This is a genomic window from Nitrospira sp. MA-1 (assembly GCA_032139905.1).
Classification (GTDB): Bacteria; Nitrospirota; Nitrospiria; order Nitrospirales; family UBA8639; genus Nitrospira_E.
The window spans coordinates 1-57,671 of the sequence record JAQJDB010000004.1; the positions used below are offsets into that span (position 1 = coordinate 1).

Genomic DNA, 57,671 nt, shown 5'->3' on the forward strand with positions numbered 1-57,671 from the left:
TTGGGTCCTTTTGCCGAAACAAAAGGACCTCGGCTGCCGGGCCGACACCCGGCATTCAATTCACAATTACCCAATTCGTACAATTCTTGTTAGGCTGTGCGACAGAAGTCGTTTTGCTCTTGTGCCCTCTTTAAGTATGATCTGAAAAATGGGCTGAGTTGTGAGAAATTAAAGTGAATGGAGCATAATCGTGGCTGATCAATTCCCGGAACTGAGTAATGAGTTGCGCCAATTTATCGGCGCCCAAAAAGTGTTTTTTGTCGCGACGGCTGCCCCCGACGGGAGAATCAATCTCTCACCGAAGGGCCAGGATTCCCTACGTGTGCTCAATCCTCACGAGATTCTCTGGATGAATTTAACCGGGAGCGGGAACGAAACGGCAGCCCATCTTTTGGAATCCGATCGAATGACGATGATGTGGTGCGCTTTTGAAGGGCCGCCACGAATTCTTCGGGTCTATGGCACCGCACAAGTCTTTCATCCGAGGGATGCTCGTTGGGCGGAGTGTTCGACTCAATTGCCTTCTACCACAGCGACGCGGCAGTACTTCCTGGTGTCTATCGATCGTGTGCAAACTTCCTGCGGTCATGCCGTGCCTTTCATGAACTACGTGGAAGACCGCCATGTCCTTTCGACGTGGGCGGAGAAAAAGGGCGATAAGGGTATCTCAGAATACTGGCAAAAAAAGAACCGGCTCAGTATCGACGGGAAGCCGACAGGGATTCTTGGTTCTGAGAGTGATTGAGAGGATGATGAATTCCGCAAGCAAGGATGAAGGATGAGTGAGGGTTTGCTCTATTATTTTGCCTATGGTTCGAACCTCCACCCTGTGCGGTTGCGGGAACGCGTGCCTTCTGCCGAGTTGCTGGATGTGGTTGAGTTGAGACGCTATCGACTGGCTTTTCAGAAAAGGGGTCAGGATGGATCGAGTAAGTGCAACCTGGTCCGCACGGGAGAAGCATCTGATGAAGTATATGGGGGCATCTATCACATAGATTCAGCCCATAAACCCATACTTGACCGTTTCGAAGGCAAGGGAAAAGGTTATCACGATAGTCAACTCCCGGTAGACCTTCATGGGAAAGAGTACGCCTGTCTTACATATCTGGCTCAACCATCCTACATTGAGCATAACCTAAAGCCCTATCATTGGTATAAAACCCTCGTGGTGTTGGGTGCCAAACACTTACGGTTTCCGGATGCCTATGTTCGTTCCATCGAATCGATTGAGTCGGTTGAAGATCCGGACGAAGAAAGTCGGATCCAACATCAAAGATTGATCGAGCGAATTCGTCAATACTCCACCTCATAACTCAGAACATTCGGTGAGTGAGTACGTTGAATTTTTTGAAAGAAGTCTTCAGTGAATTTCAAAGGATTCAACCGCGTGGAATCTTTGGTGGTCATGACCTCGGCCTATTTCATTTTCCCTCCGTTCCCCTCATCGACGCCTGCCGCCCGTGCCCCTGATCGGACGCTCTTATTCTTGACGGGCTTGTTTGAGCCCCGCGAGTTAGCCCGTCTCCCCTTTCTTCGCGTCCGGTCAATCTAATGAGGCCGGGCGGGGCGTCAATGGTTTTGGGTCCTTTTGCCGAAACAAAAGGACCTCGGCTGCCGGGACGAAACCCGGCATCTAATTCATACATTTTAAAATTATCCAATCCGTGCAATTCTTGTTAGGCTGTACCACAGAAATCGTTTAGCCCTGGTGACCTCTTTAGGTATGATCTGAAAACTGGGCGGCGTTATGAGAAACTAAAGCCAATGGAGCGTAATCATGGCTGATCCATTCCCGGAGCTGAGTGATAAGTTAAGCCTGTTTATTGGTGAAAGCCTCAATGAATAACAGGAATAGAAGGGGTTCAACTCACTCTTCAGCAAAGTTTCGGTTCGTCAACTCGTCGCTTTTCCGCTATAATGCCACGAATCTTGTAGGAGGCTGATATGAAAAATTTGTCCAGAATTACTACAGATCCTCAAGTCATGGGTGGCAAACCTTGCATCCGAGGACTGCGAATTACAGTCGGAACAATTGTGGGACTTATCGCTAAGGGACATTCCAGGGATGAGATTCTCAAGCTCTATCCGTACTTAGAAGAAGCCGACATCCCGGAGGCATTAACCTACGCTGCCTGGCGTGCGGAAGAGGTTGAGGTTCCTCTGGGGCACCTGTGAAGGTTTTGGTTGATATGAACCTTTCCCCCTCTTGGATTGCTATCCTTGAGCGTAATGGGATTTCGGCTGTTCACTGGTCCGCTGTAGGGAAAGGTAGCGAATCCGATTCAGTCGTCCTAGGGTTGGCCCGCGAACATGACTATTTGGTCTTTACCCATGACCTGGATTTCGGTGCTATCCTGGCATCGACAAAAGCCTCTGGACCTAGCGTTATTCAAGTGCGCACTTAGGATGTCTCACCTAACCCTCTTGGCGAAATTCTCGTGAAGGCCTTACGCGAGTATCATGAGATTTTAGTGCAGGGCGCTCTCATTACCATTGACGAGTCTCGTCTGCGGGCTCGCATCCTTCCTCTCGTTCAATAGAACATTGATGCCGAAAAAGGGTTCGAGAGTCAATAAGCGTTATCTTCCCATTCTGATGACTATGGACCTTAAGTGTGTGGAACTGGCGTCAGGCATGGGTATAGGTTTACATCAATAACGAAATTAATTTTTCGTATCCCAATCGTTTTCCTTCATCATAAGCAGTACAAGTTGTGTTGTCCCAAGATGTGTGTTCTCCTCGCTTTTCGGTCTCGCCCATGTATCGTTGATCGTTCCCCCTCTTATGCTGACTCCCAAGAATTTGATTTCGGACATTCGATTCATTCGCCCTTGCCAAATCCATCCTGAACTTCTCGCGAATGGCTTCCTTGTGATATTGAAATAACTGGTGAAGAAGTTTAAGAAAAGGAAATGAAGATCTGAGATCCGCAGTGAGGGGGCCGTCCATGTGCTAGATTCTTTGCCTGCGGCTCAGAATGACAACAATGCTTAGGGTCACCCATTGAAATAGCTGAGTGAAGCCGAAAACGCATTGCTGGATGGCAATGTCTGACTCCAGAAATGACGAATGATCCGAGGATACAGGATCTTCTACAGATGGCTTCCATTCATTCCAATTAATTTTCACTTTCATACTTTCCCTGCCCGACGCCTGCCATTCGGTCCCATTATCGGACGCTCTTCTTCTTGGCGGGCTTGTCTGAGCCTGGCGAGTTGGTCTTCTATTAAATCCCCCATTGTTTCTGCAGGCTTTCCTGGCCTTGTAGTGTGGCCGAGCAGTGCAGCCGACCCCGGGTAAAAGGCGCGCATTGTTTGAGCCAAGCGAGTTTGCGCGCCGCCGGGGTCGGCGAACCGCACAGGGAACCCGAAGGGCCACAGTATGGCCAACATGGTTTTGGGTCCTTTTGCCGAAACAAAAGGACCTCGGCTGCCGGGCCGACACCCGGCATCTCCAGTAAGCTTAAATATGCGCCCGAACAGAGCGGAAATTATTTGAACACAATACAAGGTTTTTGCTGACAGCAACTCATACGCTGTATTCTAAAGCCAGCGAGACGTTGTCCATTGCGAAATCTTATATATAGATGAAAGATGACTCCATGACCGACCAACAGAAACCAAACCCACGCGGACCCCAAACAATCATTGGCAAACTGTCCGGAAAATCGATCACCATCCCCGATGTCAATGCCCCGCCCATGCCCGCACTGGCACCTCCCGGCGTCATTCACAATGGCATGAAAGCCGAAGGTTTCGAAGCGATCAACTCGTCCATCGGATATCCCGATGTGCGGAGCTTCAGAAGAAAGTTCGGGCTGATAATTCCTGCCACGAATACCAGTATGGAGCACGAACTATGGAGCATCATTTGTAAGAACCAGGGACCGGACGGGTTGCGAGGGGTGGGCCTTCACACGGCGACCGTCATGACCTCGAAGCCGAGATTGGAAACCGAAGAAGATCTGAGGGCGTATAAGAAACAGTTTCTGGGCGGACTAAGAGCCGCGGTGGATGTGGCGTTGTTGGCAGAGCCACATTACCTGATCATGGGCATGAGCCTGGAGCATATTCTTGGAGGCCTTGAAGCCATTCGAGCCCCGATGGAGGAGATTGAAGAGTACTCCGGTCTGTCCTGGGCCACCTGGCATGATGCCATTCACGCGGCGCTGAGGAAATATGGCGCGAAGCGGATCGGCCTCCTGACGCCGTTCGATAAGAAAGGCAACGAGTTTGCGACGCAGATGTTTGAAGAACTGGGATACGAGGTGGTGTCGAGCGTGGGGTTCTCCTGCGCGAACGCGCTGCATATCGCGCATGTTCCGGACTCGGCCAAGGAAAAGGCCATTTTGGAATTGTTGGCGACTGAGGAACATGCATTGGATGCCGTCGTCCAGTGTGGCACGAACATGAGCTTGATTAATGTGACAGAAAAGTTGGAGCCGGGTCTTGGAATTCCGATCCTGGGGATCAATGCCGTGACCTTCTGGTATGCGCTACGGGAAAACGGATTTGAAGGACCGTTGGCGGGTGGGGGAAGGTTGTTGCAAGAATTCTAGGCCGGACGGGAGCCCTATGACAATCCTAGCGCCGACGAGCGGTCTGATTTTTCGCGCCAGTCTCCGGATTCATGAGAAAGGAGATTAGGCTGTGAAAACCAATGGTGAAATTTTGTTCTAGGGAAAGGAGGTCAGCCGAACCCTGACGATCTTCGGCCAACCAGAACTCTCATGCTTCGGATCTGGAATTCAAACATCACCTGATACAACGATGGCCGGACGATGGGACGCATGGTGGCCAATGTTTTGTCCACAGAACATCCACACTGATGGAAAGGTCGGGATCAATCTGCCTGGCAACGGGATAGAGATGTCCTGAGTCTAGCCTGCTTTTTTCACCTTGCAACGATGACGAGGACAGTATGAGTCAAGAGTCACTGTATGAACGTCTTGGCGGGTACGAGGGCATTCTCGCGTTTACAAATGATTTGCTTCCCCGGTTGCAATCCGACCCTCAATTGGGGCGATTCTGGCAGAATCGAGGTGATGACGGGATAGCCAGGGAGCGCCAACTCCTTATTGATTATTTGTGTGCCAATGCCGGAGGTCCGATGTACTACACCGGCCGCGATATGAAGCTCTCCCATAAAGGCATGAAAATCAGCGAACGTGATTGGGCGATTTTCCTTGAACATGCCGGGGCGACGATGAAGGCGTTGGACGTTCCGCGGCAGGAATGTGACGAGGTGGCGGTGTTTGTCTCCAGCTTGAAGCCGGATATCGTCGAAGTCTAAGGCGAGGGATGACAAGATCTATCCAGTCCACCACTATAAGGTGCCGGGCTTTGGTCCGCGCCAAGCAATAGCTCAGCTGCCGGGGCGAACCCTGGCAACACAGAACATCACGCCGACACCAACTCAGCGCGTATAAGGAAGTGTTGAGGTACGAGGTAGTTCTCCTGGTCCGACGCCTGCCGCCCGTCCCATGATCGGACGCTCTTTCTCTTGGCGGGCTTGTCCGAGCCCCGCGAGTTAGCCCGCCTCCTCCTACTTCACTCAATGGCGGTGACAAGCTGCTCAGCGATCTGTTTGGGGGGGAAGATGCGTAGGCGGTTATTTTTGGTATAGAATACCGCCTCCGTGGGAACAGATGATGGCGACTCCTTCGAAATTTTCCGATTCTTTTCTGCCTTCCGGCACATCCACCTGCTTTCGAATTCTTTCCGTATTCTCCCGCTATGGTCTGATCACCAATACCGGACTTCGTGTGGCGATTCGATAGGTTTGTGGCCCTGTCGGGTGCCGGAAGAATGGCTCTCGGGGCTGCCGTTCGACTGTTTGGGCGGGCGTCGAGGCCGGCAGGAATTGGCCCAACAGGCCTCACGGTCTTTTCTGAAGGTGTTTCCATAAAAAACTAGGCAAAAACGTGAGACCTATGCAAAGGAGGCAGGTATGAAACCGTTAGAACACGCCATGATCGACAAATTCAAGACACACTTCGGGGGGGAGGCACTTCTTCCTGGCGACGCCGGCTATGACGAGGTGCGGCAGATCTGGAACGCCATGATCGACCGCCGTCCCGCGTTGATTGCCCGCTGTGTGTCAACTGAAGATGTCGTCCAGGCGGTCGGGTTCGCGCGCAAGCACAACCTGCTTGTCTCGATCCGAAGCGGCGGGCACAACATCGCGGGGAACGCCGTCTGCGACGACGGCCTCATGATTGACCTCTCGCTGATGAAGAATGTTCAAGTGGATCCGAAGGCTCGCCGGGCGACCGTCGAGCCCGGCTGCACCCTTGCCGATTTCGACGCGGCCGCGCAGGCCCACGGCCTCGCCACCCCGCTGGGCATCAACTCGACCACGGGCGTGGCCGGCCTGACGCTCGGAGGCGGGTTCGGCTGGCTGAGCCGGAAGTACGGTATGACCATCGACAACCTGCTTTCCGCGCATGTCGTCACGGCGGAGGGGCGTCAAGTGCATGCCAGCGCAACGGAACACGAAGACCTCTTCTGGGGGCTGCGTGGTGGTGGTGGGAACTTGGGTATTGTCACCAGCTTTGAGTTTCAACTCCATCCCGTCGGGCCGGACGTCTTAAGCGGGCTCATTGTCTTCCCCTTCGACCAGGCGAAGTCGGTGCTGACGCAGTTCGCCCGTTTCACCGAGACGATGCCGGACGAGCTTGCCGTCTGGATGGTCACCCGGAAGGCGCCCCCTCTGCCCTTTCTACCGACGGAGGTCCACGGGAAAGAGATCGTCGCCCTTGCATTGTGCTACGCGGGTGACCCCACTCTGGGCAAGAAGCTGATCGAGCCGCTGCGCAGGTTCGGCACGGCTCACGGTGAGCACATCGGCGTGCAGCCCTACATGGCCTGGCAACAGGCCTTCGATCCGCTCCTGACGCGGGGTGCGCGCAACTACTGGAAGTCCCATAACTTTTCGGAACTGAGTCACGGCGCGATCGACGCCGTTATTCAATATGTCGGCACCTTTCCGTCGCCGCAATGCGAGATTTTCGTCGCTGCGATCGGTGGCCAGACGGCCCGCGTCGCGCCCGAGGCGATGGCCTACTCAAGCCGGGACGCCAACTACGTGATGAACGTGCATGCCCGTTGGGAGGGAGCTGCCGATGACGAGGCCTGCATCGCCTGGGCGCGCGAATTCTTTGCCGCGTCACAGCCGTTTGCCAGCGGTGGTGCGTACATCAACTTCCTCACCCAAGACGAGACCGACCGCATTGCGTTCGCCTACGGTGCGACGTACAACCGGTTGGTGGAGCTTAAGAAGAAGTACGACCCGACGAACCTCTTCCGGATGAACCAGAACGTCAGGCCGGTCTGAGAGGAGGTGAGGGGCCTCATACTCGCATGCAGCAGAGGGCGCGTCGGATCCCTGCTGATGCGGGTCGTGATGCCTAGACAACAGGTCAGGAGCAATCCTAGGTCCGAATACATTGAATATCTCCAAGAGGTATGTGCGCCATTGGGCCGATTTGGACACGCCGGCTGTTCGGTGACGATGGTCACTTACGCAAGGGTGTGAGGTTGGGTCTGGTTGCGGATGATTGATAAAACCAGAGGTCACCAAAACAACAAAAAAGGACCCATCAGTTCCTCATTCTTACGATGAAACACATCATTCCTCCTGCTCCCTGTGGAGCTTCGCAGAGGGTAGAATATTAGGATGGACGTGAAGGCTCTGCAGAGTCGGATTGCGGGCAAGGTGACGGTTGCGACCGACGCCGGGTACGAAGATCTCAGGCGCTCGCTCATTTGGAATCAGTTGACGCCGGGGCGTTATCCGCAGGTGGTTGTGCAGGTGGCGAATGAGCAGGATGTCATCGAGGCTGTCCGGTTTGCTCGCGCTCAGAATTTGAAAGTTGCCGTGCGAGGCGGGGGGCATAGTTGGGTCGGGTTTTCGTTGTGCGACGGGAGCCTGTTGATAGATCTCGGGCGTCTGAACCAGGTTTCGATTGACCCTATGAGTCGCACGGCAGTGGTTCAACCGGCGGTGACGGGGCGGGAGTTAAACCGGCAGTTGTCCGCGCATGGGTTGGCCTTTCCCGTGGGACATTGCCCTTCGGTCCCCATGAGCGGATTTTTACTGAATGGCGGTTTGGGCTGGAACTCTAATATATGGGGACCGGCCTGCTTTAGCGTCGAGGCGGCCCATGTTGTGACGGCCGATGGCACCTTAGTCGTGGTTAATCAGGAGCAACATGCCGACTTACTCTGGGCAATTCGCGGGGCGGGGCCTGGCTTTTTCGGGGTGTTGACTCAATTCGTTCTCAAGCTGTATCCGGTGCCGCGGGCTATTACGACCAGCACTTACTTTTACCCGTTGTCACACATGGAAGAGGTTGGCGCATGGGCAGAGGGAATTGCCGGACAGTTGCCGCGAGAGGTGGAATTGGCGATGTTCTGCGCTCCGGCGCCACCGGCCTATATCGAACAGTGCCGGTCCGGCAACGGCTTTGTCTGTCTCCTGACTGCGACGGCCTTTCTCGATTCCCAACGTGATGCCGCTGCCAGGCTCAACCTCCTGGAGGCTTGTCCCGTTTTATCCGAATGTCTGGGAAAGGAAGTGGTCCAGCCGACTTCGCTGGACGCCTTGCTCGATAAGGGGGGGATGTTATGGCCGGACTACCATCGCGCCCTGGCGGAAACGTTTTGGTCGAACTCTTCACCTGTACGGCCGTTGGCGACGATGCGCGAGTCCTTTTTGCACGCGCCGTCATCAAAGTCACTGGGGGCATGCATATTTGCCACCGGTTCGGAGAGTAGTGCTGCAATGCTCCCCGCCGCCGCATTTTCGATGACAGCCAGGACGTTACTTCTCTGCTATGCGATATGGGAACGGCCGGAGGATGATGATGCGAACAGGGCATGGCATTGTGAGACAATTGCGGCATTGAACCGGTTTGCGGTGGGTCATTACGTGGGCGAGTCCGACATTATCGAGGAACTGGTACGCGCCGAACGGTCGTTCGCGCCTGCGAACTGGCAACGCCTCCAGTCGCTGCGCCATACCTACGACCCTGATAGACTTTTTCATACCCACTTCGGGACAGGGTGACTATCAGGGATCTGTCGTACTATCCTTCCCTGCCACTCAGTGGAGGCACAGTTCAGTCCCAATTCTATGAGTGAGGGCGTTAAAATTTTCAAAGAGGAATTCGAACAATCCAGACCCATCCATCCCTGTCGGATGCAAATAATGCTTGAGTGATCATATTTTGCTATAGATACAGCCATGTCTCATCTGTCGTGCCAGGGGACCGCCTTCGGTGGCCGTTGAACTCCAACGTGAGGCCCCACTGAGAAGTGAGGATGATTTCACTGTGCGATAGCATATCGGGACAACCCCCACATTATTGAGAGGGACTTGTTATGAACTGGGCGATTCTTATTATTGCCGGATTATTCGAAGTCGCATGGGCAATTGGGCTCAAATACACGGAGGGCTTTACGCGTCTGTGGCCGACTGTCGGGACTGTGCTGGCCATGGTAATCAGCCTTGGCTTGCTTGGTATTGCAATGAAAACACTTCCCGTCGGGACGGCTTATGCGGTTTGGGTCGGTGTCGGTGCTGTCGGTACTGCCATATTGGGAATCTTCTTGTTTGAGGAGCAGGCGAATCCCGCGCGACTGGTTAGTCTGGCATTGATCCTTGCAGGCATCGTTGGCCTCAAGCTCGCAACCCATGCCTAACTCTTTCTTCCAGTAGACGGGTTTCTGGGGCCGCTGAATTCCAACCTTTGTCGTAAAAAAGCACCCCGGACAATAAATTTATGAGCGAATACGTGGAATTTCTCAAAGAGGTGTTCGAGGAATTCGGACCCATTCATCCACGCCGCATGTTTGGCGGGTATGGGCTCTTCCATGATGGATTGATGTTCGGGCTGGTGGCGGATGATGTGTTGTATTTGAAAGCTGACGAGGCATTGGCCCCATTTTTTGAGGAACGGGAATTAGAGCCCTTCCAGTATAAAAAACACGGCAAGACATTCACCATGTCCTACTATATGGCCCCCGAGGAGATCTTTGAGGATACGGCGGAGGCGAAGGGCTGGGCGCTTCGGTCGTATGAGGCGGCCGTTCGTGCAAAAAAGCCGGTGAAGAAGGTCAAGCAAAAAAAAAGCCGGTCACGGTTTAATCTTTAGTTCCAGGAAATTTTTTCCTAAAAGTGCATTCGCTGATAGCCCGCGCAGGAGGAAAAATTCAGGATGACGCGGACATCAAACGATATTCCAGGAGACACATTGAGGGGCGAGATGATCGGGACGGTCTATATTGCCACCAGCGTTGATGGTTTTATCGCCCGCGAGAATGGCGGTATCGACTGGCTTCCCGGGGTGGGAGATGCCGGGACGGAGGATTACGGGTATCATGAATTCATTGATTCTGTTGATGCCATTGTTATGGGACGGGCCTCATATGAGATGGCATTATCCTTCGGGGCATGGCTCTATGGGGAAAAGCCCGTGGTGGTGCTCAGCAGTCGTCCGGTGGCTATTCGCAAGGACATCGCAAGAACAGTCGAGTCCATGAATGCACCACCGCATGAGGTGGTGCAACGCCTGGCGGGACGTGGATGGAGGCATCTCTATATTGACGGGGGCAAGACCATTCAAGGATTCCTTCGCGAAGACTTGATTCACCGACTGATCATTACGAAGGTTCCAATTCTTCTCGGCACGGGCGTTCCCTTGTTCGGGTCGCTTTCCCACGAGATCCACTTGGAGCATCTTGACACACGATCGTTTGAAAACGGTTTGGTGCAAAGCCACTATGAGGTGCGACGGAATATCGCCGGGTAGAAAACCTCTTCCTGGCGTGATTGCACCCGGCCACTCAACCCATGGGCGGTGAATTTTTTTTTAGTGTGGCAAGGCGTGTCACGTGACATCCAATCCTCTGACTCAAGTATACTAAGGCCGTCTTATGCCATACGTGAATATTCAAATGACGACGGGTGCCTCCAGAGAGCAGAAGGCGGAATTGGTGAAAGACGTCACTGATTCCCTGGTTCGCGTGTTGGGAAAAAATCCGGATCACATCCATGTCGTGATTCAAGAGATTAACGAGGAAGACTGGGGATTTTCCGGACTTCTGACTGATGAATGGAAAAAGCAACAGGACCGATCGTCCTCAAGCAAATGACGATTAACCATTTGGGGGCAGTGGGACCTATGAACCTCAGACTGCGCCATGGTGGCCCTTCCGATGCTGAACCGTGTGGCACGATCTGTTACGAAGCGTTTAAGTCCATAGCCGAACAACATAATTTTCCTCCTGATTTTCCTGCCCCGGATATTGCCGTTCAGTTATTTTCTCACCTGTTCTCGCGTCCTGACCTTCATTCAGTCGTAGCTGAAGTGGACGGGCGAGTCGTCGGGAGTAATTTCCTCTGGGAGAATGCCGTTATTGCCGGGGTCGGTCCGATCACCGTGGACCCGGCGGTCCAAAATGGGGCCGTGGGTAGACGCCTGATGGAACATGTGTTGGAGCGGGCGCAGGAGATCCGTTTCGCGAGCGTCCGGTTAGTGCAAGCGGCCTATCACAATCGTTCACTGTCTCTCTATACCAAATTAGGTTTCCAAGCCCGTGAACCGCTTTCGACGATTCAGGGTCCGGCCCTTGGTCTCTCGATATCCGGCCACGCTGTTCGTCAGGCGGTTGAAAAGGATTTGGCGGGTTGCAATCGGTTGTGTCTTCAGGTCCATGGGCACGAACGGGAATCCGAACTGCTGGACGCCATCAAACAACAGACGGCCACCGTGGTCGAACGCGATGGTCGCATTTCGGGGTATGCCACTCTGGTTGGTTTTTTTGGCCATGCGGTTGCCGAGAACAATGAAGACCTGAAGGCGATCATCGGTGCGGCTACCGGTTTTCCCGGTCCGGGATTTTTGCTCCCCACGCGCAATAGTGATCTGCTTCGCTGGTGTCTGGAAAAAGGGCTGCGGGTCGTTCAGCCCATGACGCTGATGAGTATGGGGTTGTATCACGAACCCGACGGGGCCTTTCTGCCTTCTGTGGTGTATTAAATGGGCTGTTGAAAAAAGCTGCCAGCGGCGTTCTCGCCATGTTTCCGTGCTCACGTACTGGACGTACGCTCTGCGCGCAAAACAAACGTTGTGGCCTTCGGGACACGGCAGGCAATTTGCGGCCTTGCTGGACGAATCCTTCGAAAGGCTCAAGGCATGCTTTTTTGACCGGCTTGAGGCCTCTGATAGGCCACGTGCCTGGGGGTCAATATGCCAGTGGAAATGAGTATAATTCAACACTTCCTTAAACCGCATATTGCCCCTCTCTGAGGTCATCTGAACATTCATCCCATTGTGCAGGAGCCCATGTGAACGAAATCAGCATATTCGTATCTGAGTATGGCGGAATTGTGTTGTTTGCCATCGTCTTCGCCGAGCAAGTCGGCCTTCCGATTCCGGCAGTCCCGGTATTATTGGCGGCCGGTGCCCTGGCGGGTGCCGGGCAGATGGATCTCGGTGTCGCCATTGTTCTTTCTATCGTCGCCTGTCTGGCTGGCGATGTGGTGTGGTACGAGGTGGGCCGGCGTCGAGGCCGGCAAGCCCTCAGTCTTCTCTGCCGCATTTCATTGGAACCTGATTTTTGCGTGCGGCGGACCGAGAATTTTTTTACCCGTCATGGCATCCGCGCGCTGATTTTCGCAAAGTTTCTGCCGGGCTTAAGCACGCTCGCGCCGGCGATGGCCGGTCTCTTTGGAATCAGATTCACTCGTTTCCTGGGCTATGACGGACTGGGTGCGGGACTCTGGGCGCTGGCGTTTGTGTTGCCTGGGTATGTCTTCAGCAGTGAGATCGAAGCCATTGCCGCCCAACAATCCCGCGCCGGTCTGGTCTTTCTGATGGCGATGGGTATCGGCCTCGTGGCCTACATTGCTTATAAGTTTGCCCACCGGCAATGGGTGTTGCGCGAGTTGCGGATGGCCCGCATTTCGGTGGACGAGCTGAAAGGGATGATGGACAAGGGCCATGAGGTCTTCGTGTTGGATCTGCGCGGTGCGTTGGATCACGAAGCGGACCCCTACACCATTCCAGGAGCTCTCCGCATGACCGCGGATGAATTAGAACAGCGGCATGCCGACATTCCGCGACAGAGTGATGTTATTCTATTCTGTGCCTGCCCGAACGAAGCGACTGCTGCCATGATGGCGTTAATGTTGCGGAGGCGGGGAATTACGAAAGTACGGCCTCTTGCCGGAGGCATCGACGCCTGGCGCGAACGGAACTTTCCTCTTGAAGCCACATCGTCGGTTGCCTCCACTGGTCTTGTGGCCGGGTGAGCCTGGTTGGCCTGAAGATGGGACGCCACAGACGGTCCAGGGTGGGTCATGGTTCCCTCTCACAATTAAACCGCCATAAAATATTTGGATAAAAGGAGAAGAGTATGGCCGTATCAGACCTTCAATCTATCGCCTTCCCAATTCTCGACGAATTCCAAATCGGCGAGCTCAGTCGTTGTGCGGCCGCCACGCCAAAGTTGTATCCGGACGGAGCGACGCTGTTTGCCATCGGGGACCGTAACTTCAAATTCCATGTTATCAAATCAGGTGAAGTCGAAATCTTTGACTATTCCGGAGATGAGCCAAAGACCCTGACGGTTCATCATCAAGGGGGGTTCACCGGCGATATCTCTCACCTCACCGGCAATCCTTCGGTGGTGAGTGCTGTGGCCAAGGGCGATTGTGAAGTGTACGAGATCTCAGGGGATGCGCTCATGCAGGTCCTGAATCAGTGTCCGGTCCTGAGTGACATCATCCTCCAGGCATTCATCGCCCGGCGGCAACTCCTGCACAAGTCGGCTGATTTTACCGGTCTGCGGGTTATCGGCTCCCGTTATTCGGCCGACACCTTCCGGGTCCGGGATTTCCTGGCTAAGAACCATGTGCTCTTTACCTGGGTGGATGTGGAGACGGACCCGCAGGTGGACCGGCTTCTTAAGCATTTTGGCGTGACTGAAGCCGACACGCCCGTGGTGGCCTGCAGCAAGATGCTGCTTCTCCGCAACCCATCGAACCGCGACCTGGCTGACGGCATCGGTATCCGCCATCCCTTGGCGGCGGCGGTGTACGATTTAGTTGTGGTGGGAGCCGGTCCCGCAGGTTTAGCCGCGGCGGTCTATGGTGCCTCGGAAGGGTTACGGACGGCCGTGCTCGAGCGCACGGCTCCCGGCGGGCAAGCCGGCACCAGTATGAGGATAGAAAACTATCTTGGTTTTCCCACCGGCGTGACGGGTAGCGAACTCACCGACCGTGCCATTATCCAAGCCAATAAATTCGGTGTCCGCCTATCTGTCCCGTCGCCGGTCACACATCTGACATTCGACAAAACTTATTCCATTATACATCTCGACGGAGAGGAATCGATCACGACGAAATGCCTGTTGATCGCCACCGGTGTCGATTATCGCCGACTCGGTGCCGAGGATGAGGAGAAATTTGAGGGAAGGGGTGTGTACTTCGCCGCAACTCCCGTTGAAGCCCAAATGTGTCGGGGAGGCCAGGTGGCAGTCGTGGGTGGAGGCAATTCTGCAGGCCAGGCTGCGGTGTTTCTTGCGGGGCAGGCCAGGAAGGTCTTTCTCGTGATTCGCGGTGATGACCTGTACAAGAATATGTCGAGTTATCTGGCCAGACGGATTGAACAGACCGCCAACATTGAGATTCTTCGTCACACGACGGTCCGCCGGATGCACGGGAATGGATACCTCGGTTCCATCGACATTGCCAATAGCCAAACGGGTGAGGAGCGAACAGTAGAGATGGCTGCCGTATTCACTTTCATTGGAGCCGTGCCACGAACCGACTGGTTGCCGACGGAGATCGAGCGGGACGCGAAAGGGTTTGTCCGGACCGGCACCATACTGGCACAGACCTCACAGTGGACTTCTCTCCGGCCACCGTTCCTGCTGGAGACCAGCCGTCCTGGCGTTTTCGCGGCCGGGGACGTGCGCGCCGATTCGATTAAACGCGTCGCCTCGGCCGTCGGTGAAGGCGCGATGGCTGTACAGTTCGTGCATGAATACCTCAAGGAATTGTAAGAAAGGCCAACACCATGTCCCAATCATCCTGCAGCCATCTCGATCAGATTCGCAACGTGAAACCGGGCGCCGCTGTCTGCGAAGAATGTGTCACTCTGAATGACCGGTGGGTCCATTTGCGAATGTGCCTCATCTGTGGTCAGGTCGGATGTTGCGATTCTTCAAAGAACAAGCATGCGACGAAGCATTTTCAGGCGACCAGTCATCCCATCATCCGCTCTATCGAACCAGGGGAACAATGGCGGTGGTGTTACCTGGATGAGCTGTTCATGGAATAGCCGGGAGCTTGAGAAAGAAATTGTTGTTCTATTGAGGACTGATCAGGCTCAGAAACAGACAACTCCATGCTCCCCATGAAGAACCTACATCTGGCCATGGCGACGAATGATATTGAGGGGACCATCGACGACTCCAGCGCTGGATGGCTTGAAACGGGGGATGTCCCCAAAAAAGGATATATAGCGAAATGTGTCTATTGATTCCGTTCTACAGAATTTTCTCTTCGAATCGCCAGGGTTTGTCTACCCTGTTCGGTCGAGGACTCTAACCGGCTGAAAAATTCCATTGTTATGGTTCATCGAATTGTCTCCGGCGGCCAAACGGGTGCTGACCGTGCAGCCCTTGATTTCGCGCTTCATTTAGGAATTGAGTGTGGCGGGTGGGTTCCGAATGGGCGGATGGCAGAAGACGGCGTCATTCCCGCACGTTACCAGAACCTCGTCGAGACAGAATTCGACGATCCGAGCATCCGGACCGAGTATAATGTGCGGGACTCAGATGCTACGTTGCTCATCACCCGTGGGGCACCGGCCGGAGGGTCGGCATTCACGGTTGAAGCCGCCATGCGTCTGGGCAAGCCTGTTCTTCATGTCGATCTCCTTCGAGAATCGGTGGAACAGATCGCGCCTCGGGTATGCCAGTGGTTGCAAGATTGGCATCCGGTCATCCTTAATGTGGCCGGGTCTAGAGCCAGCGAAGATCGTGAAATTTATAATTTCACTACAGTTGTGTTGAAATGTGTCTTTTCTGCGCTGAAAAGCAGGATGAACATTGGGCCCGAATTATAATCCTGGAGTTATAGCTCTGGAGATAAAATCTCACCTGCGCGCATCATTTTACCCTTCAGCTGAATTACCAACCTGGATGAGACCGGAGGATCGCTGGCCGGTGAGGTCGGCGTAAAAATCCTTGCCTTCGTGATTGATGACGATGAAGGCCGGGAAATCTTCCACTTCGATTTTCCACACGGCTTCCATACCGAGATCTTCGAATTCCAGGACTTCCACTTTTTTGATACTATGTTCGGCCAACCGCGCGGCCGGGCCTCCGATGGATCCCAAGTAAAACCCGCCATGCTTTCCACAGGCCTCCCGCACTTGTTTGGAGCGATTGCCTTTTGCCAGCATCACCATGCTGCCGCCTGCTTCTTGAAACTGGTCGACGTAGGAATCCATCCGTCCGGCGGTGGTGGGGCCGAACGATCCCGATGCATGGCCTTGGGGCTTTTTAGCAGGTCCGGCGTAATAGACCACATGATCTTTCAGGTATTGTGGCAAGCCTTTTCCGTTATCCAGCTGTTCTTTAATTCGGGCATGCGCAATATCCCGCGCCACAACGATGGGGCCGGTGAGGGAGAGACGTGTCGCAACGGGATGCTTGCGAAGTTCTGTCAGAATGTCTGCCATCGGCTGGTTTAAGTTGATTTTTATGACATGGCCATTCAAATCTTCGTCTGTCACATCGGGTAAATATTTCGCAGGATTGGTTTCGAGCTGTTCCAGGAAGATGCCTTCCTTGGTGATTTTTCCAAGGATTTGTCGATCGGCTGAACAGGAGACGCCCAAGCCGACGGGGCAGGAGGCTCCGTGGCGTGGCAAGCGGATGACTCGCACGTCGTGAGCGAAGTACTTTCCCCCGAATTGCGCACCGATGCCGGTCTCGGCGCAGAGTTGAAGAATTTGTCTTTCCAGATCCAGATCTCGAAAGGCACGGCCCTGGTTGTTGCCTGAGGTGGGCAGATCATCCAGGTAATGGCAACTGGCCAGTTTTACCGTTTTCAATGTGAATTCCGCAGAGAGGCCGCCCACGACAAAGGCCAGATGATACGGCGGACAGGCCGAGGTGCCGAGCGTTCGAATTTTTTCCGCCACGAACGCGAGCAGAGATTTGGGATTTAAGAGGGCTTTGGTTTCTTGATAGAGAAAGGTTTTATTCGCGGAACCTCCCCCTTTGGCAATGAATAAAAAATGATACTCCGATCCCGGCTTGGCGTAGAGGTCGATTTGTGCTGGAAGATTCGTGCCGGTATTTTTTTCCGTGTACATATCGAGTGGGGCCATTTGGGAATACCGCAGGTTGCGCGTATCGTAGGCTTCGAAAATCCCGCGGGAGAGGGCTTCGGCATCATCGCCGGTGGTGAAGACCTGTTGCCCTTTATAGCCCATGGCGATGGCCGTTCCGGTGTCCTGGCAGCCGGGTAGCACGCGGGCAGAGGCGATGTTGGCATTTTTGAGGAGTTCTATCGCGACAAACCGGTCATTTTCCGAGGCCTCGGGGTCTTCCAATATTTTGGCCAATTGTGCCAGATGGCTTGGTCGCAACAAATGGGCGATGTCATCCATGGCCTCGCGAGCCAGGAGGGTGAGGGCCTCGGGTTGGACCTTGACGAGTTCCTGACCTTCACAGTTCGTGGTGGACACATAGTCCGACGTGAGCTTTCGATAGCTGGTCGTATCCGCTTGATGTTCAAATATCTCCTGGTACTGAAATTCTCCCATGTCTGTCATTCCCTTCTTCGTCTATAACTTTAAATATCCTTTGTGTGCCCCACGGTAATTGCAGGTCCGTGGGCTTGGCAATATGGTTCTCGCCGGATCGTCAATTGTGCGTCTTCTTTTATTGAAACTTCAAGGGAGTCTCGAGTTTTTTTCGGCCGTAGATTAGAATGCACCCACGCCATTTTGAATGGGACATGTCAGTGTGGAAGTCGTTAGTCCGCCTGTCGTGCGTTGTTTGGACCTGGTCTCTCGATTATTCTCCCGGCCTTTTTTCGGAGAGGAAGGTGACTTCCTATGGATTTTCTTTTAATGTAGCAGGCTGCTGGAAGTCTTCATGATCATAATGGAGTGTGATTGCCCATGAAAGCCCTGATGTTCACCAATGAATTTCCCCCTTACACCTATGGTGGCGCCGGGGCTCACGTGGAGTATTTGAGTCGTGAATTATCACATCTTCTGTCCGTCGAAGTCCGCTGTTTTGGCGACCAGAACCTGGAACAGGGCAATCTGACTGTGCATGGCATCCCTCTGGGAGAGACTCCGTTTGCGGCTCCCAAGCCTCTGCATTCGGTCATTGGCGCGGTGCAGCGCTGTTGGCAAATGAATGCCGATGGGATGGGCGCTGACCTGGTGCATTGCCATACCTGGTATACCCATTTTGGCGGGATTATGGCCAAGCTCAATTACGGCATTCCGCTCGTTATCACCACGCATTCATTGGAGCCTCTCCGGCCATGGAAACGGGAGCAATTAGCCGGCGGGTATGATTTTTCTCTGTGGGTTGAGAAAACGGCCCTGGAGATGGCTGATGCCATTATTGCCGTCTCCGAGGGAACAAAGAAGGACATTCTCAGATTGTTTCAAGTTCCCGAAGAGCGGATACATATTATTCATAACGGGATCGATCTGCAAGAATTTCGGAAGGTCCAAAGTGAGGAGGTGTTAATCCGATATGGGATCCCCACCGGACAACCCTATGTCTTATTTGTGGGAAGGATGACACGGCAGAAGGGGATCACCTATTTGATTCAAGCTCTTTCCTATTTAGATGAGGAGTTTCCGGTGGTGCTATGCGCCAGCTCTCCTGATACACCGGCCATGGCGGCGGAAATGAAGGAGGCCCTCGATCAGATTTCGGCCCATCGAAAGCATATTTATTGGATTCCGGATATTCTCGATAAACCGAGTCTCATCGAGTTGTATTCTCATGCCGGGGTTTTTTGTTGTCCTTCTATTTATGAACCATTCGGGATCATCAATTTAGAGGCGATGGCCTGCGAAGTGCCGGTAGTGGCTTCTGCCGTGGGGGGCATTCCTGAAGTCGTTGTGGAGGATAAGACCGGATTTTTAGTGCCGGTTGATCAATTTGAAGAAGCTCCCTTTAGCCCGAAAGATCCTGACCGGTTTGCACAGGATTTGGCCGACCGGTTGAATCAACTGATGCGAGATCCTGAATTACGGGTGCCCATGGGGCAAGCGGGAAGACGACGGGCGGAAGAACTCTTTGGCTGGGACAAAATTGCTAAACGCACAAAGGCGCTCTACGAAACCGTTCTTGAGGGCAGCTAGGGCATGGGGCTGTGAGGTACCAATGTGGAAGGGAATATGAAGAGGGGCTTATCGTGTTGAAAGCTAAGGAACCCCTGGACTCCGGGCATTCCTGGTGAAGGTTGGAGGGGGTGCGCGTCCCGGTCTCTTACCCGGGATCGCGGCCGGTTTGAAACATGGCCTCAAGGCGCTGGACTTCTTCTTTGCGGCGGTGACGTTCTTCCACCAGCATGGAGATCATGGAATTCCAAAACGAGACTTCAGCCTCTGACCCGTCGGTTAACCGTTGGTCTCTCCATTCCGTCGCAAAACGGGTATACACTCGAATTTCGCAATCGTTAAAACTTCTGAGCGATTCAAGCAGTTCGTCTTCAGCATGCATAAGTCAACTGGCCTTCCTGAAGTTGGAGATGTAAATGATGAATGTTGGTCACAGCGAGCATGAGGATGTGTATCGGCGGTTTATTGCGGGTTCCTTAGTGTGAGCCATCATCTATGGAGGAGAAATTCTCGATGATAAACAAGTTATCCAGCGTTCAAGTCTGTTATCGGTGGATCGGGCTTGGTGTCTTCTGTTTCGTGATTTGGGGTTGCGGCGAAGATCCTCGCCAATTATTTGAAACGGCTCAGTTTGAGGAGCAACAACATAATCGATCCCATGCTCAGGAATTGTACGAACAGATTATTCATCAACATCCTGAGAGTGAATTTGCTGAAAAAGCCCGGCAGCGAATAGAGGCCTGGAAGACAGAGAATCCGGAAGAGGGAAAGTGACGTGCTTGAACTGGTCAGGAGTGATGTTCAGGATCTACGCCGGTTCGATACATGTATTCTAATCGTCTGATATCCTGGTCCCGCCGCATCCGCTCATCAATGCACAGGTTCACGATGGTATTCCAAAATCCAGCCTCCGCCATTGAGCCCGCTTCCATCCGTTGATCGCGGAATTCGCTGGAGAAACAGGTGTAGCGCTGCAAATCGCTGTCATCGAATTCACGAAGGAAGTTTGGTAAATCTTCCGTATGAGGCATGGGTTCGTGGTGATGGCTCATCATGCAATCTCTTATGGAAAATATATCGGTGGAGGCTACCTGAATTCTTGAGGTTTTTAGGAGAATTTCTTCAGGAACCCGACCAGGCTACTGTCAGAGAAGTATGCCGTTCAGTAGAGAATATGTTTATTGTGGGCAATTCTTGAGCGTTAGTTTCTGCTCGTAGAAGACTCTTCGTGCTTACCCTAAAGTTCTAGCGATCCAACAGAATGAGACAAGCGGGCGGGGTTCAGCGGATATCACGGAAAAAAGCAGGAGAAAAGTGGGTAGCCCAAATTCTACATACAGGATAATCATGAGGACGCGAATAAAACTTCGCCATACTCCCATTTTGACAAATTTTCGGGAATCGGTGATGACCGTCAAAGGCAAAAGTCGGGGAGTCGTCTGTGTCAGGAGGGTCTGTCCAAACCTGACATCCTCCAGAACGGTTTGCGTGGGAAATCCTCCCAATCGGGTGAACAGGCCTTGTCTCACGAATAAGGCCTGATCTCCAGACGATATGTGAATGTGTGCATCGGAGATACTTGAAGCGATCACTTTTTGTATGCTGGATGTCCCATCCGGAAAAAAGTGATGCTGGAATTGGAATGGGGGTGGGGGTATCTGCTCGTGATGGGCATCACACTCATTATGGCCGTCGTCATGTTGTGGGTCTTTCGATGGAGGCATTGGATTGAAGATTAAAGAAAGAGATGGGCTAAGGTTACAGCCGGACGGTTTGTGAAAACACATGAATGACGATTACTCCGGCGATGATCAATCCCATTCCAATGATTGCTGGCGTATCAGGAATTTCTCGAAAGGCGATTGCACCTACGATCGCCAGAAGAATGATGCCGACTCCTGACCAGATGGCATAGGCGATGCCGACCGTCATGGTTCGCAACACAAGACTTAAGAGAAAAAATGCCGCGACATATCCAATGACGACAAACAGGCTTGGGCCTAATTTGGTAAAGCCCTCGGCTGCTTTGAGTGAACTGGTTGCAATCACTTCCGCCACAATTGCCAGGAACAAATACACGTAGGTCATCGAGACAATCCTTTCTGGACTCCCCCTCTCGCGAGGTGCCGGTCTTTTACGCCATCAGATTTTTTGAAGGTGCATATTTCAAGGGATTAGTTGCCTAGCGGCCTATTCTGCTTTGAGCATCAGGACCTCCCGCTGTGGGAAGGGAATTTGAATACCTGCAGTTCGGAACTCTTCCACAATGGTCTGATACAGCCCAGCTTGGGCCGGCACATAATCCGGGATGGTTACCCATGGTTTGACGGATATGTTAATTGACGAATCTCCCAAAAGGGCAATGCCAATAACCGGTTCCGGATCTTGTAATATGCGTGGGTTGGCCGCGACTTGTAATCCGTACTGAATGACAAAATCCATGCTGATGTCCGTTCTAAACATGTCTGGTTCTCCAGGGGAAAGTGTTGGCCGGGTCTCTACGGGAGATAGCCTACCGGAAAAGTGACGGGATGACTATATGAGGAGCAATCAGGATGGTATTTTGAGAGACGTATGAATGGCCAAAGAATGTTCAGGAAACTGGGTTGCACCAAAAAGGAGATTGCGTTAAGAAAGGCGATGGTGAGAAATGTGGGTCTAGAATGGTGAAAAGAGGAGGAAGGCAATGAACACGCATATTCGGGTTATGGTGGCAATGATTCTGGGGATTGCGGCCTTATATGGTCCGGCCCTGGCAGAGCCGGTTCTGCTTCAGGAGGGCTTAGGGAAGCATCATTTTCCGATCTCCTCCAATGGAGCGATGGCGCAGCGATATTTCGATCAAGGACTCATCCTGTCATTTGGCTTTAATCATGCCGAAGCAGCCCGGTCCTTCAGGGAATCACAGAGGCGAGATCCGAACTGCGCCATGTGCTATTGGGGTGAGGCATTGGTGCTCGGTCCGAATATCAATGCCCCGATGGATCCTTCGGTTGTTCCTCAGGCCTTTGCGGCGGTGGAGAAGGCCTTAACGCTGAAAGACCAGGCCACCGAAAAAGAAGGCGCGCTCATTCAGGCATTGGCTATGCGCTACTCCAAAGAGGTGATGGCCGATAGATCGCCCCTTGACCTGGCCTATGCCGAGGCCATGCGGGTGGTTGCTCAGCAGTTTCACGATGACCCGGCCATTGGCGCTTTGTTAGCTGAAGCACTGATGGATCTGCATCCCTGGGATTTTTGGACCAGGGGAGGAGAACCTCAACCCTGGACACCGGAAATTGTGTCGAGGTTGGAGACCGTATTAGACCAATCGGCTAGTCATCCTTTGGCCAATCATCTCTACATTCATATCATGGAAGCCTCGCCGCATCCCGAAAAGGCTTTACCCAGTGCCGAACGATTACCCGCCCTTGTCCCCGGCTCAGGACATCTGGTGCATATGCCCGCGCACATCTATATTCGTGTCGGGCGGTATCGGGATGCCGTGTTGGCCAATCAACATGCGGTTAAAGTTGATGAGTACTATTTGAACCATGCTCATGAGGAAAGTCTATATACGGCGGCCTATGTTCCCCACAATTCACATTTCCTCTGGGCGGCGGCGATAAAGCTCGGGCAACAGAAGTTGGCGATGCAGGCGGCGTTGGATACCGCGGCGTCCGTCAAGTCTGAGATGATGCGCGCTCCCGGCATCGCGGGCACCATGCAACATTTTTGGACGATTCCTCTCTATACCCAAATCGCATTCGGGCAATGGACAAACATTCTCGCGGAGCCCAAGCCTCCGGTGGATTTACGGTATCCCACGGCTATCTGGCATTATGCCCGTGGATTAGCATTTGTGCGTCAAGGAAAATTGGAAGCTGCCCAACAGGAATCTATGAAGCTCGCGGAGATTGCCCGTGACCCTGCGGTGGCCAAGCTGACCATTCTTGATCTGAATAATATCGTCGATATTCTGGCCATTGCGGAGGCTGTTCTGGCAGGAGAAATGGCGGCCGGTCATGGAGAATATGAGACCGCAGTTCGTCAGTTGCAGCGCGCGGTTACACTTGAAGATGGATTGAATTATACGGAACCGAAGGATTGGTATCTTTCGTCACGCCAGGTGTTGGGTGCGGTGCTTCTGGAGGCTGGAAACCCGGTCGAAGCAGAGCGCACTTTTCGAGAAGATCTCCAGGATCATCCTCAAAACGGATGGGTGCTTTTCGGGTTGGAACAGAGTTTACGCGCCCAGGGAAAAACCGATGGGGCTGAAAGTGCCCTTCAGTCGTTTCGCCAGATATGGAGCGATGCGGATGTGACCTTGACGGCTGCCAGGTTTTAAGCTCCCTCGTTTTTGGAGCAATGCTGGAATTGATTGGACCGTGTGTCATTTTCCGGGCATCAGTCATTGGTGTTTTCAGTCTGTGTCCCATCTCCTGATTTTGGTTTTGCAGAATCGGATAGGTCCAGTACGCTTGGCGTGTTCACCGGCGCGTGTTTTTCTAAACCGTATACCGGCTCGAAAAACAATACTCTTCTGGGAGACTCGTTTTGTCCTGCTTGCTGTCCGGGGCCGAAGCAAGAATGGCTTCAGTCTCCCATCGCCACACTCCTCTTCAGCATCCTGGAGATTTTCTTCATCGTCCTCCTCTGTTTATTTAAGTTTCTCCTGCCACAATCCGACAACAGTTCAATAAGATCATAGGTAGCGGTAGGGGTGCATTTGCACCGTGAGTTGTTGCCCCTTTCCAGATGGCTGTGAGGAGATTGTTCATCGCTGCATAACCTGATCCACGGAGTACACCTTGAGTCGACGATCTATCGGAATTCCTTGCACGACTGTTCCAAAGTCCACCGACGGAGGTGGTCTGTCCCGGCTCCAGGAGATTGCCGACAGACGAGCAATTCCCGGAGTGTTGCTCTTCTCAGGATCCGGAGACGTGTTGTTTATGAACCCCGAGGCAGAGGCGTTAAATCGCCAGATCATGGGAGACGCGTATGATGCCGAGGCGCGAGGTGTGTGGCCCCCCGAGGTCCTGGAGTTATGTGGGTCCCTTCGGACATTATTAGACAGTCCCGAGAACCAGATGGCCGAAGGCCAGCACGAGTTACGACGAGTGACGGGTGATGGGAAATCGCCTGTATTGCTGCGTGGTTTTCCATTAGCAGCCCATACAGAAAAAGATGAAGCCTGTATGCTCATCATCATGGAGAAAATCGGACGTGAACGTCGAGTGGTGCCTAATCAGGCCAAAGAGCAGTATCGTTTGACGAGTCGGGAAGTAGAAATTGTGAAATATATCAGTGAGGGGTGGACCAATAAAGAGATTGCTCGACATCTGGAGATAAGCGAACATACCGTGAAAGAACACGTTCGCCATCTTCTGAAAAAAACGAAAACAACCACTCGCACCGGCATTCTTGCCCAAATCTTCCAGGATACCTAACGCCTCCAGGCGCCCGCCCGACTGCCCCTTCTCCCTTTTTTCCCTTCGATCCTACAATGTTCCATGGCCCCGTTTGACTGTCAATCTGCAGTGCCTGGCTATGTTTTCCTACTAGTTTCTTGTGCCTGTTTAGAATGACCGGTTTCCTATCCGAGGGTTCTTCTCAGGAAACCCTTGATTGTCACTCTCAAGCTGAGGATAATCTCATGGTTCGTGTTTGATGTCTCTTGATCCTCTCAGAGGTTGCCAATTTCTCCCTCTCCCCACACTCTGCACGATACGTTGAAGCTTGATGAGCCAGGCCTCGTTCGGGCTCTTCAAGCTGGAGATGAACAGGTATTCGCGGCCGTGATGGATTGGTATTCCGGTTCGTTGTTGCGGTTGGCCTTGTCCTTTGTGCCGAGTCGGGCCGTGGCCGAAGAGGTCGTTCAGGAAACCTGGATGGGGGTGTTTGAAGGCATCCATCGGTTTGAAGGTCGATCGTCTTTTAAGACCTGGCTCTTCCGGATTTTGACGAACCGGGCGAAAACGCGAGGGATACGGGAAAGTCGCTATGAGCCGTTCGGATTAAGTGCGTCTTCGGGAGAGATAGACGAAGGTCTTTCCTTAGAGGATTCCTTGTTTATCACGGAGGGTTCCCGAACGGGTCACTGGAAAGATCCCCCTAACGCGTGGGAACCGGATACCCCAGAACGGGCGTTGCTCTCGAAGGAATGTCGAGCAGCCATTGAAACCGCGATTGAAAGTTTGCCGGCTACGCAGCGGCAGGTGATGACCCTGCGCGATATCGAAGGTGTCAGTTCGGAAGAAATCTGTAACATCCTTGGGATCAGTGAGACCAATCAACGGGTGCTGTTACACCGGGCGCGCACTAAAGTGCGCCGAGAGCTCCATCCCTATGTTCAGGGGGATAACACGTAACGACAATGGATACGAATTTGAAACAGAAACTTATGCGATATATGGCGGGAAATTTTTCCTGCCAGGAAATCGCGCAACTTATCACGGATTACCTGGATGGGTCCCTGAATCTTGGCGAGCGAGTGCGATTTCAAATCCATTTGGGCTTGTGTTTTGCCTGCCGTAATTATTTACGTCAGATGAAACATACCATTGCGACCTTACGACAATTGCCTCCTGAGCCCGTCCCCCAACATGTAAAAGAGGAACTGCTTGAACGGTTTCGGAATTGGAAACAGCATCAACTCCAATCTTCCGTGAAATTTGAAAACGAATAATCTGCCGAATGCTGGTCTGTGCGATTTCTCCTTCTCCCTTTCGATCCAATGTGGTGGATAAGGCTTATGGAGTGTCACAACCCTTCGTGTGTTAATCGTCCTGTTTTCATTAAAGGAGACAATTATGGCCTTGAAAGATTCAACGATGCTCCCGCTGGGGACGCCCTTGCCTCACTTTGAACTGCCGGATGTCCGGACCGGTCATCTGGTGTCCCCTGAAAATTTTGCCGGGAAACGCGCAATTCTAGTGATGTGTATTTGTCGTCATTGTCCCTATGTGGTTCATGTGCAGGAGGAATTGGCCCAACTCGGTCGGGATTTTCAAAAGAAAAATGTTGGCATCGTGGCGATCAGTAGTAATGACGTGAAAAATTATCCCCAGGATTCCCCCGCAAACCTGAAGAAGATGGCGGAGGAATTGGATTTTCGCTTTCCCTATTGTTATGACGAATCTCAGGAGGTGGCGAAGGCGTTGACGGCCGCTTGCACTCCCGATTTCTTTGTATTTAATGAAGAACGAAAATTGGTGTATCGGGGGCAATTGGATGATAGTCGACCGGGAAATGGAAAGCCTGTGACCGGGCGGGATCTGCGAACAGCTTTAGAGGCGGTTCTGGATAAGAAACCGGTTTCCGGAGTACAAAAACCTAGCGCGGGTTGCAACATAAAATGGAAGGCCGGGAATGAGCCGGATTATTGACAAACAATGGCTGGGTAGAGAACGTCGATGCGTGAGAAGCACCGTGCAAGGATTTCCTGATTTGGGTTGATTCAAGAATTTTCTCTCCTGACCTATCATTTTTCATATTTTTCTCTTATTCCTTCACGGATTTTTTAAACACAATATCTCCAAAATAGGCGATGGCGGATTCCCTGGTATTGTCGGTGTCGGTCATGATGGCGACTCCTGAGATATTTGGCGGATCTTCTCCGAATGCTTTCTTGTAATCTTCATAGATATTGCGTTCCTGAGTTACCCATTGATTTAAGTTGGCACTTCCACTTTCCGTGACGAACATATACACCCGATCTGTATAGGGATTGGGAACCATTGTGCCGATTGGACTTTTGCTTTCCCAAATATAATTGATGGCTCCAATCGGGGGATATTGGCCATAAAGCAATTTGATGGTTTCAAATTTCGCCTTTTCAAAAAACCCGACCTGACTGCTGTCATATTGGAAGGTGATGTAGAGCCGTGCCGGATAGTCATCTCCTGATTTTTGGGCAACATCACCATTCTGAAGAATATTCTCGACTTTCCATCGCCACTCAATCACCGGATATTCCTTTGGATTGATCGAGATTTCCCGTGTCAGGCCGGAGGAGGATTGGCGACTGATGGCCTTGACCACCACCTGCTGCTCATCTTTGACCAGGTCATATTGGGTATGTTCGGGGATGTTGTCAAAGGTCAGCGGTTTCCACCCTTGAGGCAATGGTCCTCCTGGAGTGGCGAGCGAGAAGTTGCCGACGACCAGTTGGTTCAGGCCTTCTGCGATGACCGAGGTCGAGTGGATCAGACTTATAAGGCCTAAGGCCAGCGTGAGAAGGTAGAAGAAGCCGCGTCGGAATGTGGTGAGTGTCATGCCTAGTCTCGGAATGAGCCTGAGAGGTGTTCTAAAAATTCGTTGACTGACTCGGTTCGCCATGAGCCTGTCAAAAGGCCGCCATGAGCGGAGTGAGGGATTCCTGATGGAATTCGATCTTACCTGGACCATGCAAAGAGTTTGCGGAGTAACTGTTTTTTTCCTTCCGTCAGCGTGGTTTTTCGCCAGGCATTCGCGGACTTTTTTACGACTTCTGCTTGAGTCGGGTAGGGGTGAATGGTGCTGGCGATGGTGTTAAGTCCCAGGCCTCCCTTCATGGCCAGGGTGTATTCACTAATCATATCACCCGCATGGGAGGCTACGATGGTGGCTCCGACTATTTTATCCGTTCCTTTTTTGACGTGAACTCTGGCGAAGCCTTCCTCTTCCCCATCTAGAATAGCCCGATCGACTTCATTGAGAGGAAAGGTGAAGGTGTCGATCGAAATGTTTTTGTCCTTCGCATCCTTTTCATATAGGCCAACATGGGCAATTTCCGGCTGGGTATAGGTCGCCCAGGGAATTACCAGTTGGTCCGTGCTCCCGTAACCAAGGCCGAACGGATGGGGAAATAGCGCGTTCTGAATGACGATCTGCGCTTGGGCATCAGCCGTATGCGTGAATTTAAACGGAGAGCAGATATCTCCTGCCGCAAATATTTTGGGATTGCTGGTTTGAAGCCGAGGGTTGACCTTGACTCCAGTTTTGTCGAATTCGACCCCAACGGCCTCTAGTTCCAATCCCTCAATGTTCGGACTGCGGCCGACGCCCACCAGAATCTCATCAACCGGGATATCGTAATGGGTGCCATGCGAGTCAACCACGAGGTGCTTGGCGCCTTTGGCTGACTGAATATTCAAGTCCTTCCCGCAACAAAGCAGTTGCACGCCGTCCCGCACAATCGATTGTTCCACAATCTCGGCAGCGTCGCGGTCTTCATTTGGAAGAATGCCGTGCATCGCTTCCACCAAAAACACCTGACTGCCGAATCGGGCAAATGATTGGGCCAGTTCGCAGCCAATGGGACCCGCACCGATGACCCCGAGTCTCGGAGGAAGTTCCGTCAGAGAAAAAATGGTTTCGTTGGTGAGATAGGCTGTGTTGGCCAAGCCTGGAATCGGTGGAGCTGTGGCCCGGGCTCCCGTGCAGATGACTGCTTTGGTAAATTGTAGTGTTGTCCCATCCACATCGATCGTGCTTGAACTGGTGAATCGGCCGTTGCCGATAAATACATCCACGCCAAGTTTCGTAAAGCGATGAGCTGAGTCGACATGACTGATCCGTGCCCGCAGTTTTCGCATGCGGGCCATGGCTGCACCGAAATCCCGTTTGACCTCCCCGGAAATATGTACACCAAATTGCTCCGCCTCTCTGACAGCGGTCCAGGCCTTGGCAGCGCGGATGACGCCCTTGGACGGCACACACCCTACATTCAGGCAGTCTCCGCCCATCAGGTGTCGTTCAATCAACGCTACTTTGGCTCCGAGAGCTGACGCAATCGCGGCGGTGACCAAGCCGGCGGTTCCGGCCCCGATGATGACGAGGTTATATCGTCCGGATGGTGTGGGATTGCGCCATTGAGGGGGATGCACATTGTTGACTAATTCCTGGTTATATTGATCCGCGGGAAGGACTAAACTGGTATGGGCTGGTGATTGTGTGGTGTTCATCTGTGGCCTCTAGTTTAGTAAAGGGTCAAAGTATTTACGATTTAGTATTGATGGCTCCGCTTTGAGGCTTTTTCCATTTCTGATAGGCCACCGGCATAAGGGCCAACAGGCCTAGGAGCGTAAAGGCGAGTAAGACCGGTGGACTGGCAATTTCGCTCAAAGAATTAATGGTGCCCAATTGGCGACCGGCAAAAGCAAAGACAAAGCTGCCGGGAATGATGCCGATGGACGTCGCCAGAACATAGGTGCCGAGGTTGACACGGGTGAGGCCGGAGACCAGATTCACGAGAAAAAATGGGAAGGCTGGAATGAGTCGAAGCGTCATAAGATAACTAAACGCATTATTGGCAAATCCTTCCTGGATGGTCCCGAGTCGGTCGCCAAACTTTCGCTCCACCCAATCGTGGAGCAGATAACGGGCCGCCAAAAAGGCGAGCGTCGCTCCAGCAGTGGCTCCGATGTTGACGAATAGGGTTCCGATCAGACTTCCAAAGAGGAATCCCCCCGTCAACGTTAAGATCGCTCCACCGGGAAGCGAGAAGGCGGTCTGGAGAATATAGACAAGAATAAAGACGGCAACGGCTGTTTCATAATGGGAGGCCGTGTACGCTAATAAGGTGTCCCGGTTCGCTTTTAAGGCCTCGAGAGAGAGATATTGGCCAAGATCAAAATATAAAAAGGCACCGATCCCTGCCAGCAGAATGCACCCGATGAGAATCCTTCCCATCAAGGAATTGGGTGCGTCGGTTGGCGTGGTAGATGGATGGGACATGTGAGGCTCCATTATGTGGGTTTTCATGGGAATTCTCCAGTCATGTTTTTTTTGAAATCCGGTAAATGGCAAACCGGGCATCGCTAAAATTCCTAGTGTGTCAAGGCTATAGAGATGGTTAACTCTATTCCTGTTTGCCATGAGGTGTCTTTGACGATATAGAGTTGTAGTCACGATGTTGCGCCATTTGTTACGGGGAAAATTTCAGAGGAAGAGTTGCCCGTTCCATTCTGGATTGACGCTTGTACGAGCTGTTTGAACAGGAAGGATATCTTGCAAATGCTTGCTAAAGTTACGCGAAAGGTAATTTTCCGACAAGTTCCTCAGCCGGATAGGTGAGAATTTCAGCAAGCGTGGGATGGTAATGAGGTATGCGGAGAAGGTCGTGAACCGTCCCATGAAAATGCATGATGGCAATCAGTTCATGGATGAGTTCGGATGCTTCCGGCCCGACGATATGGCCACCGAGAATCTCACCAGACTGAGGATGACAGAGCACTTTCACGTGTCCATACGTTTCACCCAGGCAGAGAGACTTTCCATGGTCGTTAAAGGGGTAGGAAGCGACAAGATAGGGGAGTTGACGGTCAAGGCATTCCCGTTCAGACAATCCTACGCTGGCCACCTGGGGATCAGTAAAGACAACCTGGGTTTTAAGACGGTCAGAAAAATGTTTGGGAGGTAGATTCGCATGAACGGCGTTCCATCCTGCGATTTCGCCCTCTTCGATGGCGATATGGACGATTTCATAGCCGCCGTTGACATCTCCAACGGCAAAAATATGCGGCTGGGATGTCCTCATTTCCTTGTTCACTAAAATGGCGTTGGGTTGATGGGCAATCTGAGCCGCGTCCAAATTGAGACCGTCAATATTGGGGCGGCGGCCTAGAGCATGGAGGATTGACGTGGCGGTGACGTGGCGGGGTTGACCTTGATGGAGAAAGTGAACCGTTTTCATTTCCCCAGATGCCTTGACCTGTTGGAGGCAGGTATTGGTATAGACGGTCATGCCTTCAGCCCGAAGATGAGCTTCAACTGGTTGAACGAGGTCTTCGTCTGTGTCGGAGAGAATATGGTTGCTTCGTTGAATCAGGGTTACTGCGACTCCGATGCGGGAAAAAAACTGGGCGAGTTCCAACGCGACCGGTCCGCCGCCCAGAACAATCATGGACTCAGGCTGTGAATGAAGCTCGAGTGCCTCATCACTCGTGAGATAGCCGGCTTCTTCTAATCCCGGAATGTCGGGGTGCGATACCACGGATCCAGTGGCGATGATATAGGCTTTTGCCGATAGCTGCTGTTGACCGACTTGAATGATCGTTGGCGAAACAAAGTGGGCATATTCTTGATAGAGCGTAAATCGCGGATGGTGGAGTGCTTGGATGCGATCTTCAGCAAATTCCTTAATTAACTTATCTTTTCGATCAATAATCTCTGGCAGATTCACCTGGAGCCTGGACGAGGTAAGACCGAATTCCGGCGCACGACGGATGAGCGCCGCGAGGTCGGAGGAGCGGAGAATGGCTTTGGTCGGCATGCATCCCCGTAAAATGCAGAGACCGCCTAACGGACCCTGATCGACGATGCCGACGTCTGCCCCTTCCGCTTGGGCAGTGCGCGCTGCTGCATAGCCCGCCGACCCTCCTCCAATTATGATGATGTCATGGGAATGGATCATGTGGAGTGCCTGTTATTCCGGATGAATAGAGAGAAAACATGGTCGAATTACGAATGCAAGTATGTAGCATGAATTCATCTCACGAAGAAAGGCAGTCGTGCTGGCGGCCAGTGCAGGATGGTTGAAGTTGGGTGGCTGTGTACCCGGGTCTATTCCTCCGGCTTCCCTATTCATGGCTACCGACTTGAATCTGACCGCATTGATTGGGAACAGGCTGGCCAATGGATGAAAGTCTTTGCATCGTTTGACGCAGCTTGTAGATTATTCCTCAATTTGTGGAGGCCCACTTTAATGCGGGACTGGCGTTGCACCAGAGGGGTCGACATAAGGAGGCGACCCGGCACTTTCGACGAGCAGGGGCGTTGGAGTTTCGGAATGCGGCGGTTATTCACTCCACGTTGTATCGGAATCATCTGGGACTGTCATCGACCCTCGAGCGCTACCTGAACGGAGGCTATCGTTATTAGCAGTATTGCCTGGTGGAAGATGGGAGGTATGTTTCTATCGGCCAGGGTTGTTGGAAGATGTCGTCTGTTTTTGCCTGATTTCTTCGACTTTGGCGATGAGTGTTTCCACTTGATAGGGTTTTTGAATAAATGCAGCCATGTTCGGGTTGTGAAATCTTTTCATCGCTTCTTCCTCGGAATATCCACTTGATAAAATGACCGGAATCGTTGCGTTAAGTCCTTGAATGTGTTCGAGGAATTGTTGACCGTCCATATTGGGCATGGTGAGATCTAAGAGAACGACCATAATTTCCTGCTGATGTTGTTGGAAGACTTGAATGCCAATTTGTCCATCCGAGGCGACTAAAGTTTGTAATCCCATTTCTTCAAAGATCATAGAACAGGCTACGCGAACGTCCTCTTCGTCATCCACCACCAACACCATGGGTTTTTTGGTCGGTGAGGCATGTTGAGTTGGAATTGAGAAGACCGGCCCCTTCTTTGTTGAAGGACTGGGTGTGGTGGCGGGAAACAGTAACGTAAATTCTGTCCCGATATCTGGTTGACTTCGGACGGCAATGGAGGCGGCATGGGCCTGGGCGAGTCCGAGAAGCGCTGCGAGTCCTAGCCCTCGTCCAGGAAGTTTGGTCGAAAAGAATGGGTCAAAAATTTTTGGAATTGTGTCGGACGCCATTCCGCACCCGGTGTCCTGAATGGTTAGGGCAACACCCCGGCTGTGCGGGAGCTCACCGATAACATACCAACTCTGAAAATTCTCTGTTGTCGGCTCCCATTCGAATGTACGGATGGTGATGACCCCATCCCCTTCTCCAAAAGATTCTGATGCGTTTACCACGATATTCATTATAATTTGGCGCAATTGGGCCTGGTCGGCTCGAATCGGTGGAAGGGAGGGGGCCAGATCGTATTCGAACGTGAGTCGTTTTGAAAGGGTGGACCGGAGAAAAGGGGCCATGTCCTCGAGAAGATTTGGAAGATTGATAACTTGAAAATCCAACCGGGTCTGTCCGGCAAATGCTAACATTTGATTGGCCAATTCCCCGCCGCGAAGGCCGGCTTTTTCAATGAAGTCCAAGTGCTCTCGAGCCGGAGCATCAGGAGGAAGGGAGCGAAGTGCGAGGCCTGAGCGGGCCACAATAGTCATCAGGAGGTTATTGAAATCATGCGCGATCCCTCCGGCGAGTACACCCAGGCTTTCCAGCTTTTGTGAATATTGCCGTTCGATTTCATGACGGCGTCGTTCGTCTTCGGCCCTTCGCTGTTCGGTCACATCCCTGAGAGAGGCCAAAAAGGCGGGTTCTCCATCCCACTCAATAGGGACCACTCGCATTTCTACAGGAGTTGGTCGACCGGGTTCGCTCGTGATTTCTATTTCCATGGTCTGGTTTGCAGAGACCGGGAAACCAAATGGGGATCCGGTGAGTTGTTCGGATGTCTTTTGAAAGAGCTGTTCTGCTGCAGGATTGGAAAAACGGATCAGGCCGTCATGTCCGACGACAAGGATTCCGTCGCTGGATGATTGCAAGATGATGCTGGACTGACGTTCAAGAGAGCGTATGCGAGGTATGGTGACACACTGCTCAATCGCCTGCTCCATATGATGCCAGAGGAATTTTTCCGATAGAGTGTTTTTGTTGAAATACTCTTGTGCGCCAAGTTTGATTGCGTGAGCCGCAATTTTTTCGTCACCGTACCCGGTGAGAAAAATGATGGGATTCTTTGACGGCGACTGTGAACCCCGTACTTTCGCCAGGAATTCTAATCCGGTCATATCCGGTAATTGGTCATCCATAAGCAGACAGTGAGGGAGGGAGATCTTGCAGGCTTCCCAGGCCTGGACTCCTGTTTCCATTTCTTGAATATCGAGGCGAAACGGGGCTGTGCGCCGAATCCAACGAGTATAGGTTGATCGGTCCCTCGGGCTATCGTCGACGATAAAAATTCGGAGAGTGGTGAGGTGAGGTTTTTCAATACGGATTGGCATGTTTGACGGAGATCCCATTAATGGAAGTGGAAAGACCGGGAATGAGCTGGGATGAAAAAATGTATTCGTCAAGCATTAGGAAGGCCCTGCATCACCTCGAAATTTTCCAGTTTGTGTCTTTTGTCCAGTCTTAGGTGGAGAACTAATGTAAACCGGTATAATTATAGTTTTATCATGGCTTGTAGTGGCAATCGGTTTCAACCGGTTTCACAATATAACTGTTGATCTCTACCTGATTCCAGGCTTACCTATCGCATTTGTCTGGTAAGAGGTTTCCACGATGGTTTGAATCATTTTGAGTTTCAAATCAGACTGTGCTTTTGGACCCGTTTCCCGTTTGTCGGTACCTGGGGATATTCAGATCGAGAAGAATCGTACCTGGTGGAGGATCTTCGGTATTAATCTGCCTGATTATTTGGACAAATAGGGCCAGAACTTATTCCCATTTTCGCCATGTATGACGGAGTCCTGGTTCTTGAAAGCTGCGAATGGTGTCTTCTGCATGGTCCTGGCTGGCTTTTACCCGAAGTATGGATTGGCTCTGAGCAGAAAGGTTAGTCATTCGTGGTCCGATTAGCCAGACCTCTTGAACTCTTACGACGGCACAGGATGGCATCAAAATCTACATGGATGAAGGCTAAATCCGTATGGCCAACTCCTAAATCTTACCTTAGCGATTCGGTCAGTCTTCTCATCCGTGGGATCTAATATATTGTCGTATGGGACTGCCCCTTGCTTTCTTCGTGGCGCCGGGCTCAACGGTGGGCGATCCGGATCTTCTTTGCCGATCCGCATAGCTCAGGGCCACGCGGGACCAATGAAAATACCCATGGCCCGCGGCGGCAGTATTGATCCAGCACGAATTTGTTCAACTGTACGCAGTGCGAACTCAATCCCATTGCGTAGCGTTTGAACACCAGTTTCAGAAAATGTCTGAATTGGGCAATGCTCCAGGAACTGTTCACAACTGCGGTATCAGTCACCCGTGGCACTTGTAGGAGCTTAAAGCAGCCCCTAATTACATATGCACCATGTGCTGGGCGCTTTCATTGGCGGGGAGTGGCGGGGCGATCCAAAATCCTTGCATTGCATCGCATCCATGTTCTTCCAGGAAATCCGCTTGTTCTTGCCTTTCTACTCCTTCGGCGATGACTTGTAGTCCTAGGGCTTTGGCCAAGGAAATGACCGCCATAACGATCGCGGCATCGTTGGTACTGTACGGGAGATTTTGGATAAGACTTTGATCGAGTTTGATGCCATCAACGGGAAATGACTTCAGATATCGAAGAGAAGCATAGCCCGCTCCAAAATCATCAATGTACAGATGGACGCCCATCGCTCTGATTTCGCGAAGGGTCTGGATGGTTTCTTCCGTTTCATGAATCAGAAACGTCTCGGTCAGTTCCAGTTTGAGATTTTCCGGATCCAGATGCGAATGCTTGAGGATGTCTTGTATGAGTTCAGGGAGATGCCCCTGATGGATTTGCCTGGCTGAGAGGTTTACGGCGACATGAGGAGCAGGAAATCCCTGCTTTTCCCAATATTTGGCTTGTTTGCTGGCTGAACGTAAAACCCATTCCCCTATAGGAATGATCATGCCATTTTCTTCGGCTTGGGGAATGAAGTGATTCGGACCAATGAGTCCTTGGTAGGGGTGATGCCAACGCAGCAAAGCTTCCATGCCAATGACTTGCTTGGTGCAAATATTCATTTGTGGTTGGTAATGGAGGAGAAATTCTTCTTTTGCCAACGCCCGACTGAGCTCCATCTCCAGTGTGGAGCCATCAAGACCAGCTGTTTTCATGCCGGCGGTGTAAAACTGATAGGTATTGCCGCCTTGCGCTTTGGCTCGATACATCGCGGCATCGGCATGAGATAAAAGTTCCTGGGGGTTGGCGCTATCCCAGGGATAGATGGTGATCCCGAGGCTTCCGGTCACACGCAGTTGGTGCTGCTTGATAATCACGGGCTGGGCCAGGAGGTGAAGAATGCGATGTGCAACAGCGGCCACGTCCTCAATCGACACGATTTGTTCCAAAAGGACTGCAAATTCATCTCCTCCCAATCGGACACCCGTATCAATTTCTCTAATACATTTTTTGATTCGTGCGGCCACAGTTTTGAGTAACGAATCCCCGTATTCATGGCCGAGGGTATCGTTAATATCTTTGAAATGATCCAGGTCCAAAAACATTAGAGCGATTGCCGTGTCGTTCCGATGGCAGCGGGCCACGGCACAATTTAATCGTTCATAAAAAAGGCCTCTGTTTGCAAGCCCTGTCAGGTGGTCGTAATGAGCCAATTGGGTAATGCGTTGTGTGGCCTTCTGGCGTTCCATGGCGTACCGAATGGCCCGGCACAGAGTCGAGCTGCTGGTCTGGCCTTTGATTAAATAGTCCTGGGCTCCACTTTTTACGGCTTGAATCGCCTGGGCTTCTTCCTCAACTCCGCTCAAAATCAGAATCGGGATATCGGGGCAAAACTGCATGAATTGCAGAATGGATTCAAATGATTTCCCGTCTGGGAGATGCGAGTCCAGAATAATGGCTTGGAATTTGTTTTGTTGAATGAGGTCGAGAGCATCACTGAGAGAAAGGCTATTCTCCAAAGTAAATTGGTTTTGGAGGCCTTCTTTCAGCATGTTTCTAATAACCAACGCTTCTTTAAGGTCATCTTCAACCAACAAAAGTGAAATCATGGTTGCTGCTTTCTTCCTGTTTAAGCTCGTTCCTAAGTCCAGGAACTATTTAGGTTCGAGAAGGCGGTCATAGGTTATCTTGTCGGATGTAGCAGTGTTTTCTTGATAGTTTTTGTAGATTTTGTCTTTTTGAGGAGAAGATCACAAAATAAATTTCAGGATCTTAATGCTAAAATTTTAAATAAAAACAAGCGGGTAATTGGTTTAATAGGTCAAATGAAGGCGACGGATTTTCAGAGAAATGATACGTGCTTTGTTGTAGGTGACTTTGGTTGATTCTTAGGAAATTTATCTTTACTTTTCAGACAAAATTTTTATATAGTGTTATCAAATTGCGCCTTGTATTTTTACCTTCGCTTTTTGTAAACAATAGGTCTTTTTCCTGGTTTCGCCCAAAACTCGGTATGACGTACTTAATACAGATTGGAGGGCGATTTATCTTTAAATCTGTATGAGAGATTGCTCACTTCTCTGGAAGTAAGATTCTTTTTTGGAAGAACGGTGAGGAAGGACTGATTGGTTTCTTGTGCTGCGAGGGCCCGTTGGCTCAATACGAAAAGTGGTATGATTGGGTTGAGCTATTAATTTTTAAGGAGCTATGTTAATGGGGAAGACAGCGTCATTGCCGGAGGTGATTCAGCGTTTAATTGAGATTGGTAAGCCCAAAGGGCATGTGACCATAAAAGACTTGACGAGTATTCTTCCTGCCGACCAGATCACTTCTGATCAATTACATACCATTTTAAGCGAGTTGCACGAAGTCAATCTCCAGGTAATCGATCCTTCAAAGCGGACGGCCTTGCAGTTGGCGGCGTTAAAAAAGAATGCGGGGCAAGAGGAATCAGATGATTCAGAGGAGGAAACGGATTCTTCCCTGGATATTGATTTGACGCCAGGTGAACCTACCCGCATCGATGATCCGGTCCGGTTGTATCTAAAAGAAATGGGACGGGTGCCTTTGCTCACCCGTGAAGGCGAAATTGAGCTGGCAAAACACATTGAGGAAGGCAAACGTGAGTTAGCATGTGCTGTCTATGGCATGCCGTTGAATATCAATTACCTAGAATCTCTCCACGACCAACTGAAGCTGGAGGAGATTCGTGTTCGAGATATCGTGCTCCTGCAGGAAACCTTAGAGGAAGAGGAAGTTGAAGAGGAGGCCATTGCCAGCGAACAGGAGGATGAAGAGCTCCGATTACGAACGTTAGAGAGTCTGGCAACGGTTCGAAAGCTTGGGCGTGGGTTGCTTTCACTTTACATTCAAAATCGAGATGGGCAAACGACTAAAAATTCGAAGGCGCAACTTGAGAAGCGCCGGATTGGTCTGGCTGACCAATTTGTGGATCAAATCGAGGCACTTAATCTGCATCAGCGTGTTAAAGACCAAATGTTAAGGCGTGTCAAAGATGTTGGGCAGGAAATTCGATCGGTTGAAATGATGACTGCCCGTCATACGAAAAGGCTTGGGCTTGCAGGGCAGGATGGTATGCAGGTGATTGGGAAAAAACCCCGCGCGACCACAAAAGGGAGTTCGCATAGGCGAAAACAGCAATTAACTCCGGAAGAAATCGAAAAGTTAAAACAAGAAGTGGAAGCAGGGAAAGGCACCCTCTTGCGGATCCAAGACGAGGTGCTGGGTATGCCGATGGAAGAATTTACGGCTGCCCTGACTATTCTGGAGACCGCCGAGGAAAAGGTGAAACGAGGGAAGGCCCAATTGATCGAGGCCAATTTGCGATTGGTCGTCAGTATTGCACGAAAATATACAAATCGGGGATTGCAGTTTATCGATTTGATCCAAGAAGGCAATATTGGATTAATGCGTGCTGTTGATAAGTTTGAGTATCAGCGTGGCTATAAATTTAGCACCTATGCAACGTGGTGGATTCGACAGGGTGTGACGCGTGCCATAGCCGATCAGGCCCGTACCATTCGTATTCCGGTGCATATGATTGAGGCCAATACAAAACTAGCCCGGACGGCAAGGCAGTTGGTGCAACAATTAGGGCGTGAGCCTACCCCAGAGGAAATTGCCGAACGGATGGGGCTAACTCCTGAAAAGGTCCGCATGATGTTGGATATTTCTAAGGGGACTATTTCCCTTGAAACGCCAATCGGCGAAAAAGAGGATAGCCAATTAGGGGACCTAATTGAAGATAAAAATGCAGTTTCTCCTATGGATGCTGCAAACCGTTATGATCTGCAACGTCAGATTGCTAATGCCTTGGGGGTGTTGACTCCTCGCGAAGAAACTGTGATTCGTAAGCGGTTTGGGATCGGTGATAGTACCGATCATACCCTGGAGGAAATTGGTCAGGATTTTGACGTGACTCGTGAGCGCATCCGTCAGATTGAGGCCAAAGCCCTAAAGAAACTTCGTCACCCAAGTTGCAGCCATAAACTTCGGAGTTTGGTGGACCATCTCTAATCTGAGTCTATAAATGAATCGATAAGGCCCCGTCATGTACATGACGGGGCTTTTTTTTTGCCATATCCCTAGGGAATTATGTTATGGATACTTGTGATTCTCTCTTTTCATGAATTTCTATTATTCATTCCTTTGACGTTCCCCTTCTCCGTTCCGGTATGTAGATGGTAAGATTTTTTTAAGATGCGGATTTTAGTGGTGGAAGATGAACCTAAGGTGGCTTCCTTTATCCGGCGAGCGCTGGAGGAAGAAAGTTATGCCGTCGATGTATGCGCGGATGGGCCGGGAGGGTTGGATTGGGCTCAAGCCGTAAATTATGACTTGATTGTCTTGGATTTAATGTTGCCAGGATTGCCAGGTCTCGAAGTGCTTAAGCGTGCTCGTGCCGCAGGTGTCAAAGCTCCCGTACTTATTTTAACGGCACGTTCAGAAGTGGACCAACGGGTCAAGGGGCTGGATGCTGGGGCTGACGATTATTTAACGAAACCCTTTGCGATTGAAGAATTGCTCGCCAGAGCTCGAGCGCTCCTTCGTCGAGCAGGAGGGGCTCCAACCGGAATTCTTCAAGTAGATGATGTGATACTAAATCCTGTGACTCGAGAGGTGACTCGTGCTGGCCAACGTCTTGAGTTCACGACTAAAGAATATGCGCTCTTAGAGTATTTAATGCGAAATGCGGGACGGGTGTTAACGCGGTCCATGATTACGGAACATGTGTGGGATTTGGATTTTGATACGTTTACAAATGTTATTGATGTGTATATTAGCTACTTGCGAAACAAAATTGATAAAGGACGGGAACGAAGTTTGATTCAAACGGTCAGGGGAAGCGGATATATGATGAGGTCGGACGGGTGAAAACGACCTCGATTCGAGTTCGATTAACTTTATGGTATGGATCCGCGTTGGCTCTCATTCTGGTTCTTTTTGCCGTGGCATTATATTTGGTCATGTCCCGCGCACTTCGGGAACAGGTGGATGCCTCGTTGGATGAGGCCGCAGCTGTGGCGATTCGAACCCTCGGAGAACACCGGTTTGGTCCATTCTTGATTTTTGAAGATTTATCTCAGGACTTTCCTGAAATCGCACTTTTGGATAAGTTTTTTCAAATTTTTGGGCCGGCGGGGCAAGTGACGATTCAGTCCGCTAATATTCAAAGCCGAGAGATTCCATTGAGTCAGACATCGTTTCGTGCCTCTCTCGATGGAAAATCCACGTTTGAATCCGTTCAATTTGAAAAAGGCGTTCCACTGCGATTGCTGTCGGTTCCTATTCGTCAAGATGATCAATTAGTGAATATTTTACGCGTTGGGACATCACTTTACCCAACAGAGCGAATGCTGCATCGGCTCTTAGCCGGGCTCTACATCGCGTCTCCTTTAGCCTTGCTCGTCTCCTTGGTCGGAGGGTGGTTTTTGGCAGGCCGAGCGTTGCGTCCGGTTCATGCCATTACGCAAGCGGCCCAACGTATAGCAGCCGGGGATTGGACTCAGCGGATTCAAACTCCTCATTCCAACGATGAAATTGGACAATTAGCCTCGACCTTTAATGACATGATTGGACGATTAGAAGTGTCATTCCGGCAAATCCGGCAGTTTAGTGCGGATGCGTCTCACGAACTTCGAACACCCTTAACCATTACAAAAGGGGAAACTGAGCTGGCGTTACGGCGACCACGGCAAGCAGAAGATTATCAGGCTGTGCTGGAGAGCAATTTGGAGGAAATCGACCGCATGAGCCGGATCGTGGATGAGCTTTTGTTTTTATCACGAGCGGATCTTGGGGAAATTAAGCTCAAGATGTATCCAGTTCAATTGGATGATTTAGTGCGAGAAATCCAGCAACAGGCCTTGGTGTTGGGCCAAGAACGCAATATTCACACAGTACTCAAAGCCATTGAGCCCGTCGTTGTCCAGGGAGACGATCTACGTTTGAGGGAATTACTTTTAAATCTGGTCGATAATGCCGTGAAATATTCTCATCAAGGACAAACCGTGGAACTCTCTTTGCTTGTTGCCGGAAACAAGGGAAAGCTAGTGGTTCGAGACCACGGTATTGGTCTTGCCTCTGAGGATCACGGCAGAATTTTTGATCGATTTTACCGGACCGATGAAGCGCGTTCTCATTCGGCAAAAGGAACTGGATTGGGTTTAGCGATTTGTAAGTGGATTGTGGAAGTTCACCATGGGACTATTGAGGTCCAAAGTGTCGTTCATGGTGGTTCATGCTTTACGGTTTTCCTCCCTTTGGCTCCGTCTGCTGCGATAGTGTAAGACACAGACTTCCCGCACTATTAAAATTTTTTAATTTTCCCCTAATTTATCTTTCATCTCCTGGTGGTACACATATACCTGTACTGACCAAATATAAAAGGAGCCTCTACAGGCCAGGTCTACAGAGGTAAATTTGTATTGGTCAAGGTTTGTTGCCTTAACCCTGAAATGTCCAGAGGGGGAACTCATGATTACAATTCAAAGGGGTTCACAATTCAGCGAAACGCAGGAAAGTCACGCACTGTCCTTGGTTAGGAGCCGATCTAAGAAACGGGCTCAATCAAGTTATCGAAATTCGCAGGCGGATTTGGATATGGATAAAGAGGAGAGCTCCAAATCCATTGCTGAGCCTGGATCCGTAAATTTAGAGTCCATGTACTTTCGTGGGTTTCGCTCACGCCCACTTTTGAATGCCAGGGAGGAGTTAGCGCTGGCTACCAGACTATATCAGGGTACGGCCCACCTTCGTTCATTGTTACAGGAGGCCTTTGAGCTTACCAAGGGACTGAATCAAGGTTCGGAGGTAAAGTTGTTTCAGGATGAATTGACAAAATTCTCAGAGCTAAATGGATATTCAGCTCCGGTAGTGGAAGCCATCGTAGAGTGTTTAGGCAACATTGAGACATTCTCGGCGATGAATGGCAAGGCAGGCCAAAAGCTTAGTCTGCGGTTTTCGGAAATTAGTCTTTCGATTGGTGAAGTTCGGGTGGATATTGAAGAACCAAAAGATGCCTTGGTGCAGCGCAATCTTCGTCTGGTAGTGGATGTCGCTAAGCGTTATTTAGGGCGAGGGATGAACTTTCTTGACCTTGTGCAAGAAGGGAATATTGGGCTGATGAAAGCGGCAGAACGATTTGATTACACCCGTGGGTTTAAATTCAGTACCTATGCGACGTGGTGGATTCGCCAGGGCATTTCGCGAGCGGTTGCCGATCAAAGCCGGACGATTCGTGTGCCGGTGCATACGAATGAGGCATCCACCAAAATTGCCAAGACTGCTCAGCGTCTTGCGCAGCAATTTGATAGAGAGCCCACATTTGAAGAAATTGGCCAACGCCTGGAGATGACCGGCGATCGGGTGAAAGAAACGATTGAAGCGTTTCAGGAGCCGATATCCCTAGATGCTCCTTCTGTGGATGGAGAGACGGAATTAGGAGAATTAATTCCTGACCTGGCCTGCCAGTCTCCTGACGAAGAAGTGTCCCGTAAATCAAATGCACAGTGGCTGAATCAAATTTTTCAGGTTTTGACTGACCGGGAGCAACAAGTCATTCGTTTACGCTTTGGTATTGGAGTGGATGAAGCTTGGACTCTGGAGCAGGTCGGGCGGTCCATGTCCGTAACTCGTGAGCGGATTCGTCAAATCGAGGTTGTGGCATTGAAAAAGCTCAAGGAGTCCCATGTCAAGGCCATGTTGGCTGAAATTCAGTGACCTGTTTCGGTCGCGAAACTTTAATTGTACAGGATAAAATCCATGACATCAGATTGACATAGGTACCAAAAAAGTGGTGAATTCAGAAGGGCAGGAATCTTATGGTTCCTGCTTTTCTTTTTGTGAGTGCGGTCATTCTCCTTATTAATCCGCCAGGATGGTTAAAGGATGGCATCATTCCGTGGGGAATTAATCAGGGCAAGGAAGATGGAAGCCGTCTAGTTTAGCGTGAGGTCTCAGGTTGGTGAGTGGGAAATGATTTCTAACGTGAGCACAAAAAAAGACCAGACCCGATTTTGAACGGATAACAGTATGCCAATTGAGATCACTCCCCATCTTTCTATTCCTGATTCTGACGTGCGATTTTCAGCTGCTCGAAGCGCAGGTCCTGGTGGACAACATGTTAATAAGGTGAATAGTCGCGTCATTTTAGAGTTTGACGTCAACCATACGTCCGTTCTTAGTGGCTATCAAAAACGACGAATTGCCGAAATGGTTGGGCAACGCATGAACCAAGAAGGGGTTCTGAGGCTGCAGGCTCAACGACATCGCACCCAATCGGCTAATCGCGCTGATTTATTGGAGAAGTTTGTGAAATTACTGCAGGATGCCCTGCGCCCTGTAAAGGCCCGGGTTCCAACCCGAGTGCCGCATCGAGTGCGTGAGAAGCGTTTGGAAGAGAAGAAACTGCGAACTCGCGCGAAGCGGGTGCGACAAAACCCAAAAAATATAGATGAAACGTAACGATCTGCAATGTTTGACGACAAGGGAATTTCATGACGACCCGTTCCTCCCATTCTAGTTCTTTCATGCCAACTCCACCCCGTGCTAAACGCGTCCCGTACCGGTTAGAACATCATGGGCACGTTCGAACAGACGAGTATTATTGGCTCAGAGATCGTGAGAACCCTGAAGTCCTGGCCTATTTGCAGGCTGAGAATGAGTATGCCGCCACGTTGAGGAGCCACACCAGAGAATTGGAGCAGACCCTGTTTGAAGAGATCAGGGACCGCATTCAGCCAACGGATTTATCTGTTCCGTTTCGGCTGGGAGACTTTTGGTATTACACTCGCTATGAAGAGGGAAAGGAATATGCCCTATACTGCCGTAAAGAGAAATCCTTAGCGAATCCGGAACTCATCATGGTCGATGGCAATGAATTGGCTCGGGGACATGATTATTTCTCATTGGGGAATTGGACGGTAAGTTTTGCCCAAGATATTCTCGCCTATGCCATTGATACGCAAGGTCGGCGGATATATACCATTGGCTTTAAAAATCTGACAACGGGCGAGACGATTGATGAATGGATTCCTTCGGTGACAGGAAATATGGAGTGGGGCAATGACAACCGTACTCTCTTTTATTCCAGACAGGATTCTGTAACCTTGCGATCCAATCAGATTTTTTGTCATCGGTTGGGGACGAACCCCCAACTGGATACGTTGGTGTATGAGGAAACGGATGAAACCTTTTCTGTTTCTATCGAAAAAACAAAATCCAAACAGTATTTGTTGATTGGATCCCATCAATCCATAACGAATGAGTACCGGTATCTGAATGCGGATAACCCTGAAAGCGATTTTCAGATATTTCAGGCCAGGAAACGAGGGCATGAATACGATGTGGATCATCTGGGGGATCATTTCTGGATTCGAACGAATGATGATGCCAAAAACTTTCGTTTGATGCGGACTGAAACAAAAGCCACGAGCGCCACACACTGGGAAGAAGTGATTCCTCACCGGCTAGAGGTGTATTTGGAAGGATTTGAGCTATTCAAGAATTTCCTGGTGTTAGAAGAACGGAGGCAGGGTCTCATCCATCTTCGTATGCTTCGGACCGAAGATGCCTCTGAACATGAACTGAATTTTGGAGAGCCGGCCTACCTTGCAGCGTTGGGGGATAATTTAGAAGCCGATACTCCTTATCTACGATTTGGGTATACATCCATGACCACCCCCATGACCATCTATGATTATCACATGGAAACACGAGAAAAAATTCTTCTCAAACAAGAACCGGTCCTTGGGAATTTTCACATCAGCCACTACCAGACGGAACGCCTTTTTGCTCCAGCACCAGATGGTACCTCTATTCCTATATCCGTGGTCTACCGAAAAGGTTTTGTTCCGGATGGCACGCATCCCCTGTTGTTGTATGGCTATGGTTCCTATGGTGCGAGCATGGATGCAAGTTTTAGCTCCCCCCGACTCAGCTTGTTGGATCGTGGGTTTGTCTATGCGTTAGCCCACATTCGAGGTGGAGAGGAACTGGGCCGACAGTGGTATGAAAACGGCAAGTTATTATCCAAGAAAAATACCTTCACGGATTTTATTGCCTGTGCCGAATTTTTAATTCGGCAAGGGTACGCTGCCCCTCAGAAATTATTCGCTCTTGGTGGAAGCGCTGGTGGTTTGTTGATGGGGGCGATTATGAATATGCGGCCTGATTTGTTTCATGGTGTAGTGGCACAGGTTCCTTTTGTGGATGTGGTGACCACGATGTTAGATCCCAATATCCCTCTGACGACGGGAGAATATGATGAATGGGGTGATCCCAATCAACAACAGTTTTACGAGTATATGCTTTCCTATTCACCTTACGATAACCTTCAACCCCAGCCGTATCCTCACCTTTTAGTGACTTCAGGGTTGCATGACTCACAAGTGCAATTTTGGGAGCCGACCAAATGGGTTGCAAAACTGCGTGCGCTGAAGACCGATAATCAACGCCTTTTGCTCAGAACCAATATGGATGCAGGCCATAGTGGAGCCTCAGGCCGTTTTAAACGGTATGAGGAAACCGCGATGATCTATGCATTCTTATTGGATCTCGCCGGTTCCGCTGACCGGTAAGGTATTCCCTTTTTTTTCAGGAATCTCATTGACTCGCACATTCGTCTTCAGCTCCAGATCACATTTCCCCTAGTGAGTCAAGGCGAGCGTGAGGAGGCTCCCAGTGTTGGTTCCCCTGTCCTGATGGGTAGCTGTCCTCAGAGCCTGGCTCTATCCGCGTAGGGTCTCTTCAGCCCTTGGTGGAAATGGAAAAACCTCGATCCTAGGCTCTTGCCAGATGAACCAAGATTCTCTACATTCTTAGGCATGACCCCCAGACGATTCCGGGCCAAGGTTCTCTCTGTTCGGCATTTGACTCAAGATGTTCGAGAATTAATCTTGGAGTTGGTGGATACCCAGAGCTTAGAATTTCTCCCAGGCCAAGCAATTGCCGTAAACATCCCTGATGGGGCTTCGGGCCGTTCATTCCTGAGATACTATTCGCTGGCTTCACTTCCCAGTTCCTCTCATCAGCTCGTACTACTCTTTAATACCGGAGACAAAGGAAAAGGCGCAACGTTTTCGTTGGAGCATTCGATCGGTGAGGAACTTGAATGTTCCGGTCCTTTCGGTTCATTTCACCTTCATGAGGACCCTGAACGAGATCTGTTATTTATTGGGACGGGAACCGGCATCGCGCCTTTATGGTCTATGCTGTCCAGTCTCTTTGAGCAATCGTGTTCTCAGCCCATGACCTTGCTGTGGGGACTTCGGAGTGAGTCGGATATCTACTATTTGGACCAGTTGCAAAAGTGGGCCGATTGCTATAAAAATTTTTCCTTTAATCTGACCCTGTCTCAACCTGTTCATCATTGGAGGGGAAGGACGGGACGGGTGACACATCTGCTTCAGGAGTTCCCGGATGTGGATCATCTAGCGGTATATGTGTGTGGTAATCGAAAAATGGTTGCGGATGTCACCAGTCTCCTTCAGCGTAAGGGAATATGTCCTGTCTATCGCGAACGGCACCATGAAGAGAAATAATACGTTGGTCTTCGATTGGCAGATTTGTCTCTTCATGGTGCCGTTTAGTTCCTTGCTTCGCACGTCCATGCAGGTTCACTCTCTTCTCGCCAAAGGCTTTCTGGAGGAATAGGTTGAAAGGTCGTTGTGATGCAGGATGAGATGAATGTTAGGACACAGTTAAGTGAGCGCTCAGGGGAACACGATGATCTCCCTGCTGATCTTGGGATTTATCTCCATGTTCCTTTTTGTATAAAACGATGTCATTTTTGTGCATTTTATCTCGTCCTGCATGAAGAACTACGGGTGAAACAGTTTCTTCAGGCCATTGAACAAGAAATCGCGCTGTATGCTAACCAACCGGGAATGAGAGAGCGAACGGTTGCAACCGTCTATGTCGGGGGTGGGACTCCCACGGTCTTACGTCCTGAACAGTTGGCTCTTATTTTTTTTAGCATTAGGTCCAAGTTTTCCCTCTCGGAACAGTGTGAAATCACCGTCGAAGCAACACCGGAATCTCTTACGGACAGGTATGTTGATTTTCTTCAGCAAGCAGGCGTGACACGTTTAAGTATAGGGATCCAATCTTTTGATCAACAGGAACGGACGATGTTGGGACTTTCAGGGACCAGTGCGGAGGCTAAAGCCAAGGTTCAAAACGCAAAACAGGCTGGTTTCTCCAATATTAATCTTGACCTCATCTACGGGACTCCCAACCAAACTGTCCAGTCATGGGAAAGGACTCTGACTTATGCACTGGAGCTGGATCCCTCTCATTTGTCCTGTTATGCACTTTCTATTGAAAAAGGGACTCGATTCTATAATGAATTTCGGCGCGGGCTATTTGAGGTGATGGACCCAGATCATGAGGCGTCTTTTCAGGAGCAGGCTGAAGTCCAATTGGAGTCGTTGCAATGGTCTCGCTATGAACTTTCCAATTGGGCGAAGGCAGGATTTGCCTGTCAGCATAATCTTCGATATTGGCGAGGGTTGGAGTATTTGGGATTGGGTCCAAGTGCCCAATCCTTTATTTCCGAATGCCGGTTTGGAAACGTGTCCAGTCTTGAGCATTATTCGAAATATTTGATGGCCGGACAACTGCCGATTGCCTCAAAAGAGGTGCTGTCTCGTTTTCAGCAAGAAAAGGAACGTATTGTGTTTGGATTGCGTCTGCTTGAGGGGGTGCCAATTGATTGGATCTATCGGGCATCTCAGGACGAATGCTGGATGACATCGTATGAGGGACTGGTGAAAGAAGATTATCTTCTTCCGACAGAAAGATGTGTGCAGTTAACGCGGAAGGGTCGCCAGTTCGCCGATACGGTTGGTATGCGATTACTGTAAAAATTATGTGACTTGAATTGAATTCTTGAAGAGATGTCAATGGCATTTAAGGAAAGTGCCTGTTATTGAGGCGTTTTGCTGAGAGAGGCGTACAATGAGGATTTGATTGCGTTATATACAGGGTTATTCAGAAATCTTCCCCAGTTTTTGTGGATAAAACATCTTCTGGTCTTTTTTGAATAGTAAGGAGTTGAATGTATTTTGTAGGTAAGATTATACGGAATCTGTGTTGAAAAAAATGGTAAAGTTTTTAACAAACAATTAGTTAAGCGGTGGTAGGATGTTTCGTAAGTCATTGGCAATTTTAGAGGAATCGTTTCTGACAGCTGGATTGTTGGTGTTTTTCCACAGGCCATGGGGATAAATGGAATCCACCTGAATTATTCCTGAGAAATGTACTGAGGATGATGAAATTGCAGGTATGTTGCATGGGAGAAAAAAATTGAGCAGTATGCTTCTATCTGAAATGCAGCAATCATGTATGGGTCCTGATGCTTAAGAATGACTTTTTGAAATTGGGTGTTCCTCTTCATTCCCGGGAGCTCTCATAAGCCCATGAACCCAATTTCTCCTTTGCCCCTTGTTACAGGATTAGAAAAACAAACCCAACCTGTTTCCACGCATCGTTTATCAAAAAGCCGCTTCCTGGCGGGTTTGCAATGTGCCAAGCGGTTGTATTTGGAAATCCATTCGCCAGAATTAGCCACCCCGCCTACGCCGGATCGCCGGGCCATCATGGATATGGGCACAGATGTTGGCGTCGTTGCGCGTCAATGTTTTCCCCACGGTGTTCTGATTGAACAAACACACCGTCAAATTCCTGCAGCTCTTCTTCGCACCAATGAGATTGTGAAGGATGCAGACATCCAGTCCCTGTTTGAAGGGGCGTTTGTCTGGCAAGGTATTTTGGTTCGTGTTGACATCTTGGAGCGGATTGATGCTAGGCGTTGGCGATTGATTGAAGTGAAGGCGACTTCGAAAGTGAAAGCTACGCATTTGGACGATCTGGCAATTCAAGCTGCAGTCCTGGAGGGAGCGGGCATCGAAGTCAGCGGGTGTTTTTTAATGCATCTGAATACCCAGTATTCTTATCTTGGCGGAGATCTAAATTTAGAAGAAATGTTTGTTTTGGAAAATAAGACCGAAGAAGTGGAGGCGCGTCGGCCATTGATTCAGGCACAGCTTGAGGATATGTGGAAGACGTTGGAGCAGGCGACACCACCCTCCATTGTCCCTGATAATCATTGCTATCAGCCGTATGAATGCCCTTTCTGGAACCATTGCACGAAAGAGAAGCCTCAGCGGTGGGTGTTTCATCTCCCTGGTAGCTCGAAATTGCAACCGCTCCTCCTGGAGGAGGGGATTGAAACCATTGATGAGATTCCAGACCATATTCAGTTGTCCGCAACTCAGCAACGAGTGAAGGATAATGTGGAATGGATCTCACCTCTCCTTCGGCCTCGTCTGCAATCCGTCAGGTTTCCGGTTCATCATTTAGATTTTGAAACTTTTATGCCGGCGATCCCGGCGTTTGCTCATACTCGTCCCTATCGGCCGATTCCCTTCCAGTGGTCAAACCATATTGAATACCCTGATGGCACAGTCGTTCACCATCATTATCTGTGCACCGACGGCCGGGACCCTCGAGAAGAAGTGGCTTTGAGTCTGTTGGAGAGCGTAGGGGAAGCCGGGACTATCTGTGTCTATTCGGAATATGAGCGTTTTCTGCTTTTTGGGCTGGGAGATGTGCTGCCTCAGTTGAAGCCCACCCTATCGAAGGTGGTTCGCCGGTTATGGGATCTTCTTTCGGTCATTCAGCAACATTATTATCATCCGAACTTTCACGGTTCCTACTCCATTAAAACCGTCTTGCCAGCTTTGGTTCCTTCCTTGGCTTACGATGATTTAACCATCCAAAATGGGGCCGTGGCTGCCGTCATGTACCAGAAAATGGTTTTTCATGAAACAGACCTCATGGAGCGTGCTCACATCGCCCAGGCATTACATGAATATTGTGGCCGGGACACATGGGCAATGGTTGAGCTGAGACGGGTACTCCTGGATCGTGCCGGAGGATGCTCATCTTGAGAAGTGCGCTAAATTCCGTTGACCCATTCGTCTGTCGCTGCTAAAATTTCACGGGATCTGTCTTTCCCAGACTTCACCAGTCCAATGATGCCTGTGTCCTAGATATTCTGCCTCCTCGCCAACGCAATTTATTGAGGGAAAAAACCTAGTGAATATACTGGTATTACATGGGCCTAATCTGAATTTACTTGGAACTCGTGAGCCGACCATCTATGGCACCATCACCTTGGACGAGGTGAATGTTTCACTGGAAAATTTAGGAAAGGAGTTAGGTGTTTCGGTCGAGAGCCGGCAATCCAATGTGGAAGGGGAATTGATTACCTGGATCCAGGAGGCCAAGGCACGATTTGAAGGGGTGGTGTTTAATCCTGCTGCCTATACCCACACCAGTATAGCCCTCCGGGATGCGATTGTGAGCGTGGGAATTCCTATGGTCGAAGTCCATTTATCGAATATCCATCGCCGGGAAAGTTTTCGTCGGCGCTCTTACCTTGCCCCGGTGTCGCTTGGCCAAATTTCTGGGTTTGGACCCCAAAGTTACCTGCTTGGACTGAGAGCGCTGGTTGATGCGCTTCAGCGGACAATCCCATTACACCACTAAAATTTCTGTTCACGTTTATTGTATGAGGAGTTTGATGCTGTGATAACGACTGCAGAATTTCGAAATGGGTCGCGCTTGGAGCTGGATGGGCAACCCTATTATATTGTGGAATTTCAACATGTAAAACCCGGAAAAGGCGGTGCCTTTGTTCGAACAAAACTGAAGGGCTATAAAACGGGGAATGTCATTGATCGTACATTTCGTTCTGGAGAAAAATTCGACGAGCCCAACCTTGAGGAATGCGACATGCAATTTCTCTATAACGCTGGCGAAGAATATGCCTTCATGGATATTAGTAGTTTTGAGCAGTTTACCTATCTTAAAAACCAATTGGGCGAAAACGTCGATTTGCTCAAGGAAAACACCGTCGTCAAAATTTTGTTGTATCATGATGAGCCGATCGCGGTAGAGTTGCCTGTCTTTATGGAGTTGAAAGTCGTGGAAACCGATCCCGGCATCCGAGGGGATACGGCATCCGGGGGGACCAAGTTGGCCGTTGTCGAGACCGGCGCCTCCGTGAAGGTGCCTCTCTATCTGGTAACCGGAGAAGTGATTAAAATTGATACGAGGACGCGCAGCTATGTAGAACGGGTTCGGTAATTCGGGGTCCCTGTCCTCCAGACATACACGAAATAGGAGATTATGGCTGATTCATCCAGAAGAGAAATCGAAGACCTTGTCGAAGTGTTAAACCGGCACCACCTGACCGAGTTGGAATTCGAAAAAAAAGGTGTGCGAATTCGCATTAGACGGGATCATGTGCCGGCTGTTACTTCCCACCAGATAGACGGATCAAAGCCAGTGGACACTGGCTCCTCATTGGAGAAGCCGGTTCCGATCCTCTCTACCGAGCCCGCACATTTCTTGACTGTGACCTCGCCCATTGTGGGGACCTTTTATCGTTCCCCTTCTCCTGATACTGATCCCTATGTCGAAGAAGGTGATATTGTCAAAAAAGGGCAGGTGCTTTGCATTGTCGAAGCCATGAAACTGATGAATGAAATTGAGGCGGAAACCGATGGCAAAGTCGTCAAAATTCTGGTGGAAAGTACGACTCCGGTTGAGTTTGGCCAGCCGCTCTATTTAATTGATCCTTTGTCGGGATCTTGAGAGCTGGGTTGTCCTGATAGTGATTTGGAGAGTCACGGTTGCTCATAATGATTAGAATGGCTTTCTGAAGTCTTTTTATCTTAAGGATACGACGTGTTTAAAAAAATTCTTATTGCCAATCGTGGAGAAATTGCTCTGCGGGTGAATCGAGCGTGCCGGGAGTTGGGTATTCGCACCGTCGCGATTCATTCAGATGTTGATGCTCAATCACTCCATGTCCGTTACGCAGACGAACATGTCTGTGTCGGACCTGCCGAAGGGGGTCTGAGTTATAGAAATATTCCGAATGTCTTGAGTGCTGCCGAAATTACCGGAGTGGATGCGATTCACCCCGGGTACGGGTTTTTAGCTGAAAATGCGCATTTTGCGGAGGTATGCGAGTCGATTGGGATTACCTTTATTGGACCAACTTCCGAGCATATTGCTCTACTCAGCGATAAATCAAAAGCCAGGGCCCACATGAAGAAACGTGGAATCCCTGTGTTGCCAGGGAGCGATGGTGAATTAAACGATCCCAATACCTGTGTCGCTATTGCCAAAAAGCTTGGGTTTCCCGTTATTGTGAAAGCCTCGGCCGGTGGCGGGGGGCGAGGGATGCGGGTGGTCTGGCATGAAGAAGAGTTGGCCCAGGCGATCGAATCCGCTCAATTAGAAGCCCAAACAGCCTTTGGGCATGGCGGTGTGTATCTTGAGCGATTTTTTGAAGATCCACGGCACATTGAATTTCAGATTATGGCGGATAACCATGGGCATGTTGTGCATTTTCATGAACGAGATTGTTCCATACAGCGTCGCTATCAAAAGGTGTTGGAGGAATCCCCTTCTCCGGCGTTGGACGATTCGTTACGACGCAAAATGGGGCAGGTGGCAGTTGAGGCCATCAAGTCCGTGAAGTATCGAAATGCCGGCACCGTGGAGTTCCTCATGGATCAAAGTGGAAAATTTTATTTCATGGAAGTCAACACGCGTATTCAAGTTGAGCATCCGGTCACCGAAATGGTGACGGGAGTCGACCTGATTAAGGAGCAAATTCGTATTGCTGCTGGGGAAGAGCTGTCCTATCGACAAAAAGATATTCAATTGACCGGGCATGCCATCGAATGCCGAATCAATGCCGAATGTCCGGATCGATTTACCCCTAGCCCCGGTACCATCACAAAATTTTGTCCACCTGGCGGACCAGGGATACGCGTGGATACCGCCATGGATAACACCGGTATTGTCCATCCGTATTATGACTCGATGATTGCGAAGCTTATTGCCTTTGGGCGAGATCGAGAGGAAGCCATGGCTCGTACTAGACGGGCGTTGGATGAATTTGTAATTGAAGGAATTAAAACCAGTATTCCTCTCCATCGGCGGATTCTTGATCATCCTGATTTCCAAAAGGGTCCCGTGTCCACTCGATTTTTGGACCGGCTTGTTGCTTTACAGTCCCCATGAGCGCAGTCCCTATTTCTCGGATTTCCCTCCCCACTGCTTTTTCTCGGTTTTATCTCATTGTCGATGACAGCTGGGCCTCGCGATGTTCACTGGCGGAGGTCGTGCAGCAGGCTGGCGAAGCAGGGGTTAAGCTGGTGCAATATCGGAATAAAACCGGATCGATGAAACAGGCATATGAGGCTGGCCGGGTTCTGCGAAATGTGGCGGCAAAGAGGGACATGACGTTTATTGTGAATGATCGATGTGATTTGGCGTTGGCTCTCGAGGCCGATGGTGTTCATCTTGGTCAGGCCGACCTTCCCCTACTTCTTGCACGGAAAGTTGTCGGACAGAAAATGTTGATTGGCGTTTCGACCCACAATCCTGAACAGGTGCGATTAGCCACGGAAGAAGGTGCGGATTATTTAGGGTTTGGCCCTATCTTTTCGACAAGAACCAAAGCGAATCATGAGCCGGTTGTTGGTATTGAAGGACTGGCTGGTATTCGAGACCTGACCCCCCTTCCTATCATTGCCATTGGTGGGATTGTTCCAGATTCTGTTCCGGCACTCCAAGCGGCAGGTGCCAATGGAGTAGCGGTCGCTTCGGCCATACTCAATGCGAGTGATCGCCCCAAAGCGTTGGCGCGGTTTATGTCTCTTTTTTAATGAGGTGGTTGGCCAATCGTTGAATTTCAGGATGGTTGGCTAAGTTTTCCATTCCCTTTCGCCAGTCCGTCTGCACGGTTTTTTGATATTCCAAGGGGCCAAATACCGGTACGGTCGACCATTCATGAATCAGACCAATCGTGGAGGTTCGCTGCCGAATGAAACACTCGTTTTGGGTTGAGGGCAGGGGATCATTCAGGACGATTCCGCACGGCTTAATGCCTGCACCGTGCAGTGCTTCCAAAGTCAGGAGCAAATGATTCACGCTGCCAAGGCTCGTTCTGCTGACCACGATAGCCGGAAGATTCAGCGACACGATCAGGTCTCGTATGGTGTGTGTTGGTGAGAGTGGAGTCAAGACCCCTCCTGCACCTTCCACGAAACACACGGAATGCTGTTGCCTGACGACATGAAAGGCGGTGGCAATTCCCGCCACATCAATGGCTATTCCCTGTGCGCGAGCGCAAGCTAACGGCGCAATGGGCTGAGGAAAGGCATAGAGACAGATTGACGCAAAGGGAGGAGGAGGGGAGAGTAGACTCTGAAGACGGCCTGTGTCGGAAGTCTCTGGCTGTTGAGGATCGAGACCGGTTTCCACCGGCTTCATGACGCCCACTCGATGCCCTTTTTTTTGCAACGCCAGAACCAGAGCCGCCGTGATGGTTGTTTTTCCGACACCGGTGTCGGTTGCGGTCATGAATATGGCGAGATGGTCAGATTGAGCACTCATGGTCAGAGATATGCTGGAAAATGTGCGGGTCACCAAATCCGGCTGTCCAGATTCCATATTTGTCCGGATGTGTTAGGCGACAAGGCCAGGTGATAGACAGTTGTAGCCACATATTGTAATGAAGAAGGTCTCGGGAGAGTATGGTTGCCTGGTTCCATTGCCGACTGCCATCCTGGTTCTGATAATGGTGAGGTGTGCCATCCTGGAAACACCATATTTATTCGAATATTGAAGGCTCCCCATTCCTTTGCCACTGTCTGCATCAATCCAGTCAGTCCTGCTTTGGAAGCCGCATAGGCGGCTTGGCCTGCCACTCCTTGTTCAGCGGAAAGAGAGCCTACAAAAATCACGGCCCCATCATGTTGTTGTTCGAAAATGGGGGCGATAGCTTTGAGCACAGTATAGGCACCGGTCAAGTTCGTGTGAAGGGTACGGGTCCAGTCCTCAGGGGAGGTTTTGAGTAAGAGTTTTGAAGGGGCTACCCCGACGGCCCACACCAGTACGTTCAGAGAATGGTGGGACTGGATGAACTCCTGCAGAATGGCCTGAATTTTTAAGTTGTTGGCGACATCGGCTTGATACAGATGACTTTCTCCCCCGGCCTTCCTGATCGCCGCCGCAGTTGCATTCGCTGCGGTTTGATGTTGATGGTAATGAAGGCCTACTCTCCAGCCCTGGTGTCCGAAAACCTTCGCAATGGCTCCACCGATGACTCCGGATCCTCCAAATACCATGATGTTCGAACGGGTGTTCATCTTACCGACTATTGATTGGCGATGGGGGTCATTCGTAAATGGGGAGTACAGCGTGTCACTCTCATGCATCGTTGAAAAAGTGAAAATAATGAGATTAGGGGTTGGTATAGGACTGGACTGGCTTGGTGCCGTTTTGTATTGATTACCATTTGGTTTCCTTGTTTCTTAGTCTGCATAGGACAAAGAGATTGTCAATGCTTGAATGGTCTGCAAACAAAAAATGCGGAATTTTTAGGGTGAATGGGACCTGGATCGTTGGTCCTTGCTTGGATCTTGCCCGTTTTAATGATCCTATGGTAGGTTCACATCACTTTCTGTCTATGAATATTTCCTTTACATTGCTTGGAACTTCCTGCAGGACTGGAGCATTGGTTTGCCTTGGTCTTTCCTTGTTGTGCCTACCCGGCATGGTCTATTCTTCCGATTCCACGAAGTTTGTGGTTGACAAAAGTCATGAATATTTTCCTGATCAGGTGGGAAATGAATGGGTGTATAAGGGAACGATGATCGAAGGAGGCATGGTCCAGATTAAGAATGAGGATACACAGTTTACGAATATCTCAAAAGTGACCGGGACAGAAATCCTGGAGGGAGTGGAGGTTACGGTTTTCAACGATACCAATCCTGGGAATCAGGGCCCGTCGGATAGTTATTATCGCCGTGATATTGCAGGGATCCGATATTATGGGTCGAAACCCGGGACGACGTTGGAGCGCCAATTGGTGCCCTATCAAATCGTGCGGTTTCCCCTAGAGATCCCTAGCTCTTTCGAGCAATTTAACCGGACCGGGGTGGATTTTGGAACAGATGTGGATCATGATGGAGAAAAAGAAACGGTGGATATTGAGGCAACTGTCTCCGTTCAAGGACAAGAGACCGTGATCGTACCGGCTGGCGTATATCCGGAAGCCATTCGGCTTGAAGCCAAAATGATCATGAAGGTGCATTTGTCGGAGAGTGGAGAGACAATCCAAGGAACAGATACGATGACGGCCTGGTTTGCTCGTGGGGTGGGATTGCTCAAATACATTGAACGGCAAACCATTCCTTCCGTTCGCAGTCAAAATGAACGGATGGTCGAAGTGATTGAGGAATTGGAAAAGGTGACAGTGGCATCTGAAGTGGCATTATTGCGTCGGAGCGAAGCCACGGCGAAGCGTGTTTTCCGTAATCACTTTTTCCACCATGAATTGCTCAAGATACCCGCTTCCGCCGGCTTTCCGGCCGATTCCTGATAATCGATGCCCTCCAAAAGGCTGCCGGTTCACCAATGATCCGGTAATCGGTCGATTGATATATAAATTCCCCACATCAAATGTGTCACGAGCCAGTTGGATATTGGCAGGACTGCGTGAATAGATTCCTCCGGTAAGGGCATAGGGGGAATTATTGGCTAATTCCAGAGCTTCAGAAATTGTAGAGACCTTCAACACAACCATGACCGGGCCAAATATTTCATCCTGAACGACAGGATGCGAAGGGGGTAGATTTGTGAGTATCACCGGCCCTTGAAAATACCCAGGTCCCTCAATCTGACAATCGAGAAGGCACGTACCATCTGTTTTCCCAAGTTGCACAAAGTGCCGGACTCGTTCCAGTGCCCGTTGATCAATGAGTGGTCCCATCCGGTTTCCAGGGTGTTCGGGTGGACCAATCGGAATGCTTGAAGCCGCCTGTTTGAGTCGTTCAATAAATAAGGGGTACACATCGTTTAGGACAAGGATTCTGGAGCAGGCGGAGCATTTTTGTCCTTGGTAGCCGGTTGCGCTGGCTAATGCCCCCATTACCGCTTCATCCAAATCGGCCGTTTCATCAACAATGATCGCATTTTTTCCCCCCATTTCTGCAATGACATGTTTAATATGTCGCTGTCCAGCCGACACCTGACCGGCCTCCCGGATAATATTCAATCCAACGGTTTGTGATCCTGTAAAGGCAATGAGATGGACCTTGGGGTGTTTGACAAGGGCTTGTCCCACGTCCGGCCCACCAGGAAGAAATTGCAAGACGCCTTCAGGTAACCCAGCTTCCATGAGCAGCGTGAAGAGGTGATACCCCATCATCGGTGAGCGCTCGGATGGTTTAAACAGCACAAC

The 57,671-nt window shown here is 50.6% G+C and carries 55 protein-coding genes and 1 pseudogene (1 of these 56 running past the window's edge); 40 read left to right on the forward strand and 16 right to left on the reverse strand.

All coding sequences use genetic code 11. The annotated features are described in order from the left end of the window. Positions 1 to 190 precede the first annotated feature (190 nt). From PJI16_03070 to PJI16_03090, 5 genes and pseudogenes are all read left to right on the forward strand, one after another. Positions 191 to 745: a pyridoxamine 5'-phosphate oxidase family protein gene (locus PJI16_03070; GenBank protein ID MDT3776539.1), complete on the forward strand. Its 555-nt coding sequence runs from the start codon at positions 191 to 193 to the stop codon at positions 743 to 745. 33 nt (positions 746 to 778) lie between these two features. Beyond that, positions 779 to 1,312: a gamma-glutamylcyclotransferase gene (locus PJI16_03075; protein ID MDT3776540.1), complete on the forward strand. Its 534-nt coding sequence runs from the start codon at positions 779 to 781 to the stop codon at positions 1,310 to 1,312. Between the two features lie 75 nt (positions 1,313 to 1,387). Further along, on the forward strand, positions 1,388 to 1,552 hold the full coding sequence (locus PJI16_03080) for a hypothetical protein (GenBank protein ID MDT3776541.1): 165 nt from the start codon (positions 1,388 to 1,390) through the stop codon (positions 1,550 to 1,552). A gap of 392 nt (positions 1,553 to 1,944) precedes the next feature. After that, the gene (locus tag PJI16_03085) at positions 1,945 to 2,175 is read left to right on the forward strand and encodes a DUF433 domain-containing protein (protein MDT3776542.1); all 231 of its coding nucleotides are present in this window, start codon (positions 1,945 to 1,947) and stop codon (positions 2,173 to 2,175) included. Then, a pseudogene (locus PJI16_03090) lies at positions 2,172 to 2,540 on the forward strand (DUF5615 family PIN-like protein). Before PJI16_03085 ends, PJI16_03090 begins: the two are co-directional and overlap by 4 nt. Positions 2,541 to 3,131: 591 nt before the next feature. Here PJI16_03090 and PJI16_03095 read toward each other — a convergent pair. Continuing rightward, positions 3,132 to 3,392, reverse strand: coding sequence for a hypothetical protein (locus tag PJI16_03095; protein ID MDT3776543.1), 261 nt, complete (start codon positions 3,390 to 3,392; stop codon positions 3,132 to 3,134). Positions 3,393 to 3,601: 209 nt separating this feature from the next. Here PJI16_03095 and PJI16_03100 point away from each other — a divergent pair, with 209 nt between their 5' ends. The 13 genes from PJI16_03100 (at position 3,602) to PJI16_03160 (ending at position 16,138) form a co-directional block, all read left to right on the forward strand. After that, entirely contained in the window at positions 3,602 to 4,558 is a 957-nt protein-coding gene (locus tag PJI16_03100; GenBank protein ID MDT3776544.1) for a hypothetical protein, read from the forward strand. Positions 4,559 to 4,920: 362 nt separating this feature from the next. Continuing rightward, positions 4,921 to 5,292, forward strand: coding sequence for a group 1 truncated hemoglobin (locus PJI16_03105; GenBank protein ID MDT3776545.1), 372 nt, complete (start codon positions 4,921 to 4,923; stop codon positions 5,290 to 5,292). Between the two features lie 657 nt (positions 5,293 to 5,949). Continuing rightward, a complete protein-coding gene (locus PJI16_03110) occupies positions 5,950 to 7,335 on the forward strand; it encodes an FAD-binding oxidoreductase (protein ID MDT3776546.1) in 1,386 nt (461 codons plus the stop codon). A 348-nt stretch (positions 7,336 to 7,683) separates the two neighbouring features. Then, positions 7,684 to 9,069, forward strand: coding sequence for an FAD-binding oxidoreductase (locus tag PJI16_03115; GenBank protein MDT3776547.1), 1,386 nt, complete (start codon positions 7,684 to 7,686; stop codon positions 9,067 to 9,069). Between the two features lie 314 nt (positions 9,070 to 9,383). Next, positions 9,384 to 9,704 carry a quaternary ammonium compound efflux SMR transporter SugE gene (gene sugE, locus PJI16_03120; protein ID MDT3776548.1) on the forward strand — a complete coding sequence of 107 codons (321 nt, stop codon included), beginning with the start codon at positions 9,384 to 9,386 and terminating at the stop codon, positions 9,702 to 9,704. 80 nt (positions 9,705 to 9,784) lie between these two features. Beyond that, positions 9,785 to 10,156 (forward strand): TfoX/Sxy family protein, encoded by a 372-nt coding sequence (locus PJI16_03125; protein ID MDT3776549.1) that lies wholly within the window; start codon positions 9,785 to 9,787, stop codon positions 10,154 to 10,156. A 111-nt stretch (positions 10,157 to 10,267) separates the two neighbouring features. Continuing rightward, a complete protein-coding gene (locus tag PJI16_03130; protein ID MDT3776550.1) occupies positions 10,268 to 10,813 on the forward strand; it encodes a dihydrofolate reductase family protein in 546 nt (181 codons plus the stop codon). 124 nt (positions 10,814 to 10,937) lie between these two features. Continuing rightward, positions 10,938 to 11,156: a 4-oxalocrotonate tautomerase family protein gene (locus PJI16_03135; GenBank protein MDT3776551.1), complete on the forward strand. Its 219-nt coding sequence runs from the start codon at positions 10,938 to 10,940 to the stop codon at positions 11,154 to 11,156. Next, positions 11,153 to 12,043, forward strand: coding sequence for a GNAT family N-acetyltransferase (locus PJI16_03140; protein ID MDT3776552.1), 891 nt, complete (start codon positions 11,153 to 11,155; stop codon positions 12,041 to 12,043). The genes PJI16_03135 and PJI16_03140 overlap by 4 nt, the downstream gene beginning before the upstream one ends. Before the next feature lie 308 nt (positions 12,044 to 12,351). After that, a complete protein-coding gene (locus tag PJI16_03145) occupies positions 12,352 to 13,317 on the forward strand; it encodes a DedA family protein/thiosulfate sulfurtransferase GlpE (protein ID MDT3776553.1) in 966 nt (321 codons plus the stop codon). A 104-nt stretch (positions 13,318 to 13,421) separates the two neighbouring features. After that, on the forward strand, positions 13,422 to 15,071 hold the full coding sequence (locus tag PJI16_03150) for an FAD-dependent oxidoreductase (protein ID MDT3776554.1): 1,650 nt from the start codon (positions 13,422 to 13,424) through the stop codon (positions 15,069 to 15,071). A 14-nt stretch (positions 15,072 to 15,085) separates the two neighbouring features. Beyond that, positions 15,086 to 15,349 (forward strand): UBP-type zinc finger domain-containing protein, encoded by a 264-nt coding sequence (locus PJI16_03155; GenBank protein ID MDT3776555.1) that lies wholly within the window; start codon positions 15,086 to 15,088, stop codon positions 15,347 to 15,349. A 291-nt stretch (positions 15,350 to 15,640) separates the two neighbouring features. Beyond that, on the forward strand, positions 15,641 to 16,138 hold the full coding sequence (locus PJI16_03160; protein ID MDT3776556.1) for a putative molybdenum carrier protein: 498 nt from the start codon (positions 15,641 to 15,643) through the stop codon (positions 16,136 to 16,138). 48 nt (positions 16,139 to 16,186) lie between these two features. Here PJI16_03160 and PJI16_03165 read toward each other — a convergent pair whose 3' ends face one another. Beyond that, on the reverse strand, positions 16,187 to 17,848 hold the full coding sequence (locus PJI16_03165; GenBank protein ID MDT3776557.1) for a fumarate hydratase: 1,662 nt from the start codon (positions 17,846 to 17,848) through the stop codon (positions 16,187 to 16,189). Between the two features lie 360 nt (positions 17,849 to 18,208). Between PJI16_03165 and glgA the strand changes: the two genes are divergently transcribed. Beyond that, positions 18,209 to 19,417 (forward strand): glycogen synthase, encoded by a 1,209-nt coding sequence (glgA, locus tag PJI16_03170; protein MDT3776558.1) that lies wholly within the window; start codon positions 18,209 to 18,211, stop codon positions 19,415 to 19,417. Positions 19,418 to 19,544: 127 nt separating this feature from the next. Here glgA and PJI16_03175 read toward each other — a convergent pair whose 3' ends face one another. Then, positions 19,545 to 19,778: a hypothetical protein gene (locus PJI16_03175; GenBank protein ID MDT3776559.1), complete on the reverse strand. Its 234-nt coding sequence runs from the start codon at positions 19,776 to 19,778 to the stop codon at positions 19,545 to 19,547. A gap of 131 nt (positions 19,779 to 19,909) precedes the next feature. On the opposite strand from PJI16_03175, the gene PJI16_03180 reads away from it, so the two are divergent. Further along, the gene (locus tag PJI16_03180; protein ID MDT3776560.1) at positions 19,910 to 20,170 is read left to right on the forward strand and encodes a hypothetical protein; all 261 of its coding nucleotides are present in this window, start codon (positions 19,910 to 19,912) and stop codon (positions 20,168 to 20,170) included. A 14-nt stretch (positions 20,171 to 20,184) separates the two neighbouring features. Here the strand turns inward: PJI16_03180 and PJI16_03185 are convergent, their stop codons facing one another. The 4 genes from PJI16_03185 to PJI16_03200 all read right to left on the reverse strand — a co-directional run bounded on the left by PJI16_03185 (position 20,185) and on the right by PJI16_03200 (position 21,859). Next, on the reverse strand, positions 20,185 to 20,451 hold the full coding sequence (locus PJI16_03185; protein ID MDT3776561.1) for a hypothetical protein: 267 nt from the start codon (positions 20,449 to 20,451) through the stop codon (positions 20,185 to 20,187). A 177-nt stretch (positions 20,452 to 20,628) separates the two neighbouring features. Next, positions 20,629 to 20,988, reverse strand: coding sequence for a hypothetical protein (locus tag PJI16_03190; GenBank protein MDT3776562.1), 360 nt, complete (start codon positions 20,986 to 20,988; stop codon positions 20,629 to 20,631). Positions 20,989 to 21,154: 166 nt separating this feature from the next. Beyond that, complete coding sequence (locus PJI16_03195; protein ID MDT3776563.1) at positions 21,155 to 21,484, reverse strand: SMR family transporter; 330 nt, start codon at positions 21,482 to 21,484, stop codon at positions 21,155 to 21,157. A 102-nt stretch (positions 21,485 to 21,586) separates the two neighbouring features. Further along, on the reverse strand, positions 21,587 to 21,859 hold the full coding sequence (locus PJI16_03200; protein ID MDT3776564.1) for a hypothetical protein: 273 nt from the start codon (positions 21,857 to 21,859) through the stop codon (positions 21,587 to 21,589). 223 nt (positions 21,860 to 22,082) lie between these two features. On the opposite strand from PJI16_03200, the gene PJI16_03205 reads away from it, so the two are divergent. The 5 genes from PJI16_03205 to PJI16_03225 all read left to right on the forward strand — a co-directional run bounded on the left by PJI16_03205 (position 22,083) and on the right by PJI16_03225 (position 26,766). Continuing rightward, positions 22,083 to 23,723 (forward strand): hypothetical protein, encoded by a 1,641-nt coding sequence (locus PJI16_03205; protein ID MDT3776565.1) that lies wholly within the window; start codon positions 22,083 to 22,085, stop codon positions 23,721 to 23,723. Positions 23,724 to 24,186: 463 nt separating this feature from the next. After that, positions 24,187 to 24,828: a LuxR C-terminal-related transcriptional regulator gene (locus PJI16_03210; protein ID MDT3776566.1), complete on the forward strand. Its 642-nt coding sequence runs from the start codon at positions 24,187 to 24,189 to the stop codon at positions 24,826 to 24,828. Positions 24,829 to 25,110: 282 nt separating this feature from the next. Next, positions 25,111 to 25,749 (forward strand): sigma-70 family RNA polymerase sigma factor, encoded by a 639-nt coding sequence (locus PJI16_03215; protein ID MDT3776567.1) that lies wholly within the window; start codon positions 25,111 to 25,113, stop codon positions 25,747 to 25,749. Between the two features lie 17 nt (positions 25,750 to 25,766). Next, positions 25,767 to 26,066, forward strand: a complete 300-nt coding sequence (locus tag PJI16_03220) for a zf-HC2 domain-containing protein (GenBank protein MDT3776568.1) — start codon at positions 25,767 to 25,769, stop codon at positions 26,064 to 26,066. A 124-nt stretch (positions 26,067 to 26,190) separates the two neighbouring features. Next, positions 26,191 to 26,766, forward strand: a complete 576-nt coding sequence (locus PJI16_03225) for a thioredoxin family protein (GenBank protein MDT3776569.1) — start codon at positions 26,191 to 26,193, stop codon at positions 26,764 to 26,766. A 115-nt stretch (positions 26,767 to 26,881) separates the two neighbouring features. Here the strand turns inward: PJI16_03225 and PJI16_03230 are convergent, their stop codons facing one another. The 6 genes from PJI16_03230 to PJI16_03255 all read right to left on the reverse strand — a co-directional run bounded on the left by PJI16_03230 (position 26,882) and on the right by PJI16_03255 (position 36,924). After that, positions 26,882 to 27,655 (reverse strand): DUF3047 domain-containing protein, encoded by a 774-nt coding sequence (locus tag PJI16_03230; GenBank protein MDT3776570.1) that lies wholly within the window; start codon positions 27,653 to 27,655, stop codon positions 26,882 to 26,884. 119 nt (positions 27,656 to 27,774) lie between these two features. Then, a complete protein-coding gene (locus PJI16_03235; GenBank protein MDT3776571.1) occupies positions 27,775 to 29,325 on the reverse strand; it encodes a mercuric reductase in 1,551 nt (516 codons plus the stop codon). 34 nt (positions 29,326 to 29,359) lie between these two features. Next, on the reverse strand, positions 29,360 to 30,124 hold the full coding sequence (locus PJI16_03240) for a TVP38/TMEM64 family protein (GenBank protein MDT3776572.1): 765 nt from the start codon (positions 30,122 to 30,124) through the stop codon (positions 29,360 to 29,362). Between the two features lie 265 nt (positions 30,125 to 30,389). Next, on the reverse strand, positions 30,390 to 31,775 hold the full coding sequence (locus tag PJI16_03245) for a dihydrolipoyl dehydrogenase (GenBank protein ID MDT3776573.1): 1,386 nt from the start codon (positions 31,773 to 31,775) through the stop codon (positions 30,390 to 30,392). Between the two features lie 501 nt (positions 31,776 to 32,276). Further along, positions 32,277 to 34,226, reverse strand: a complete 1,950-nt coding sequence (locus tag PJI16_03250) for a response regulator (protein ID MDT3776574.1) — start codon at positions 34,224 to 34,226, stop codon at positions 32,277 to 32,279. Positions 34,227 to 35,244: 1,018 nt separating this feature from the next. After that, positions 35,245 to 36,924: an EAL domain-containing protein gene (locus tag PJI16_03255; protein MDT3776575.1), complete on the reverse strand. Its 1,680-nt coding sequence runs from the start codon at positions 36,922 to 36,924 to the stop codon at positions 35,245 to 35,247. Between the two features lie 604 nt (positions 36,925 to 37,528). Here PJI16_03255 and rpoD point away from each other — a divergent pair. From rpoD to thiE, 14 genes are all read left to right on the forward strand, one after another. After that, complete coding sequence (gene rpoD / locus PJI16_03260) at positions 37,529 to 39,352, forward strand: RNA polymerase sigma factor RpoD (GenBank protein ID MDT3776576.1); 1,824 nt, start codon at positions 37,529 to 37,531, stop codon at positions 39,350 to 39,352. A gap of 183 nt (positions 39,353 to 39,535) precedes the next feature. Then, positions 39,536 to 40,210, forward strand: coding sequence for a response regulator transcription factor (locus PJI16_03265; protein ID MDT3776577.1), 675 nt, complete (start codon positions 39,536 to 39,538; stop codon positions 40,208 to 40,210). Beyond that, positions 40,207 to 41,625: a heavy metal sensor histidine kinase gene (locus PJI16_03270; protein ID MDT3776578.1), complete on the forward strand. Its 1,419-nt coding sequence runs from the start codon at positions 40,207 to 40,209 to the stop codon at positions 41,623 to 41,625. The genes PJI16_03265 and PJI16_03270 overlap by 4 nt, the downstream gene beginning before the upstream one ends. A gap of 187 nt (positions 41,626 to 41,812) precedes the next feature. Further along, a complete protein-coding gene (locus PJI16_03275) occupies positions 41,813 to 43,057 on the forward strand; it encodes a sigma-70 family RNA polymerase sigma factor (GenBank protein MDT3776579.1) in 1,245 nt (414 codons plus the stop codon). A 312-nt stretch (positions 43,058 to 43,369) separates the two neighbouring features. After that, entirely contained in the window at positions 43,370 to 43,801 is a 432-nt protein-coding gene (gene arfB / locus PJI16_03280) for an alternative ribosome rescue aminoacyl-tRNA hydrolase ArfB (protein MDT3776580.1), read from the forward strand. Between the two features lie 32 nt (positions 43,802 to 43,833). Continuing rightward, positions 43,834 to 45,915, forward strand: coding sequence for a S9 family peptidase (locus PJI16_03285; GenBank protein ID MDT3776581.1), 2,082 nt, complete (start codon positions 43,834 to 43,836; stop codon positions 45,913 to 45,915). 246 nt (positions 45,916 to 46,161) lie between these two features. Then, positions 46,162 to 46,878: an FAD-binding oxidoreductase gene (locus PJI16_03290; GenBank protein MDT3776582.1), complete on the forward strand. Its 717-nt coding sequence runs from the start codon at positions 46,162 to 46,164 to the stop codon at positions 46,876 to 46,878. 141 nt (positions 46,879 to 47,019) lie between these two features. After that, entirely contained in the window at positions 47,020 to 48,201 is a 1,182-nt protein-coding gene (gene hemW / locus PJI16_03295; protein MDT3776583.1) for a radical SAM family heme chaperone HemW, read from the forward strand. 555 nt (positions 48,202 to 48,756) lie between these two features. Next, a complete protein-coding gene (locus tag PJI16_03300; protein MDT3776584.1) occupies positions 48,757 to 50,289 on the forward strand; it encodes a DUF2779 domain-containing protein in 1,533 nt (510 codons plus the stop codon). A gap of 148 nt (positions 50,290 to 50,437) precedes the next feature. Further along, entirely contained in the window at positions 50,438 to 50,890 is a 453-nt protein-coding gene (aroQ, locus tag PJI16_03305) for a type II 3-dehydroquinate dehydratase (protein MDT3776585.1), read from the forward strand. Positions 50,891 to 50,929: 39 nt separating this feature from the next. Further along, positions 50,930 to 51,490 (forward strand): elongation factor P, encoded by a 561-nt coding sequence (efp, locus tag PJI16_03310; protein MDT3776586.1) that lies wholly within the window; start codon positions 50,930 to 50,932, stop codon positions 51,488 to 51,490. 42 nt (positions 51,491 to 51,532) lie between these two features. Then, positions 51,533 to 52,000 carry an acetyl-CoA carboxylase biotin carboxyl carrier protein gene (gene accB / locus PJI16_03315; protein MDT3776587.1) on the forward strand — a complete coding sequence of 156 codons (468 nt, stop codon included), beginning with the start codon at positions 51,533 to 51,535 and terminating at the stop codon, positions 51,998 to 52,000. Positions 52,001 to 52,093: 93 nt separating this feature from the next. Next, complete coding sequence (gene accC / locus PJI16_03320) at positions 52,094 to 53,443, forward strand: acetyl-CoA carboxylase biotin carboxylase subunit (GenBank protein MDT3776588.1); 1,350 nt, start codon at positions 52,094 to 52,096, stop codon at positions 53,441 to 53,443. Then, positions 53,440 to 54,090, forward strand: a complete 651-nt coding sequence (gene thiE / locus PJI16_03325) for a thiamine phosphate synthase (GenBank protein ID MDT3776589.1) — start codon at positions 53,440 to 53,442, stop codon at positions 54,088 to 54,090. Before accC ends, thiE begins: the two co-directional genes overlap by 4 nt. Here thiE and bioD read toward each other — a convergent pair. Both bioD and PJI16_03335 read right to left on the reverse strand, forming a co-directional pair. Then, positions 54,074 to 54,877: a dethiobiotin synthase gene (gene bioD / locus PJI16_03330; protein ID MDT3776590.1), complete on the reverse strand. Its 804-nt coding sequence runs from the start codon at positions 54,875 to 54,877 to the stop codon at positions 54,074 to 54,076. The two genes, thiE and bioD, sit on opposite strands and share 17 nt — an antisense overlap. Continuing rightward, positions 54,850 to 55,575, reverse strand: coding sequence for an SDR family NAD(P)-dependent oxidoreductase (locus PJI16_03335; protein MDT3776591.1), 726 nt, complete (start codon positions 55,573 to 55,575; stop codon positions 54,850 to 54,852). Before PJI16_03335 ends, bioD begins: the two co-directional genes overlap by 28 nt. A 407-nt stretch (positions 55,576 to 55,982) precedes the next feature. Between PJI16_03335 and PJI16_03340 the strand changes: the two genes are divergently transcribed. Next, positions 55,983 to 56,810, forward strand: a complete 828-nt coding sequence (locus PJI16_03340; protein ID MDT3776592.1) for a hypothetical protein — start codon at positions 55,983 to 55,985, stop codon at positions 56,808 to 56,810. Here PJI16_03340 and PJI16_03345 read toward each other — a convergent pair. Next, positions 56,703 to 57,671 carry the 3' portion of a proline dehydrogenase family protein gene (locus PJI16_03345; GenBank protein MDT3776593.1) on the reverse strand. Its footprint extends 2,022 nt past the window's final position, so only the last 969 of its 2,991 coding nucleotides appear in the window; its start codon lies beyond the right edge, outside the window; it ends in the stop codon at positions 56,703 to 56,705. The genes PJI16_03340 and PJI16_03345 overlap by 108 nt on opposite strands.

Coding starts and splice junctions, on each gene's coding strand:
- PJI16_03075 (MDT3776540.1), top strand. CDS start 779: ATGAGTGAGGGTTTGCTCTATTATTTTGCCTATGGTTCGAACCTCCAC.
- PJI16_03085 (MDT3776542.1), top strand. CDS start 1,945: ATGAAAAATTTGTCCAGAATTACTACAGATCCTCAAGTCATGGGTGGC.
- PJI16_03095 (MDT3776543.1), bottom strand. CDS start 3,392: ATGTTGGCCATACTGTGGCCCTTCGGGTTCCCTGTGCGGTTCGCCGAC.
- PJI16_03100 (MDT3776544.1), top strand. CDS start 3,602: ATGACCGACCAACAGAAACCAAACCCACGCGGACCCCAAACAATCATT.
- PJI16_03105 (MDT3776545.1), top strand. CDS start 4,921: ATGAGTCAAGAGTCACTGTATGAACGTCTTGGCGGGTACGAGGGCATT.
- PJI16_03110 (MDT3776546.1), top strand. CDS start 5,950: ATGAAACCGTTAGAACACGCCATGATCGACAAATTCAAGACACACTTC.
- sugE (MDT3776548.1), top strand. CDS start 9,384: ATGAACTGGGCGATTCTTATTATTGCCGGATTATTCGAAGTCGCATGG.
- PJI16_03125 (MDT3776549.1), top strand. CDS start 9,785: ATGAGCGAATACGTGGAATTTCTCAAAGAGGTGTTCGAGGAATTCGGA.
- PJI16_03130 (MDT3776550.1), top strand. CDS start 10,268: ATGATCGGGACGGTCTATATTGCCACCAGCGTTGATGGTTTTATCGCC.
- PJI16_03135 (MDT3776551.1), top strand. CDS start 10,938: ATGCCATACGTGAATATTCAAATGACGACGGGTGCCTCCAGAGAGCAG.
- PJI16_03140 (MDT3776552.1), top strand. CDS start 11,153: ATGACGATTAACCATTTGGGGGCAGTGGGACCTATGAACCTCAGACTG.
- PJI16_03150 (MDT3776554.1), top strand. CDS start 13,422: ATGGCCGTATCAGACCTTCAATCTATCGCCTTCCCAATTCTCGACGAA.
- PJI16_03155 (MDT3776555.1), top strand. CDS start 15,086: ATGTCCCAATCATCCTGCAGCCATCTCGATCAGATTCGCAACGTGAAA.
- PJI16_03160 (MDT3776556.1), top strand. CDS start 15,641: ATGGTTCATCGAATTGTCTCCGGCGGCCAAACGGGTGCTGACCGTGCA.
- PJI16_03165 (MDT3776557.1), bottom strand. CDS start 17,848: ATGGGAGAATTTCAGTACCAGGAGATATTTGAACATCAAGCGGATACG.
- glgA (MDT3776558.1), top strand. CDS start 18,209: ATGAAAGCCCTGATGTTCACCAATGAATTTCCCCCTTACACCTATGGT.
- PJI16_03175 (MDT3776559.1), bottom strand. CDS start 19,778: ATGCATGCTGAAGACGAACTGCTTGAATCGCTCAGAAGTTTTAACGAT.
- PJI16_03180 (MDT3776560.1), top strand. CDS start 19,910: ATGATAAACAAGTTATCCAGCGTTCAAGTCTGTTATCGGTGGATCGGG.
- PJI16_03185 (MDT3776561.1), bottom strand. CDS start 20,451: ATGATGAGCCATCACCACGAACCCATGCCTCATACGGAAGATTTACCA.
- PJI16_03195 (MDT3776563.1), bottom strand. CDS start 21,484: ATGACCTACGTGTATTTGTTCCTGGCAATTGTGGCGGAAGTGATTGCA.
- PJI16_03200 (MDT3776564.1), bottom strand. CDS start 21,859: ATGTTTAGAACGGACATCAGCATGGATTTTGTCATTCAGTACGGATTA.
- PJI16_03205 (MDT3776565.1), top strand. CDS start 22,083: ATGAACACGCATATTCGGGTTATGGTGGCAATGATTCTGGGGATTGCG.
- PJI16_03225 (MDT3776569.1), top strand. CDS start 26,191: ATGGCCTTGAAAGATTCAACGATGCTCCCGCTGGGGACGCCCTTGCCT.
- PJI16_03230 (MDT3776570.1), bottom strand. CDS start 27,655: ATGACACTCACCACATTCCGACGCGGCTTCTTCTACCTTCTCACGCTG.
- PJI16_03235 (MDT3776571.1), bottom strand. CDS start 29,325: ATGAACACCACACAATCACCAGCCCATACCAGTTTAGTCCTTCCCGCG.
- PJI16_03240 (MDT3776572.1), bottom strand. CDS start 30,124: ATGAAAACCCACATAATGGAGCCTCACATGTCCCATCCATCTACCACG.
- PJI16_03245 (MDT3776573.1), bottom strand. CDS start 31,775: ATGATCCATTCCCATGACATCATCATAATTGGAGGAGGGTCGGCGGGC.
- PJI16_03250 (MDT3776574.1), bottom strand. CDS start 34,226: ATGCCAATCCGTATTGAAAAACCTCACCTCACCACTCTCCGAATTTTT.
- PJI16_03255 (MDT3776575.1), bottom strand. CDS start 36,924: ATGATTTCACTTTTGTTGGTTGAAGATGACCTTAAAGAAGCGTTGGTT.
- rpoD (MDT3776576.1), top strand. CDS start 37,529: ATGGGGAAGACAGCGTCATTGCCGGAGGTGATTCAGCGTTTAATTGAG.
- PJI16_03265 (MDT3776577.1), top strand. CDS start 39,536: ATGCGGATTTTAGTGGTGGAAGATGAACCTAAGGTGGCTTCCTTTATC.
- PJI16_03275 (MDT3776579.1), top strand. CDS start 41,813: ATGATTACAATTCAAAGGGGTTCACAATTCAGCGAAACGCAGGAAAGT.
- arfB (MDT3776580.1), top strand. CDS start 43,370: ATGCCAATTGAGATCACTCCCCATCTTTCTATTCCTGATTCTGACGTG.
- PJI16_03285 (MDT3776581.1), top strand. CDS start 43,834: ATGACGACCCGTTCCTCCCATTCTAGTTCTTTCATGCCAACTCCACCC.
- PJI16_03290 (MDT3776582.1), top strand. CDS start 46,162: ATGACCCCCAGACGATTCCGGGCCAAGGTTCTCTCTGTTCGGCATTTG.
- hemW (MDT3776583.1), top strand. CDS start 47,020: ATGAATGTTAGGACACAGTTAAGTGAGCGCTCAGGGGAACACGATGAT.
- PJI16_03300 (MDT3776584.1), top strand. CDS start 48,757: ATGAACCCAATTTCTCCTTTGCCCCTTGTTACAGGATTAGAAAAACAA.
- accB (MDT3776587.1), top strand. CDS start 51,533: ATGGCTGATTCATCCAGAAGAGAAATCGAAGACCTTGTCGAAGTGTTA.
- thiE (MDT3776589.1), top strand. CDS start 53,440: ATGAGCGCAGTCCCTATTTCTCGGATTTCCCTCCCCACTGCTTTTTCT.
- bioD (MDT3776590.1), bottom strand. CDS start 54,877: ATGGAATCTGGACAGCCGGATTTGGTGACCCGCACATTTTCCAGCATA.
- PJI16_03335 (MDT3776591.1), bottom strand. CDS start 55,575: ATGAACACCCGTTCGAACATCATGGTATTTGGAGGATCCGGAGTCATC.
- PJI16_03340 (MDT3776592.1), top strand. CDS start 55,983: ATGGTCTATTCTTCCGATTCCACGAAGTTTGTGGTTGACAAAAGTCAT.